Annotated in this window: 32 protein-coding genes (1 of these 32 running past the window's edge); 5 read left to right on the top strand and 27 right to left on the bottom strand. The window is 62.5% G+C overall.

From position 1 onward, the window contains the following. On the top strand, positions 1-635 hold a 635-nt coding region (locus D0Y60_RS16060; RefSeq protein WP_147324531.1), incomplete at its 5' end, for an electron transfer flavoprotein subunit alpha/FixB family protein. 92 nt (positions 636-727) lie between these two features. On the opposite strand, the gene D0Y60_RS16055 is transcribed toward D0Y60_RS16060, so the two are convergent. From D0Y60_RS16055 to urtA, 12 genes are all read right to left on the bottom strand, one after another. Next, complete coding sequence (locus D0Y60_RS16055; protein ID WP_281048154.1) at positions 728-1,591, bottom strand: LysR substrate-binding domain-containing protein; 864 nt, start codon at positions 1,589-1,591, stop codon at positions 728-730. 102 nt (positions 1,592-1,693) lie between these two features. Then, a complete protein-coding gene (locus tag D0Y60_RS16050; RefSeq protein ID WP_117370967.1) occupies positions 1,694-2,899 on the bottom strand; it encodes an FAD-binding oxidoreductase in 1,206 nt (401 codons plus the stop codon). Then, the gene (locus D0Y60_RS16045) at positions 2,896-3,714 is read right to left on the bottom strand and encodes an NAD(P)-dependent oxidoreductase (protein ID WP_117370966.1); all 819 of its coding nucleotides are present in this window, start codon (positions 3,712-3,714) and stop codon (positions 2,896-2,898) included. Before D0Y60_RS16045 ends, D0Y60_RS16050 begins: the two co-directional genes overlap by 4 nt. A 12-nt stretch (positions 3,715-3,726) precedes the next feature. Beyond that, on the bottom strand, positions 3,727-4,932 hold the full coding sequence (locus D0Y60_RS16040; RefSeq protein ID WP_117370965.1) for a pyridoxal phosphate-dependent aminotransferase: 1,206 nt from the start codon (positions 4,930-4,932) through the stop codon (positions 3,727-3,729). Next, positions 4,932-6,548 (bottom strand): hydantoinase B/oxoprolinase family protein, encoded by a 1,617-nt coding sequence (locus D0Y60_RS16035; RefSeq protein ID WP_117370964.1) that lies wholly within the window; start codon positions 6,546-6,548, stop codon positions 4,932-4,934. The genes D0Y60_RS16040 and D0Y60_RS16035 overlap by 1 nt, the downstream gene beginning before the upstream one ends. Positions 6,549-6,550: 2 nt before the next feature. Continuing rightward, positions 6,551-8,629, bottom strand: a complete 2,079-nt coding sequence (locus tag D0Y60_RS16030; protein WP_117370963.1) for a hydantoinase/oxoprolinase family protein — start codon at positions 8,627-8,629, stop codon at positions 6,551-6,553. Beyond that, positions 8,626-10,308 carry a thiamine pyrophosphate-binding protein gene (locus D0Y60_RS16025; protein ID WP_199564208.1) on the bottom strand — a complete coding sequence of 561 codons (1,683 nt, stop codon included), beginning with the start codon at positions 10,306-10,308 and terminating at the stop codon, positions 8,626-8,628. Before D0Y60_RS16025 ends, D0Y60_RS16030 begins: the two co-directional genes overlap by 4 nt. Positions 10,309-11,283: 975 nt before the next feature. Continuing rightward, positions 11,284-11,979, bottom strand: coding sequence for an urea ABC transporter ATP-binding subunit UrtE (gene urtE, locus D0Y60_RS16015; RefSeq protein ID WP_117370960.1), 696 nt, complete (start codon positions 11,977-11,979; stop codon positions 11,284-11,286). A gap of 4 nt (positions 11,980-11,983) precedes the next feature. Then, entirely contained in the window at positions 11,984-12,748 is a 765-nt protein-coding gene (urtD, locus tag D0Y60_RS16010) for an urea ABC transporter ATP-binding protein UrtD (RefSeq protein ID WP_117370959.1), read from the bottom strand. 5 nt (positions 12,749-12,753) lie between these two features. Next, complete coding sequence (urtC, locus tag D0Y60_RS16005; protein WP_117370958.1) at positions 12,754-13,914, bottom strand: urea ABC transporter permease subunit UrtC; 1,161 nt, start codon at positions 13,912-13,914, stop codon at positions 12,754-12,756. Next, the gene (gene urtB, locus D0Y60_RS16000) at positions 13,911-15,542 is read right to left on the bottom strand and encodes an urea ABC transporter permease subunit UrtB (RefSeq protein WP_117370957.1); all 1,632 of its coding nucleotides are present in this window, start codon (positions 15,540-15,542) and stop codon (positions 13,911-13,913) included. The genes urtC and urtB overlap by 4 nt, the downstream gene beginning before the upstream one ends. 105 nt (positions 15,543-15,647) lie before the next feature. Then, a complete protein-coding gene (urtA, locus tag D0Y60_RS15995) occupies positions 15,648-16,940 on the bottom strand; it encodes an urea ABC transporter substrate-binding protein (RefSeq protein ID WP_117370956.1) in 1,293 nt (430 codons plus the stop codon). A gap of 227 nt (positions 16,941-17,167) precedes the next feature. On the opposite strand from urtA, the gene D0Y60_RS15990 reads away from it, so the two are divergent. Together D0Y60_RS15990 and D0Y60_RS15985 are read left to right on the top strand one after the other, a co-directional pair. Then, positions 17,168-20,548 carry an ATP-binding protein gene (locus tag D0Y60_RS15990; protein WP_117370955.1) on the top strand — a complete coding sequence of 1,127 codons (3,381 nt, stop codon included), beginning with the start codon at positions 17,168-17,170 and terminating at the stop codon, positions 20,546-20,548. Next, complete coding sequence (locus D0Y60_RS15985) at positions 20,541-21,455, top strand: DNA-binding response regulator (protein WP_199564207.1); 915 nt, start codon at positions 20,541-20,543, stop codon at positions 21,453-21,455. Before D0Y60_RS15990 ends, D0Y60_RS15985 begins: the two co-directional genes overlap by 8 nt. Positions 21,456-22,104: 649 nt before the next feature. Here D0Y60_RS15985 and D0Y60_RS15980 read toward each other — a convergent pair. The 6 genes from D0Y60_RS15980 to D0Y60_RS15955 form a co-directional block, all read right to left on the bottom strand. Then, positions 22,105-23,067: an ATP-binding cassette domain-containing protein gene (locus D0Y60_RS15980; protein WP_117370953.1), complete on the bottom strand. Its 963-nt coding sequence runs from the start codon at positions 23,065-23,067 to the stop codon at positions 22,105-22,107. Beyond that, entirely contained in the window at positions 23,064-23,975 is a 912-nt protein-coding gene (locus tag D0Y60_RS15975; RefSeq protein WP_117370952.1) for an ABC transporter ATP-binding protein, read from the bottom strand. Before D0Y60_RS15975 ends, D0Y60_RS15980 begins: the two co-directional genes overlap by 4 nt. Then, a complete protein-coding gene (locus D0Y60_RS15970; protein ID WP_117370951.1) occupies positions 23,972-24,793 on the bottom strand; it encodes an ABC transporter permease in 822 nt (273 codons plus the stop codon). The genes D0Y60_RS15975 and D0Y60_RS15970 overlap by 4 nt, the downstream gene beginning before the upstream one ends. 4 nt (positions 24,794-24,797) lie before the next feature. Beyond that, complete coding sequence (locus D0Y60_RS15965) at positions 24,798-25,733, bottom strand: ABC transporter permease (RefSeq protein WP_117370950.1); 936 nt, start codon at positions 25,731-25,733, stop codon at positions 24,798-24,800. Between the two features lie 83 nt (positions 25,734-25,816). Next, positions 25,817-27,409 carry an ABC transporter substrate-binding protein gene (locus D0Y60_RS15960; RefSeq protein WP_117370949.1) on the bottom strand — a complete coding sequence of 531 codons (1,593 nt, stop codon included), beginning with the start codon at positions 27,407-27,409 and terminating at the stop codon, positions 25,817-25,819. Between the two features lie 57 nt (positions 27,410-27,466). Further along, a complete protein-coding gene (locus D0Y60_RS15955; RefSeq protein WP_117370948.1) occupies positions 27,467-29,092 on the bottom strand; it encodes an amidohydrolase in 1,626 nt (541 codons plus the stop codon). A gap of 180 nt (positions 29,093-29,272) precedes the next feature. Between D0Y60_RS15955 and D0Y60_RS15950 the strand changes: the two genes are divergently transcribed. After that, a complete protein-coding gene (locus D0Y60_RS15950) occupies positions 29,273-30,214 on the top strand; it encodes a LysR family transcriptional regulator (RefSeq protein WP_117370947.1) in 942 nt (313 codons plus the stop codon). Here D0Y60_RS15950 and D0Y60_RS15945 read toward each other — a convergent pair whose 3' ends face one another. From D0Y60_RS15945 to katG, 4 genes are all read right to left on the bottom strand, one after another. Further along, positions 30,215-31,015 (bottom strand): M55 family metallopeptidase, encoded by an 801-nt coding sequence (locus tag D0Y60_RS15945; RefSeq protein WP_117370946.1) that lies wholly within the window; start codon positions 31,013-31,015, stop codon positions 30,215-30,217. After that, positions 31,012-32,049, bottom strand: a complete 1,038-nt coding sequence (locus D0Y60_RS15940; RefSeq protein ID WP_117370945.1) for a P1 family peptidase — start codon at positions 32,047-32,049, stop codon at positions 31,012-31,014. The genes D0Y60_RS15945 and D0Y60_RS15940 overlap by 4 nt, the downstream gene beginning before the upstream one ends. A 129-nt stretch (positions 32,050-32,178) precedes the next feature. Then, entirely contained in the window at positions 32,179-33,030 is an 852-nt protein-coding gene (locus D0Y60_RS15935) for a D-amino-acid transaminase (RefSeq protein WP_117370944.1), read from the bottom strand. Positions 33,031-33,208: 178 nt separating this feature from the next. Next, on the bottom strand, positions 33,209-35,392 hold the full coding sequence (katG, locus tag D0Y60_RS15930; protein WP_117370943.1) for a catalase/peroxidase HPI: 2,184 nt from the start codon (positions 35,390-35,392) through the stop codon (positions 33,209-33,211). A 165-nt stretch (positions 35,393-35,557) separates the two neighbouring features. Here katG and D0Y60_RS15925 point away from each other — a divergent pair, with 165 nt between their 5' ends. After that, a complete protein-coding gene (locus D0Y60_RS15925; protein WP_117370942.1) occupies positions 35,558-36,463 on the top strand; it encodes a hydrogen peroxide-inducible genes activator in 906 nt (301 codons plus the stop codon). Between the two features lie 212 nt (positions 36,464-36,675). Here the strand turns inward: D0Y60_RS15925 and D0Y60_RS15920 are convergent, their stop codons facing one another. The 5 genes from D0Y60_RS15920 to D0Y60_RS15900 form a co-directional block, all read right to left on the bottom strand. Beyond that, entirely contained in the window at positions 36,676-37,359 is a 684-nt protein-coding gene (locus D0Y60_RS15920) for a TetR/AcrR family transcriptional regulator (protein WP_117370941.1), read from the bottom strand. 71 nt (positions 37,360-37,430) lie between these two features. Further along, complete coding sequence (locus tag D0Y60_RS15915) at positions 37,431-38,858, bottom strand: amidase (protein ID WP_117370989.1); 1,428 nt, start codon at positions 38,856-38,858, stop codon at positions 37,431-37,433. A 38-nt stretch (positions 38,859-38,896) separates the two neighbouring features. Then, positions 38,897-39,928 carry an extracellular solute-binding protein gene (locus D0Y60_RS15910; RefSeq protein ID WP_117370940.1) on the bottom strand — a complete coding sequence of 344 codons (1,032 nt, stop codon included), beginning with the start codon at positions 39,926-39,928 and terminating at the stop codon, positions 38,897-38,899. Positions 39,929-40,150: 222 nt separating this feature from the next. Next, positions 40,151-40,459: a hypothetical protein gene (locus tag D0Y60_RS15905; protein ID WP_117370939.1), complete on the bottom strand. Its 309-nt coding sequence runs from the start codon at positions 40,457-40,459 to the stop codon at positions 40,151-40,153. After that, positions 40,456-41,552, bottom strand: the 3' portion of a protein-coding gene (locus D0Y60_RS15900) for an FdhF/YdeP family oxidoreductase (protein WP_117370938.1). Its footprint extends 1,198 nt past the window's final position; only the last 1,097 of its 2,295 coding nucleotides appear in the window; the start codon falls outside the window, past its right edge — the gene reads right to left on this strand; it ends in the stop codon at positions 40,456-40,458. The genes D0Y60_RS15905 and D0Y60_RS15900 overlap by 4 nt, the downstream gene beginning before the upstream one ends.

Here is a 41,552-nt window from a genome sequence, read left to right as displayed (position 1 = left end):
TGCCGCGCGTGGCCGCCCTGCTCGATGTCGCGCAGGTCTCCGAGATCGTCGAGGTCGTCAGTGCCGACACGTTCAAGCGTCCGATCTATGCGGGCAATGCCATCCAGACGGTCCAGTCCACCGATGCCAAGAAGGTGATCACCGTGCGCACGGCGTCCTTTGCCGCAGCGGGCGAAGGTGGCAGTGCGCCGGTCGAGACGATCGCGGCCGCAGCGAATCCGGGCCTGTCGACCCACGTCAAGGATGCGCTGTCCTCGTCGGACCGTCCCGAACTGACGTCTGCCAAGATCATCATCTCGGGCGGTCGTGCGCTCGGCTCGTCGGAGAAGTTCCAGGAAGTGATCCTGCCGGTCGCCGACAAGCTGGGTGCGGCCGTCGGCGCCTCGCGCGCTGCCGTCGATGCCGGCTATGCGCCGAACGACTGGCAGGTGGGCCAGACGGGCAAGGTCGTCGCACCGCAGCTCTACATCGCCTGCGGCATCTCGGGGGCGATCCAGCATCTCGCCGGCATGAAGGACTCCAAGGTCATCGTCGCCATCAACAAGGACGAGGAAGCACCGATCTTCCAGGTCGCCGACTACGGTCTCGTCGCAGACCTCTTCGAAGCCCTGCCGGAATTGCAGAAGGCGCTCTGAATCTGACCTTAGGTCAGGGCTTTTGCGACGATGATTTCACTGGAAAAAGTCGCCGCGTCCCCCCGAAATCATCTTCGCCTATGTTCATCTCGTCACCATTGCTCGGCAGCGATCCACTCACAGAAAGCAGAAATGATCTTGACGCGCTTATGGGCTCTGGGAACGACGAGATAGAAGCCAGGAACATCCTTTTTGTCCATCGTGTCCATGAGGTCGACGCCGAGCGGCGCGACAAGCGTGCCGGCCTCGATATCGGCCAGCGCATCGAGCCGTGAGACAAGCCCGACGCCGATCCCGGAAATACTCCCCCTTCGCATGGTCGCCGCATCCTGGAATTCGATCTCGCCGGCCATGTCCAGCGAGGGCAGACCGAGATGCGCCAGCACCTTGCGCCAGAGATCGCGCGCCATGACGGGATGGAGAAGCGTCATACGGCCGAGATCGGCGGGCGACGAGATCTGTTTGGCCAAATCCGGCGAGCAACAGATGATCTTCGGATCATGCATCAACAGCTTGACGTCATATTCCTTCCAGTTGCCGAAGCCCCACTGAATGGAGACGTCCACCTCGTCGGCCGCGAAATCGCGGACGTTGACCATCGTCGTCAGGCGAATATCGGCACCGGGCATACGCTGGCGAAAACGCTCCAGCCGCTCCATCAGGTAGCGCGTGGCGAAATATGGGCTGACATTGATGTTGATGCGGTTGCGATAGGTCGAGTTGGTAACGCGGCGGATGCCTTCGGTGAATTCGTCGAAACCAGCTTGGACAAAATGCGACAGAATGATCGCATGCTCCGTCGGCTCGATCACCCGTGCCTTGCGCTCGAATAGCTGCACATGCAGGGTATCTTCCAGCAGCTTGATCTGCTGGCTGATGGCCTGAGGCGTGACCAGCAGTTCATCGGCCGCGCTGCGGAACGTGCCTTGTCGCATAACCGCCCAGAAAGCGCGCAACGCATTGAGAGGGGGAAGCCGCGTGTGTTGTCCAGCCAAATTACCCCTCCCTCAGGGACCACAAGATATAGCCGCTGCGCCCGCCGGCGCAGCCGGTCGCGGTTATATCACGGCTTTTTCGAGGAAGGGCCGGTTTTCCAAAATTCGCTCGTAGCCGACCTCCGTCAGATCCAGTGTGCGATATTCGCCGTACGTGATCAACTCCGACACCCCGCGTCCCGTCGCCGGCCCCTGCTGCAGGCCATGGCCGGAAAAGCCATTGGCGAAAACGAAGTTGCGCACCACCGGGTGGCGGCCGACGACCAGATTGTGGTCGAGCGTGTTGAAGTCGTAGTGCCCGGCCCACTGATTCACCACCTTGATCGCTTCGAACCGGGGCGATCGTTCGGCCAGCGCCGGCCAGATGATCTCCTCGAATTCCTCGTAGCGCGGTTCGAAATCGTCCCAGTCGGCGGCCGGGTCTTCCACCGGCGGGCAGCCCGTCAGGAAGAAGCGGCCTTCGGGCCGGCAAAATACGCCGGACGGATCGATCATCAGGGGCAGCCGCCCCTGATTAACGGTGGCGGTTCCCTCCGGCGTATGAGCGCAATCGAAGACGAACAGAGTGCGCTTGCGCGGTTCGACCGGAATATCGAGGCCAGCCATCCGGGCGGTCAGCGCCGCGCGGGGGCCGGAAGCGTTGACGATCGTGCCAGCCCTGACCACCGCGCCGGACCTCAGTGTCACCGACGTCACGGCATCGCCGTCACGGCCGATGGCGACTGCTTCATCCGTGACATAATCGACTCCGAGCGAACGGGCCTTGTTCTTGAAGCCGTACATCAGGCCGGTATTGTTGAACCAGCCTTCGCCCGAACGACCGTAGGAAGCGAGCTCGATATCGGCGACATTGAGATGGGGGAAGGCATTCGCCAGTTCGTCGCGATTCCAGAGCACAACATCGGCACCGCAGGAAACCTGTGCTTCATGGTTCTCCTTGAGAACCTGCACCTGCTCCGGCGTGTTCGCGAGGAACAGGTAGCCGCCGGAATGGAAACCGAGATCGGGCCTGTCGTCGCCGACCTGCATCATCTCGCCGAAATTGCGGATTACCTCGGAGCCGTATTGGCTGATTTTCACGTTGATCGGATTGGAGAACTGCGTGCGGATGGAGGACGACGATAGCGATGTGGCCGCCTTGAGATAGGTCGGATCGCGCTCGATGACGAGTACGGAGCCATCGAAATCGGCATTAGCCGCGAGATAGTAGGCAACGGCGGAACCGATCACCGCGCCACCGACGATGACGACGTCATAGTGGTCTTTCATTTGGACACCTCATCGTCGGGATGGCCGATATCGACAAACCATCCGCCGAGATAGAGGGTGGACGGCGCCTTCGGATCGACGGGCGGCTTTTCCGCCTCCACCTTTGCGCGGAAGCGCTCGGTATTGTCCTGCGGCACGTAGCCGAGATGGCCGGCGCGGCCATTGTCCACCGGTTTGACGGCATTGTCGGAGAGGCCGAAGCTGATCGTGTGGCCGACGCGCGGCGCTGTCAGGCTGGCCGTCACCAGGCGGATGCAATCCTCGAAGGACAGCCAGGACCAGAGCATGCGGCGATCCGCCGGTTCCGGGAATGAGGAGAAGATGCGCAAGCACACGCTCTCCAGCCCGAACTTATCCCAGTAGAAGCGGCTCAGCGCCTCGACGAAGCATTTGGAGACGCCGTAGAGGCTGTCGGGACGCACCGGCGCGTCCGTATCGATATGCGCTTCCAGCGGATGATAACCGATCGCATGCACGGAGGAAGCGTAGACAACGCGCTTGACGCCGTGTTTCCGGGCGGCCTCGTAGATGTGGTAGCTGCCGCGGATATTGGCATCTAGGATATCTTGCCAGGGGCGTTCCAAGGGAACGCCGCCGAAATGCACGATGGTATCGACACCCTCGACTGCCTTCGTCACGGCGACCTCGTCCGCGAGATCGAAGACCATCGCCTCCTCGTTCGGCTGCAAGTCCTTGATCTCGCCGATATCGGCCAGCCGCAGTTTGTCGGCGAGCGGCGCAAGACCGCGGCGAAGTTCCGTGCCGAGCCGGCCGGCGGCTCCCGTGATCAGAATGGTTTTGTAGAGCTTGGACATTCTTCGTTCCAATCAGAATTCGAGTTTGGCGACGGCGGCCGCGATACGCTTCACCGCTTCTGCCAGAACCGCCTCGGAGGTCGCCGTTGAAATGCGAAAGAAGGGCGAAAGACCATAGGCCGTGCCCGGAACCGCCGCCACATGCCCCTCGTCGAGAAGGTATTTTGCGACTGCCACGTCGTCTTCCAGCGTCTGGCCGGCGGGCGTTTTCGCACCTATCAGCGCAGCACAGCCGATATAGGCGTAGAAGGCGCCCTCCGGCGGATCAAGACTCAGTGCATTGATCTTCGCAATACCTTCGACCACGAGATCGCGGCGGCGCTCGAACTCCACTCGGAATTCGGTGACGCAATCCTGCGGTCCCTCAAGTGCCGCCTTGGCCGCGATTTGCGCCGGGGCGGAAACCGACGTGCAGGACTGGCTCTGGATCGTCGCCATTGCCTTGATCAGGTTCTTCGGCCCAGCGGCATAACCGACGCGCCAGCCGGTCATCGCGTAGGCCTTGGACATGCCGTTGACGATCAGCGAGCGGTCGCGCAATTCCGGGCAGGCCAAGCCGAAGGAGACGAATTTACGTCCGTCGAAAAGGATATGCTCGTAGATTTCGTCCGAGAGGATCATGACATCAGGATAGCGGGCAAGCACCGCACCGAGCGCCTTCAGCTGCGCCTCGGTATAGACCGCACCCGAGGGATTGCCGGGCATGTTGAGGAACAGCCAGCGGGTCTTTTCCGTCAGCGCCGCTTCCAACACTTCCGGCGTCAAACGAAAGCCGTTTTGTGCCGAGCAAGCCGGGGTGACCGGCACGCCGCCAAAAAGCTTCACCATTTCCGGATAGGAGACGAAGTACGGCGCGGGCAGTACCGCCTCGTCGCCCACCTCGAGCGTCGCCATCAGCGCGTTGAAGATAATCTGCTTGGCACCATTGGCCACCGCGATCTCGTCGATGGCGTAGTCGAGGCCGTTTTCTCGTTTGAACTTGGCGGCAATTGCCTTACGCAGGTCAGTGGTGCCGAGCGAGGCGGTGTAGAGCATGCGCTCCTTGCGCGCCGTCGCGAAGGCGGCCTCGGTGATATGGGCGGGGGCCGGGAAATCCGGCTCGCCAAGACCGAGGTCGATCACGTCGATGCCCGTCGCCGCCAGATCCTTGGCGGCCTGCGAGACGGCCATGGAAGCCGAGGGTTTGACGGCGGAAAGCCGGCTGGCGATATGGCTCATCACTTCGTCTCCGTCACATAACCCTTGGACAGGTCTTCGGCCTTCGCTTCGGACGAACGCTCGTCCGGGTTGCCGAAACCGCCCCCGCCAGGCAGCTCCAGCACCAGCCGGCGGCCCGCCGGCACGTGTTGCCAGCCCTTCGGTCTGAGCTTCGTGCCGTCGTCGAGCTTCGCCGAGCCGGGTGCGCCATCTTCGCCACCATCGCGCCCGCGTGCCGGCGTCGCGATGCGGTCGAACATTGCCGAAAAATCGAATTCATGCCCTTCGGCGGGTGCGATCTCGATGATCTGGCCGAGACCGCCGCGATATTTGCCGGCGCCACCGGAGTCAGGACGCAACTCCTTGCGCCAGACAACGATAGGGCCGGTATGCTCAGTCGCCTCGATCGGCATTGTATGCACGCCCGAAGGGAAGGCCGTGGAAGACAGGCCGTCGACGCCCGGACGCGCGCCCATGCCGCCGGAGTTGAACATCAGCACCTCCGCACGCCGGCCGGATACACCGGCGACCGGGCGGGCCGAAATGTGGATGTTCCACAGGGCGGCAGCACCCTCGGCGAGAATCTGCCCCGGAAGCGCCTTGGCAAGCGCACCCAGCACGAGATCCGGCACCATATGGCCGATGACGTGGCGCACGGAAACCGGAGCCGGGCGCGGCGCATTGAGGATGTTGGTGGGCGAGGAAACGTTGAAGACGGCCAGAGAGGCCGAGTTGTTCGGAATATCTGGCGCTACCACGCATTTCAGCGCGTAGCAGGCATAGGCCTTAGTATAGATCAGCGGCACGTTGATGCCCCAGCGGCTCACGCCATCCGTGCCGGAGAAATCGACATTGACGCCGCTGTCGGTGATCGCGACCTCGGCCGCGAGCCTGATCGGCACGTCATAGCCGTCCGTCAGCATGTCGTTCGTCCAGGCCCCCTTCGGCAGGCCGGCGATACGCTCCATCGTCGCTTCATGTGTGCGCGACAGGATGAAGTCGCCGAGTGTGTCGAGATTGTCGTAGCCGACCTCGTCCAGCATCTCGATCAGCCGCTTGTGGCCGACGTCGTTGCAGGCGGCGAGCGAATAGAAGTCGCCGATCACCTGGTTCGGCTCGCGCACGTTGAGGCGCAGGATCTTCAGCAGATCCTTGTTCACGACGCCGCGCTCAGCAAATTTCATGATCGGGATCTGAATGCCTTCCTCATAGACCGACTTGCCGTCTGCCCCGAAGCCGCGTCCACCGACATCGACCACGTGGGCCGTGCAGGCGAAAAAGCCGATCAGTTCCTCGTCCTTGAAGGAGGGCGAGACCATGGTGATGTCGTGCAGGTGGCCGGTGCCCTTCCACGGATCATTGGTGACATAGGTGTCGCCCGGATACATGTCTTCGCGCGGGATTTCGGCGATGAAGTGCAGCACGGCTTCCGCCATTGTGTTGACGTGGCCCGGCGTGCCGGTGACGGCCTGGGCAAGCATCTCGCCCTTGGCGTTGTAGACCCCCGCCGAGAGATCGCCCGCCTCGCGCACGGAGGTGGAAAACGCCGTGCGCAGCAGCGTCAATGCCTGTTCTTCAACGACCGAGATCAGGCGGTTCCACATAACCTGCATGCGGATTTCATTGATATCGCTCATGATCAGTGCCCCTTGCGCACGAGGAGAATGGTGCCGTCGATCTGGATGACGGCATCGAACGGCGACGTGACGATGGTGGATGTTTCCCGCTCGACGATGACGGCGGGGCCAGCCACCCGTGCACCCGGCGACAGGGTATCGCGCGACACGATGGCCGTTTCCAGCGTCTTGCCGGAGGCAGGATCGAAAACGGCCCGGTGCACGGGCGCGGATACGACGGCGCCATCCGTTTCGAGAGCGAACCGCTCGCCTTCGGGTCGCACATCCTGCGCCTTGACCGACCAGGTGACGAACTCGATTTCCGGCCCTTCCACGGCGCGGCCAAAGAATTGAGCGTAGCGCTCCTTGAAGGCCGCCTCGATCATCACCGTATCCGCCTGCGTGAAAGCGCGTTCGGGCAGCGCCACCGGGATTTCCCAGCCCTGCCCCGAATAGCGCATGAAGGCGGTGATCTCGCGGATGATCTCGCCATCCGTCCCGGCACGTACGAAGCCTTCAGCCGTTGCCTTGAGGTCGTCAAGCATGGCGTTGACTGCGACGGCATCGAACTTCGACAGACGCATGACCATCGAGGCGAGCGCTTCATAACCGAACGGCGCCTTGAGGAAGCCGATGGCTGAACCCACACCCGCCCCTTGCGGAATGAGGCATTGGTCCACGCCCAGTTTTTCGCAAAGGCGGGCGGCATGCAGAGGTGCGGCGCCGCCGAAGGCGATCATGATGTTCTCGGAGATATTCTTGCCGTTCTCAACCGCATGGACGCGCGCCGCATTGGCCATGTTTTCGTCCACCACCTCGACGATGCCGAAGGCGGCGGCCTCGGTGGCGAGCTTCAGCCGGTCGCCGACATCACGCGCAATCGCTGCACTGGCGCCCTCGACCGAAAGCCTGATCTTGCCGCCGGCGAAATTGTCGGGATCGAGCTTGCCGAGCACGAGATCAGCATCGGTGATCGCCGGCCTTTCACCGCCCCGCTGATAGCAGGCTGGACCCGGCTCGGAGGCGGCCGATTCCGGGCCGGCCTGGATGCGACCCATGGCGTCGACCCAGGCGATGGAGCCGCCACCTGCTCCGATCTCGATCATTTCGATGACGGGAATAGAGATCGGCATGCCCGATCCCTTGCAGAAGCGATAGGTGCGCGCGACCTCGAAGGTTCGCGCCGTATGGGGCTGGTAGTCCTCGATCAGGCAGATCTTCGCCGTCGTGCCGCCCATGTCATAGGAAACGACACGGTCGAGGCTGAAACGACGGGCGATGTCTGCGGCGAAGATCGCTCCGCCCGCCGGGCCGGATTCGACGAGGCGAACCGGGAATTCTGAGGCCGTCTCGACCGAAATGAGGCCCCCGCCTGAATGGATCATGAAGACCGGGCACCGTGCGCCCATCTCCTTCAGTCGAACCTGCAAGCGCGACAGGTAATCCGCCATCTGCGGGCGCACATAGGCATTGGCGCAGACCGTGTTGAAGCGCTCGAACTCGCGCATCTGCGGCGAGACTTCCGACGAGATGGAGATCGGAATCGAGAGCTTTTTCGACAGGATTTCGCGGGCACGCTTCTCGTGCGCCGGGTTCATGTAGGAATGGATGAAGCCGATGGCGACGGCCCCAAAGCCGCGCTCCGCGATGATATCCGCCAGCGCTTCCAGCGCCGCCTCGTCAAGCGCCTGAAGTTCTCGGCCCTGCGCGTCTATGCGGCCTTTGACCGGAAAACGATCCTCGCGCGGGATCAGCGGCTTCGGCAGCACGAGGCTGAGATCGTATTGTTCGAAACGGTTTTCCGTGCGCATCTCGATGACATCGCGAAAACCTTCGGTGGTGATAAGCGCGGTGCGGGCACCACGGCGCTCGATGAGCGCGTTGGTGGCGAGTGTCGTGCCGTGGATAACGATGTCGATATCCTCTGGCGCGATGCCCGCATCCCGGACGACGATGTCGATGCCGTCGAGGATCGCCTGTTCCGGTGCCGAGTAATTCGTCAGCACCTTCGTCGAGAAGAGCAAGCCGCGCACATCGAGCGCGATGTCCGTAAAGGTGCCGCCGATATCGGCGCCGAGGCGGATGTCGTGACGTTGTGTCATGCGGTTTCCTTTGCAGAAAGAGCAGCCTTGCGCATTTGGCTTAGCGTCTGGCGCGGGGTCAACGCCTCGGGTGAGATGTCGAGATCGAGAAGAGCGCCGGTTTTCGATGCGCGCGCCCGTTCGAAGGCGGCGGCGAAGTCAGCCGTGGTTTCCACGCGCTCGGCCTGGAAGCCGTAAGACTTCGCCAGGGCCACGAAATCCGGATTGAGCATAGTGGTGCCGGAAACGCGTTCCGGGTAATGCCGCTCCTGATGGGCGCGGATCGTGCCATAAATGCCGTTGTTGAGCAGCAGGATAATAGGCTGTGCCCCATGCTGGAGGGCGGTCGCCAGCTCCTGGCAATTCATCTGAAAATCTCCGTCGCCGGCAAAGCAGACAACGGTGCGCTCGGGATGGGCGATCCGGGCTGCGATGGCTGCCGGAACCCCATAGCCCATCGCGCCGGATTGCGGGGCAAGAAGCCGGGCCTTCGGCCCGAATTTGAAGAACTTGTTGGGCCAGACCGTGAAATTGCCCGCGCCATTGGTCAGGATGACATCGTCAGGCAGAATGTCGTTGAGAAACGCCGTCACCTTGCCCATATCCACCGGCGAAGGCATATCGGGAAGCTCAAAGCCCTTTTCGTAAGCCGCCCGACCTTTGGCCCGCCATTCTGCCCATCCCCCTTTGACGGGCTCAAGGGCACCCAGAGCCTCCGCGAAAGCGTTAGGGCCGGCATGAATGCCAAGCGCCGGGCGATAGACCTTGCCGATCTCCAGATCCGAACCGTGGACATGGATAATCTGCTGGCGAGGCTGCGGCACATCGAACAGAGTGTAGCCGTCCGTCGAATTTTCCCCGAAGCGGTTGTTGATCGCGAGGATGACATCAGCATCGCGCAACAATTCCTTGACCGAGGCAACCATGCCAACACCGGCTTCGCCGCAGAAGGTCGGCGAGGCGTTGTCGTACTGGTCCTGATAGCGGAAGACGGAAACCACCGGTATGTCGGAAGCCTCGGCAAAGCGGCGCACGGCAGCCATCGAGCCTTCGGCCCAGTTGCAGCCGCCATAGAGGACGACGGGACGCTTTGCCCCTTCCAGCATCCGGCGCAGCCGCTGCATGGCGGACGCCGACGGCGCGGGCTCGGCGATCTCGACAGGGCCGGACAGCGGTGCGGCGCTCGTGAGCGAGGTCAGCATATCCTCGGGCAGCGCGATTACGATCGGGCCAGGACGTCCCGAAACCGCGAGTGCCCAAGCACGCGAGAGGATTTCTGGGATCCGTCCAACTTGATCGATCTCGACGGCCCATTTGGCCATGGTGCCGAAAACCGCCTTGTAATCCACTTCCTGAAAGGCTTCCCGCCCCTTCATGTCGGTTCCGACCTGACCGACGAAGAGGATCATCGGCGCAGAATCCTGCATGGCCGTGTGAACGCCGATCGACGCGTTGGTGGCGCCCGGACCGCGGGTCACGAAACAGATGCCCGGCTGGCCGGTCAGCTTGCCGTAAGCGGCAGCCATGAAGGCGGCGCCGCCTTCGTTGCGGCATAAAACATAGTCGAGACGCCCTGCCGTGTCGTGCAACGCATCGAGGACGGCGAGATAGCTTTCCCCCGGCACACCGAAGCTCTTCGTCGCCCCCAGCGCCAAAAGGCACTCGACGAGCAGCTGTCCTCCATTGCGTTCCATAGTCATGTTCCTATCGTTCAATGATATGAGATTGAGAAGTTGGCCCCGATAGCAACGAGAGAGCTGCAAACCCAAATGCCGGAAAGGCGGCTTTCCCGAAGAGAGATGGTGGACAAAAAATCCGCTGTCCCGGACTTCGTCGGTAAGGGCGCGTGCAAAGCCGTCGATCGCGCTTTTCGCGTCCGCATCGCCATGGAAAGCATCCCGAAGGCTCCGCGGCGCCGTTCGATCAACAAAGGCAGGATGGCTCTGGCGATAGGCAGCGTAGCCGATAGGTCCACTTCGAGCGCCGTATCGATGTCGGCCTCCGCCAATCCCGGGAAGTGGATCTCCTCCGACCATCGGAGCGCTGCGTGGACGAAAACATCGGGTTCCAGCCCTTCCGCGACGGCGGGTTTATATTCGTGATCCCTCAAGTCCACAGCCGGCGGCACGGCTGCATATTCACTGCGCATCTCGCCGAGTTCCATGCGATCACGACCAGGCGCGTGCACCTCCCAACCTTCTTTTGCAAGCATCGTGGCGATCGCGCGTCCGGGAGCCCGCGTCGCCCCCGTGACAAGTGCGTTCGTCATTACACGATCCCTTTGAGGCGCGTTGAAACATGCCTGCGGAAACCATCAGCTTAAACGAAGAAATTGGCGCGCTTAGACAAGTTCTTCTTGTTACGGTCTTGTCACCCGTAGTGCCAATCCGGAAGAAAGTTTCCGCCTCTCTGGCAGCTGGGAGCTCGCGTGCTCCAAAGTGTGCTGTCGATTATCGAACGATTTTGAAACGTTTTCCCGTAGCAAGAAATAGGGATTAGACCGCGTGGATACTTCCACCTTGGTTGCTAACGAGCCGTGGAGAACGTTAGAGGTCAAAATTCAACCTTGAGACGGTGGTGTTGGTATTGAATCAGCCGACGGCTTGCTGGGTGTCTTTGGCGGCGCGTCGTCGCTCACTATCGATGTAAACCTATCCAGTCGGCCGCGGCCCATGTCATACGGTCAGATGTCGGCGCACCTCGGGCATGTCCAGCGTTTCGGCAGCACCCTCATGTACGATCTCGCCGCGGTCCATTATGTAAACATAGTCCGCCAGCTCTCGACAAAAATCGAGATATTGCTCGACGAGCAGGATGGCCATGCCGGTGGAATCGCGAAGATATTTGATCGCCCGGCCGATATCCTTGATGATCGATGGCTGAATGCCCTCGGTCGGCTCGTCGAGCACGAGGATTTTCGGTCGCGTGACGAGCGCGCGACCGATGGCGAGCTGCTGCTGCTGACCGCCCGAGAGGTCGCCGCCGCGCCGGCCCAGCATGGATTGCAGCACGGGGAACAGGCTGAATATCTCGTTCGGAATGAAGCGGTCCGAGCGCTTGACGGGCGCATAACCGGATTCGAGGTTTTCCTTCACCGTGAGCAGCGGAAAAATTTCGCGGCCCTGGGGTACATAGCCGATGCCCTGCTTGGCACGGCGATAGGGCGCCATGCCGTTGAGCTTGACGTCATTGAACGTGACGGCACCCGACGACAGCGGGTGCTGACCGGTGATGGCACGCAGCAGACTGGACTTGCCGACGCCGTTTCGGCCAAGAACGCAGGTGATCCTACCCATCTCCGCATTGAGCGAGATACCGCGCAGCGCCTGTGCGGCACCGTAATGCAGGTTGGCCTTTTCGACGGTCAGCATGGTCTCATCTCCCCAGATAGTTTTCGATGACCCTCTGGTCGGCGCTGACGAAGTCGATCGAGCCTTCCGCCAGAACGGAACCCTCGGCCAGGCAGGTTACCTTAACGCCCAGGTCACGGATGAAGCCCATGTCGTGCTCGACGACGACGACAGAGCGAGTCTTGGCGATTTCTTTGAGCAGGATCGCGGTTTCCGCCGTCTCCGCATCGGTCATTCCGGCCACGGGCTCGTCGACCAATAGCAGTTCCGGATCCTGCGCGAGCAGCATGCCTATCTCCAGCCACTGCTTCTGCCCATGGCTGAGATTGGCGGCGAGGACATCCCTTCGGTCGGCGAGCCGGACCGTCGAGAGGATTTCCTCGATGCGCGAGCTGTCCTCGACTGTCAGACGATAGAACAGCGTCGAGAAAACGCCGCGATTGCGGTTGAGCGCCAGCTCCAGATTGTCCCAGACCGTGTGGCTTTCAAAGACCGTCGGCTTCTGAAACTTGCGGCCGATACCGAGCTGGGCGATTTCCGCCTCGTCCTTCTGCGTCAGATCGATCGTGCCCTTGAAGAAAACCTCACCTGCGTCCGGCCGGGTCTTTCCGGTGATGATGTCCATCATCGTGGTCTTGCCGGCACCGTTCGGGCCGATGATGGCGCGAAGCTCGCCGGGTTCGATGACGAACGACAGTGAATTCAACGCCCTGAAACCATCGAAGGAGACGGAGACGCCGTCAAGATAGAGGATGCTGGTGGGCTTTGCGTTGCTTGCGAGCGTATTCATGCCTCTTACTCCGCGGCCTGGGGTTCTGCCGCGAAGGCGCGGGCCGCTTCGTCTGCTTTCGCCTTGCGATAGTCCTTGCGCCGCTCGATGAACTGGCGCGCCGTGCCGACGATGCCCTTGGGCAGGAACAGCGTGACAAGCACGAAGAGGCCGCCCAACGCGAAGAGCCAGAATTCCGGGAAGGCGGCGGTGAAGATGCTCTTGCCGCCATTGACGAGGATGGCGCCGACGATCGGACCGATCAGCGTGCCCCGGCCGCCGACTGCCGTCCAGATAACGACCTCGATGGAGTTCGCAGGATCGAATTCACCGGGATTGATGATGCCGACCTGCGGCACATAGAGTGCACCCGCGACGCCCGCCATCATGGCCGAAACCACGAAGGCGAAGAGCTTCATGTGTTCGACGCGGTAACCGAGGAAGCGCGTGCGGCTTTCAGCATCGCGCACACCGACGAGAATCTTTCCGTATTTCGAACGCACGATGCCCGATGCGATGATGAGCGATACGGCAAGCGCGATGGCGGAAGTGGCAAACAGCGCGGAACGCGTGCCATTCGACTGGATGTTGAAGCCCATGATATCCTTGAAGTCGGTGAGGCCGTTGTTGCCGCCGAAGCCCATGTCGTTGCGGAAGAAGGCGAGCAGCAGGGCAAAGGTCATCGCCTGGGTGATGATCGACAGATAGACGCCGTTGACGCGCGAGCGGAAGGCGAACCAGCCGAAGATGAAGGCGAGCAGGCCAGGCACAAGCACCGCTACAAGCGCGGCGAACCAAAACATGTCGAAGCCGTACCAGAACCACGGCAGTTCCTTCCAGTTGAGGAAAACCATGAAATCCGGCAGCAACGGATCGCCGTAGGAACCGCGCGCACCGATCTGGCGCATGAGGTACATGCCCATGGCATAGCCGCCGAGCGCGAAAAAGGCCGCGTGACCGAGCGAGAGAATGCCGCAGAAGCCCCAGACAAGGTCGAGCGCCAATGCCAGAAGGGCATAGGTGAGGTACTTGCCGAACAGCGAGACGATGTAAGTCGGCACGTGGAGCGGATGATCCGGCGACGTGAGCAGGTTAAGCGCCGGAACGAGGGCCGCGATCGCAAGCAGGAGTGCAACGGCGATGACGATGTTGCGATCGAGCGCCTTGAGGATGAACGAGCTGATCATGCTTCTACCGCCCTGCCCTTGAGTGCGAAGAGCCCGCGCGGCCGCTTCTGGATGAAAAGGATGATCAGCACGAGCACGAGGATTTTTCCGAGTACCGCGCCGGCATAGGGCTCCAGGAACTTGTTGAGAATACCAAGCGTGAAGGCGCCGACCAGTGTGCCCCAGAGATTGCCGACGCCGCCGAAGACCACAACCATGAAGCTGTCGATGATATAGCCCTGGCCAAGGTTCGGCGACACGTTGTCGATCTGGCTCAGTGCGACGCCGGCGACGCCTGCAATGCCCGAACCGAGAGCGAAGGTCAGCGCATCGACCCAGGGCGTCCGGATGCCCATGGAGGAGGCCATGCGGCGGTTCTGCGTGACGGCACGCATCTGCAGGCCCATCGGCGTTTTCTTGAGCAGGAAGAGCAGAAAGGCGAAGACGGCAAGCGAAAAGACGATGATCCACATACGATTCCAGGTGATCGTCAGGCCGCCGAGATCGAAAGCACCGGACATCCACGAGGGATTGCCGACTTCCTGGTTGGTGGGACCGAAGATGGAGCGTACGGCCTGCTGGAGGATGAGCGAGACGCCCCAGGTGGCGAGAAGCGTTTCGAGCGGGCGACCGTAGAGGAATCGGATGATCCCGCGCTCCATGACAAGGCCGACAGCGCCGGTAACGAGAAAGGCGAGCGGAAGGGCGATGGCAAGCGACCAGTCGAACAGGCCGGGATAGGAGTCACGGATGACCTGCTGCACGACGAAGGTCGTGTAGGCGCCGAGCATGACCATCTCGCCGTGTGCCATGTTGATGATGCCCATCACGCCGAAGGTGATGGCAAGGCCGATGGCCGCAAGCAGCAGCACCGAACCCAGTGATAGGCCGTACCAGATATTCTGTCCGGCAGCCCAGAGCGCCAGCTGGTCTTCGATCTGCTGGATGCCGGTCTCGATATCGGGACGCAGGCTTTCATCGGCAGACGACAGCGCTCCGGACAGCAGCGAGAGAGAATCCCGGCCGCCGGTCTGCACGACCGTGGCGATTGCCGCCTTCTTTTCGTCCACGGGCCGGTCCGAAACGAGGACGGACGCAGCGCGGGCCTTTTCGAGCACGGCCTTGACGGCACCGTCCGTTTCCGCGGCCAGTGCGGCATCCAGGCCTTCAAGCGCATCGGCCGAGGGCGTGCGCAGAATGGTGCTTGCGGCCTGCAGACGCACACTTGCATCCGGGCTCATCAGCGTCAGACTGCCGAGGGCCGCGCGAATGACACGCCGCAGGCCGTTGTTGACCTTGATCTTTTCGAGCGCCGCTTTTTCGCCCTCGCCGGCCGCATCGCCCGTCAGGGCATCAATCAGCTTGAGATTGGAACCGGCGGGTTTGACGATTAAGACGATGCCGTCAGCCTTGCGCTGGTAGAGATCGCCCTCGGAGAGCGCTTTGAGCGCCGGCACGACCCTCGGATCGCCGGTCTTGGCAAGCGCCTCAACCTGCTTCTGGTTTTCCTGGAAACTGCCCCCACCAAGCGCATTGATCATGGCGCGTAGGTCGTCGGCCGCCCTGAGATCGGTCGCAAAGAGCGTCACGACAAGGCAGAAGGCGACGAGCAGGCATTGCAGGAAACGATGGATGAGCCGCGCGTGCATGTCACGTCCTCGAACGAGAAAGGGATGCATCCCGGCGGCCCCAGCGCCGGGATGCGAGGTCGTGCCGCCGCGAAGGAGCGACGCGGCAGCCGTGACCGAGCGCTATCAGGAGCCCTTGCCGCCGCACTTGCCAGTGGCGACGTTGAAGTTGCCGCATTCGAGCGGCTTGCGCCAATCGGCGATCAGGTCCTTGGAGTCCGGCAGGTAATCGGACCATTCGTCGCCGACCACAAGGCCGGGCGTTTCCCAGACGGTCTCGAACTGGCCGTCGGCCTGGATTTCACCGATCAGCACCGGCTTGGTGATATGGTGGTTCGGCATCATGGTGGAGTAGCCGCCCGAGAGGTTCGGCACGGAAACGCCGATCATCGCGTCGAGTACGGCGTCGGTATCCGTGGTGCCGGCCTTTTCGACGGCCTTCAGCCACATGTTGAAGCCGATATAGTGGGCTTCCATCGGGTCGTTGGTGACGCGCTTGTCGTTCTTGGTGAAGGCCTTCCACGTTTTGATGAACTCTGCGTTTGCCGGGTTGTCGACGGACTGGAAATAGTTCCAGGCCGCGAGATGGCCGACCAGCGGCGTTGTATCGAGGCCGGCAAGTTCTTCTTCACCCACCGAGAAGGCGACGACCGGGATATCCTCGGCCTTGACGCCCTGGTTGCCGAGTTCCTTGTAGAAGGGCACGTTGGCGTCGCCGTTGATGGTCGAGACGACGGCCGTCTTCTTGCCGGCCGAGCCGAACTTCTTGATGTCGGAGACGATCGTCTGCCAGTCGGAATGGCCGAACGGCGTGTAGTTGATCATGATATCCTCGGGCTTCACGCCTTTGGAGATCAGATAGGCTTCAAGGATCTTGTTGGTCGTGCGCGGATAGACATAGTCCGTGCCGGCGAGAACCCAGCGTTCGACGCCCTCGTTCTCGGCGAGATAATCGACGGCCGGAATCGCCTGCTGGTTCGGGGCTGCCCCCGTGTAGAAGACGTTGCGCTGGCTTTCCTCGCCCTCGTATTGGACGGGGTAGAAGAGGATAGAGTTCAGTTCTTCGAATACCGGCAGGACCGATTTGCGCGACACCGAGGTCCAGCAGCCGAAGACGGCCGAAACCTTGTCGACAGAAACGAGTTCGCGCGCCTTTTCGGCAAAGAGCGGCCAGTCGGAGGCCGGATCGACGACCACGGCTTCGAGCTTCTTGCCGAGAAGGCCGCCCTTCTTGTTCTGCTCCTCGATGAGCATCAGCATCGCGTCCTTGAGCGTGGTCTCGGAAATCGCCATGGTGCCGGAGAGCGAATGCAGGATGCCGACCTTGATCGTGTCGTCGGCGGCGAACGCGCCGTGGAAGGCCGTCGTCGAGAGAATGGCTGCGAGCAATGCGCCGGTGGCGCGTGCCTTGATGGACATGGTCTGAACCCCTCTGTTCTTTTGACCGCAACGCGGCGGATTGGTTTTTTTGCCGTTGCTGAAGGGGACTATCGACCTGTCATGTTGCGCCGCACATACGCCATTCTACGTAGATGCCGGGGTTAAGCAGGAAGCATTTGTGGCATCGCAACAATTTCGGTGCCGGCCCATCTGTGTTACGAACCATGGAGACAGCCGGCAAACGGCGATGGGAACAGCAGGACACGATGGCCGCACGCCAGCGCATCATTCCGATCCGCCGCGAATACAATCGCTGGGTCGCCAACCAGACGCTGGAAGACTATGCGCTGCGCTTCACCGCGAAAAGCGCACGGCGCTTCTCGTCCGATCGCATCTCGCAGACCGCTATCGGCGCAATCTCCTTCCTGGCGCTTGAAGCCATCGGAGGCGCGATTACCATGTCCTATGGCACGACGAACGCCATCGTCGCGATCGCCGTCGCGAGCCTGATGATCCTTCTCGTCGGCCTGCCGATCAGTCGCTACGCCATCCGCCACGGCGTCGACATCGATCTTCTCACCCGCGGCGCGAGCTTCGGCTATATCGGCTCGACGCTCACCTCGCTGATCTATGCCAGTTTCACCTTCATCCTTTTCGCTATCGAAGCATCGATCATGTCCGGTGCGCTGGAGCTGGCACTCGGCGTGCCGTTGTGGATCGGTTACATTATCTCGGCCGTCATGGTCATCCCGCTGGTCACCCACGGTGTCCAGCTCATCTCGCGCTTCCAGCTCGTCACCCAGCCGTTCTGGATCGTACTCAACATCCTGCCCTTCGTCTTCATCGCCTTTGCCGATTGGGAGAAAGTCGGCGCCTGGCTGGCGTATTCCGGTCTGCACCACGCCTCCGGCCCGCCCGGCACCTATGCCCCGTTCAATCTCGTGGAATTCGGCGCGGCATCGGCCGTCATCTTCGCGCTGATGGCGCAGATCGGCGAGCAGGTCGACTTCCTACGCTTCCTGCCGCCGGATGGTCAGCGCAAGTTGCATCACCGCATTGCCGTCTTTCTCGCCGGCTCCGGCTGGGTCATCGTCGGCGCGCCGAAGCTGATCGCCGGCTCCTTCCTCGTCGTGCTGGCGCTGTCGTCGGGCGTGCCCTCGACGCGGGCGGCCGACCCGGCGCAGATGTATTACACCGCCTTCGGCTACATGTTGCCCTGGGACATGGCTGCCCTTCTGCTGATGGTCGCCTTCGTCGTGGTCTCGCAGCTCAAGATCAATGTGATGAATGCCTATGCGGGCTCGCTCGCATGGTCGAACTTCTTCTCGCGCCTCACCCACAGCCATCCCGGCCGCGTCATCTGGCTCGTTTTCAACGTGGCGATCGCGCTGCTCCTGATGGAGCTCGGCATCTACCGGCTGCTGGAGGAAACGCTCGGCGTCTTCTCCATCGTCGCCATGGCCTGGCTCTGCACCATCTCCGCCGATCTCTTCATCAACAAGCCGCTCGGCCTCTCGCCTGAAGGCATCGAGTTCAAGCGCGCCCATCTCTACGACATCAACCCGGTCGGCCTCGGTGCAATGACGCTCTCAACCGTTGTCGCGCTCACAGCGCATTTCGGTGCCCTCGGCGAAATCCCGGCCTCGCTCGCCCCTTATATCGCCGCCGCCGTCGCCTTCCTCGCCTCCCCGGCCATCGCCTGGGCGACCGGCGGCAAATATTATCTCGCCCGCAAGCCCCGAAAAAGCTGGGCGCTTCAGCATTCCATCACCTGCTCGATCTGCGAGCACCCGTTCGAACCCGAGGACATGGCCTGGTGCCCAGCCTATGCCGGGCCGATCTGCTCGCTCTGCTGCTCGCTCGACAGCCGCTGTCACGATCTGTGCAAGCCGAAGGCGCGCTTCAACGCGCAGATGGCGGGCGTCGCAAAAACCCTCCTGCCGGAACCGGTAACCGCAGCCCTTTCCACTCGCCTCGGCCGCTACGGCGTCGCCACCGTTCTCTCCATCGCGGGCATAGGCATCATCCTGGCGATGATCGCCCATCAGGTCGGCACGCATTCACCGGAAACCGCCTCCGTGGTGGAGCGCACCATCGCCGTGGTATTCTTCGTCTTCGCCGTGGTGGCCGGTGTCGTCTGCTGGTTCTACGTGCTGGCGCATGACAGCCGTGTCGTTGCGGAGGAGGAATCCTCGCGCCAGACCACGCTGCTCCTCAAGGAAATCACCGCCCATAAGAAGACCGATGCAGCTCTCCAACAAGCGAAGGAAACCGCCGAGGCGGCCAACCGCGCGAAAAGCCGCTACGTCGTCGGCCTCAGCCACGAGCTGCGCACCCCGCTCAATGCCGTGCTCGGCTATGCCCAGGTGCTGGAGCGGGACGAGAGCATACCGCCGCAGCGGCAGGGCGCCATCCGTGTCATCAAGCGCAGCGCCGACCACCTCTCCGGCCTGATAGACGGCCTGCTCGACATTTCCAAGATCGAGGCCGGCAAGCTGCAGGTCTATTCCAACGAGATCCATATCCACGACTTCCTTGACCAGATCGTGGACATGTTCCGACCGCAGGCCCAAGCCAAGGGTATTGCCTTCGAACACACCCGGCCGGCCGGGCTGCCGCATTATGTACGCACCGACGAAAAGCGCCTGCGGCAAATCCTGGTCAACCTCATCTCCAATGCGTTGAAATTCACCGATCAGGGCAGCATTCGCCTTGATGTCGCCTATCGCAGCCAGGTCGCCACCTTCACCGTTACCGACAGCGGACGCGGCATCTTGGAAAAGGACTTGCCGCGGATTTTCGAGCCATTCCAGCGCGGCGATGCCGAACATGGCCGGATGCCCGGCCTCGGCCTTGGCCTCACCATAACGCGCTTGCTCACTCAGACGCTCGGTGGCGAAATCTCCGTTAAAAGCGAGCGCGGCAAGGGCACGGAGTTCCGCGTGCGCCTCATGCTGTCAGCCGTCGACAGGCCGACGGCTGCACAGGACGCCATGCGGCGCATCAAGGGCTATGCCGGCCGCCGGCGTATCGTGCTTGTCGTCGATGACAATGCCGACCATCGCAATCTCATGGAAGAGGTGCTGCGCCCGCTCGATTTCACCACGCTCACCGCAAAAGGCGGTGCCGATTGCCTGGCGCTTGTCGACGACCTTAAGCCGGATCTGTTTCTCATTGACATTTCCATGCCCGACATGAATGGCTGGGAACTGGTAGCGCAGTTACGCGCACTCGGTCAGCCTGGAGCGATCATCATGCTCTCGGCCAATATTGGCGACGGCACAGTGGCTTCAGCCCAGAACGGTCACAACGACACGCTGGCAAAACCTGTCGACCTGCGTCAATTGACCGACAAGCTCGCCCTGCGGATGGGCCTCGAATGGATCTATCACGACGCGGGAAAGCCCAATGCGCCTGAGAAGAGCAGCATCGTCAAGCCTGCGGAAAACCATGTGCAGGAACTGATCCGCCTCGGCGAGATCGGCTACGTGCGCGGCATCGAGGCCAAGCTCGCCGAGATCGCGCGCACACCCGAACATCAGCCCTTCACCGAAGCTGTACGCACCTATGTGCAAGTCTTCGACCTCGCCGGCTACGATACCTTTTTGAAAACTCTCGACCGACAGGAAGGCGCTGCCGGTGAGTGAGACAGCCAGTCCACGCGACATCGTACTGATCGTCGATGATTCTCCGGAGGCCTTGGGCTTCCTGACTGAGGCGCTGGAAAAAACCGGCTTCTCCGTGCTGATCGCCACGTCGGGCGCTTCAGCACTCAACATCGTCGACCGCATCACGCCCGACATCATTCTGCTCGATGCCGTCATGCCGGGTCTGGATGGCTTCGAGACCTGCTTGAAGCTGAAGACGAACCGGGCAACCAGTTCCGTGCCCGTGGTGTTCATGACCGGCCTCACCGAAACGGAACATGTCGTCCGTGCGCTGGAGGCCGGCGGCGTCGACTATCTCACCAAGCCGATCAATATCGATGAGCTGCGTGCCCGGATTCGCGTGCACCTCGCCAATGCCCGCTCCGCGCTCAGCGCCCGCGTGGCACTGGATGCGGCGGGCCGCCATCTGCTTGCAGTCGGTGGCGAGGGAAACATCCTCTGGTCGACGCCCCAGGCAACCCGCCTCGTGAGTGCCGCTATTGGAAACGACGAAGGGCTGGACGCTGTGTCCGCCCATATCCGTGCTTGGATGAAGACACGCAACACTGCGCGCGAAACTCGCTTCACCATGCGCGAGGGGGGGCTGGCAGATTTGCAGCTTTCTCTCCTCGGCGCCATCGGCGCTGACGAATATCTTTTCCGCCTCACAATGGAGAACCGCAAAACCGACGACGACACTCTGCGTCAGCATTTCTCGCTCACGCATCGGGAATCCGAAGTCCTGCTGTGGATCTCCAAGGGCAAGTCGAACCGCGACATCGGCGAAATCCTCAGCCTCAGTTCCCGCACGGTGACCAAGCACCTAGAGCAAATCTACGTCAAGCTCGGAGTCGAGAACCGCGCCTCTGCCGCGGTGAAGGCAATCCACGTGCTGCACGAAGCTTAAGCTCGTGGACAAAGGTTGACGGAATACTTGACTTTGATTCAAGGCTGGCTTTTGAAATTCAGTTTGGGCGAGCGGATCGATTGGCCGGATGACAAGTGGCACTGACCGAGCCGCTGCTGCAGGCTGAGCGTGGGCGTGGTTGTCGACCCGCGGATGACAATCGCCAATTCTTCGAAAGCACGATGCGCGGTAGCGGCATCTGCCGAGCGAGTACGGCAAGTGGAATAGCGTTTTCCGCCGCTACCGGCGCTGATCGAGTGGGGGGGGGGGGGGGAGACCCAGGCCTTCATCGCCTATGCGCGCCATTGTGGGGTCAGCGTAAAAAGGACTCAGCAAACCGAGGCGCTTGGCCGATCGCGAGGTGGGTTCACCACCAAACTCCACGCTCATTGCGGTGCCGAGGTCGATCACTCACCTTCGTAATAACGTCGGGGCAGGCGCACGACACGCAGGGCCTCGGGCCGTTGATGCGCGGATCGACGCTTGCTTGCCGACAGGGCCAAGATACCGATGCGGCGTGAGATGACTCGCCAACGCCGACATCGATCAAACTGGGTATGATTACCGTCAACAACAGGTGCTGAGGATCATCAGCAGTCCCGCTATCGCCAAGAACCGCAATTCGCGAGGGCGCTGCGGTACGAACTATTCACTTTACGCTAAATCGCACGCGATGCTGTGGCGTAATCTCGACCAGCTCGGAGCCCTCGGGAGCGGTGAATACATCCGGCGAGGTGCTGCCGTCGGAGACGAAGCGGCGGCCGGCAAACTGCGGGAGGTCGGCAAAACGATCCTGCTTTGCCGCCGGGTCGAGTGCGGCGGCCGGATCGGGAATGGCGGCGATCAGCCGGCGCGTATAGGGATGAGCGGGCGCCTCGAAGATCTCGCGCCAGCCGCCTTCTTCCACGACCTCGCCGAAATACATCACCAGCACGCGGTCACTCATATGCTCGACGACGCTGAGATCGTGGCTGATCATCAGATAGGACAGGCCAAGCTTTTCCTGAAGATCGAGCAGCAGGTTGATGATCTGCGCACGGATCGAAACGTCGAGCGCGGAGACCGGCTCATCAAGCAGAACGATTTCCGGTTCGAGGATCAACGCACGGGCAATGCCGATACGCTGGCGCTGGCCGCCGGAGAATTCATGCGGATAGCGAGCCGCCTGTTCCGGCGTCAGGCCGACATTCTTCAGCATCGCCTCGATGCGGCCCTCGATTTCCGACGTGGCGGTAACACCATGCAGGCGCAGCGGCGCGGCAAGCGAGGTGCGCACCGACTGGCGCGGATTGAGCGACGCATAGGGGTCCTGAAACACCATCTGCACCGCTTTCGCCCGCTGCATGCGGCCGGGCGCACCGGGACCGGCGAGCGGCTGGCCGCGATAGCGGATCATGCCCTCGCTCGGCGCCTGAAGGCCGAGGATGGAGAGCGCCGTCGTCGATTTGCCGCAGCCGGATTCGCCGACGATCGACAGGCATTCGCCCTTGGCCAGCTCGAAACTGAGGCCATTGACGGCGTGCAGCGTGCGCTTGCCCGTGCCGAGCAGGCCGCCGCCGGAAATGGGGAAACGGACGTGGAGATCATCCACCTGCAACAGGGGAGCGGTCATGGCTGGCTCCCTTCTGCGCCGCGCGGTGCGATGAAGCGCGTTTCGGTAAGCTTCGAACGGTCGGCAATGATGCTGTCAATATCGACCAGCCTTTGGCGGCCGTGTTCGCTGCGGCTGCCAAGACGCGGCAGCGCGCCGAGCAGGCCGCGTGTATATTCGTGTTTCGGATCGGCAAAGAGCGCGCGGGTCTCGTTCTCCTCCACCAAGCAGCCAGAATACATGACGCCGACGCGCTGGCAGACGCTGGCGATGACGCCGAGATCGTGGCTGATGAACAGCACAGCCGTGCCGCGCGCCGCGCAGAGCTCCTTGATGAGCCGCAGCACTTCCGCCTGCACAGTCACGTCAAGTGCCGTGGTCGGCTCGTCGGCGATCAGCAGGTCTGGGTTGCAGGCGAGCGCCATGGCGATCATCACCCGCTGGCGCAGGCCGCCGGACATCTGGTGCGGGTAGTTTTTCGCGCGTCGGTCGGGATTGGGCACGCGCACATTCCCCAAGGCCTCGACGGCAAGCTTTTCCGCCTCGCTCCAGCTCTTGCCCTGATGCAGTACGAACATTTCGGCGATCTGCCGGCCGACGGTTGACAGCGGGTTCAGCGCCGTCATCGGCTCCTGGAAGATCATCGCTATACGGTTGCCGCGCAGGCGCCGCATCTCGCGTTTCGACAGGGAGAGCAGGTTTTGGCCCTTGAACAGGATTTCCCCGCCGGAAATCGCGAGCGGCTTCTTCAGAAGGCCCATGACGGCGAGCGACGTCACCGATTTGCCCGAACCGGATTCGCCAACGAGACCGTAGGCTTCGCCCGGCATGATCTGGAAGGAGACGCCCTTGAGCAGCGGATGGTGGGTGGAGCGATTGATAGCTACACCGAGACGCAGGCCCCTGATGTCGAGTAGCGGCGCGGTCATGGCTTGCGCGTCCTCATATGCGGGTCGAGGCTGTCACGCAGGCCGTCGCCGAGAAGGTTGAAACCGAGCACCGACAGGAAGATGGCAAGGCCGGGGAAGATCGCCACCCAAGGCGCCAGCTGAATGAGCTGGCGCGCATCTGTCAGCATTGAGCCCCAGCTCGGGAACGGCGGCTGGATGCCGAGGCCGAGGAAGGAAAGCGCTGCTTCCGACAGCACCGCCGAGCCCATACCGAGCGTCGCCATGACGAGGATTGGTCCCATCATATTGGGCAGGATCTGTGTGAACATGATGCGCAGATCGCCGTAACCCAGCGTCTGCGCCGCCTGCACGTAACCCTGCGATTTCAGGGAGAGCGTCGACGACCGCGCGATGCGGCAGGTCCAGCTCCAGTTGGTGAGGCCAAGCGCGATGAGCAGCGACGGAAGGCCGGGGCCGAGCACCGCCATGACAGCGAGCGCGAAGATCAGCGAGGGTATAGCCAGCATGACATTCGTTAAGCCATTGACGAGATCGTCCCACCAGCCGCCCCAATAGCCGGCCGTCATGCCGAGCGTGATGCCGATCATCGAATTGATGACCTGCGAGACGATGCCGACCGTCAGCGAGATCTGTGCGCCGTAGAGGATGCGCGTATAGACGTCACGTCCCTGCGCATCCGTCCCGAACCAGAAGGTGGCGTCGGGCGGTAGCTCGGAGCTCATCAGGTCCGCATCGAGCACCGGATCAAAAGGGGCGATCCACGGCGCGAGGATGCCAGCAAGGATCACGAGCGCCGTCAGCCCGGCGCCGAGCCAGAAATTGAAGCCGAAGCGCATCCCGTCACTCCTGTTTGATGCGCGGATCGATCGCGGCATAGATCAGATCGACGGCGGTGTTGATGAGGAGGAACCACAGCACGATGACGAGGATCGTGCCTTGCACCACGGGAATATCGCGGATCGCCACGCTGTCGACGAGCAGTGAGCCGATGCCCGGCCAGGCGAAGAGCTTTTCGATGACGACGGCCTGACCGATCAGCGAGCCGAACTGCAGGCCGACCGTGGTGACGATCAGCACCAGCGCATTGCGCGACACATGCCAGCGCACGACCTTCATCTCGCTCATGCCCTTGGAGTGAGCCGTGCGGATGAAATCGGCGTTCAGCACATCGAGCACGCCTGCGCGTGTGGTGCGCGCCAGAAGCGCAAGCGGCGTCACGCCGAGTGTGACGGCCGGCAATATGAGATTTTGGAACGAGCCGTCGCCGTAGCCGAAACTGGGCAGCCAGTTCAGTTGCAGGGCGAAGAGATACATCATCAGGAGCCCAAGCCAGAACTGCGGCATGGATAGGCCCGAGACGGCGCCGATCATCGTCACCGTATCCAGGATGGAACCGGGCCGGAGCGCCGCCAGAAAGCCGAGCGGCACGCCGACGACCAGCGCGAAGACCATGGCTGCGACCGCAAGCTGCAATGAGGCCCCCATGCGGTCGTTGATAAGGTCGATGACCGGCTGGCGGGTACGGAAACTGGTGCCAAGATCGAACTGCGCGAGATCCGTGACATAGGTCACGAAGCGCTCCATCAGCGGCTTGTTCAGCCCGAATTCCTCGTTGAGGCGGGCAATCATCTGCGGATCGGCCGCGCGCTTGCCGTCAGCGAAGAGGCTGGCGGCGAAGGTGCCGGGCACGACCGAGAAGATGACGAAGATCAGCAGCGCCACCACGACGACCGTCGGAATGACCTGCAGGATGCGGCGCAGGGTAAAACGAAGCATGAGCGGTTCCGCTTTGGCCACCCGTAAGGGCGTGACAACAGATGCGGGGACGGCAAAAGACCGTCCCCCAAACCTCTCAGGGCTTACTTGCGCGAGCCGGGCGCGGTCTCGTCGATCCAGATTTCATCATAGGGCTGGACCGCCAGTTCCGTCGCGTTCGGCACGAGGCCGTGGACCCACGGCTGATACGCCATGACCGCCTTGTTGTAGTTGAAGAACCAGACCGGGGCGTCGTCCTGCACGATGTTGTTGGCTTGACGCAAAAGATCGTTCTGCTTGGCCGGATCGCGTTCCTGTTGGGCCGCTTCATAGAGCTTGTCGAAGTCCGCGCTCGCATAGCTCGTATAGTTGCAGGCCGACTGCGCGGTCTTGGAATAGTAGCAGCGCATCGCGTTCAGCGGGTCGGGACCGGAGAGGTTCGACCAGATGAAGGCCTGGAAGTTGTTGGTCGTCACGGCATCGCCGAGCGCCGAGCTTTCGACCGGCTTCGGCTTCACGGTGATGCCGACCTTCTTCAGCATCGGCAGGATGGCCTCAACGATCGGCACGCCCCAGCTTTCGTTCGGGCTCGCCGTCACTTCGAATTCGAAGCCGTCGGCATAGCCGGCTTCCGCCAGCAGGGCCTTCGCCTTTTCCGGGTCATAGGCATAAGGCGCCTTATCCTTGTCGAAGGCCGGCGAAGAGAGCGGCAGCCAGCCGGAAGCCGGATAGGCCTTGTTCTTGACGAGGCGCTCGATGATCAGCGGTGCGTTGATGGCGTGGTTGATCGCCTGGCGGACACGCTTGTCCTTGAATGGCTCGAAGGCCGGGTTGAAGCCGATGTTGCGGGTATAGACCTCGGCAACTTCGAGCAGATGATCCTTCAGGCCTTCCTCGCCTTGATAGGCCTGGTACTGCGTTGGGCCGAGGATCGAGACGTCGATTTCCTTGTTGCGGAAGGCGACGTCGCGGGCGGCGTCTTCGGCCATCAGCACGATATTGATGCGGTCGAGGTAAGGCTTTCCCTCCTCGTAGTACTTGTCGAATTTCTCGACGACGACCTGCGAACCCGGTACGTGCTCCTTGAAGACGAAGGCGCCGAGGCCGACCGGGTTCTTCGCGAACGTCGATTCGTCTTCGACATTCGACGGATAGATCACCGTCGTGTTCTGCATCAGCGGGAAGCCGGGATTGATCGGACCGGTATAGGTGATCGCCAGCGTATTGTCGTCTACCTTCTTGAGGCCGGAAATCTCCTCCGATTTGCCGGCGATAAACTCTTCCGCCCCCTTGATGACGGCGATGAAGCTGGCCCCCGGGAAGGCGTTCTTCGGATTGGCGATGCGCTTGTAGCTGTAGATGATGTCGTCTGCCGTTAGCGCCTTGCCGTTGTGGAACACGGCGTTCTTGCGCAGGTGATAGGTGTGGGTCAGGCCGTCCTCGGAGACCTCCTCCGAATCGGCGAGCTCCAGCACCGGCTTGTTCTCGATGGAATTCCAGCTGTAGAGGCCACGATGGATGGCCTGCGTGATGAACTCTTCCTGCGTGTTCGGGCTCGCCTGTACGTCGAGCGTGGCGAAGCTCGATCCATAGGGCGCGGTGAAGACGAGCGTTCCGCCGGAACGTTCGCCGGCGGCCAGCGCTCCGGTTGCGACGGAAAGGCTCAGCAGTGCAGCGAATGTCAGTCTTTTCAGCATGTCGTTCTCCCTCTCGTGCCGTTTTCGGCTTCGTGTCGGTTTCAGTCCGGCAGGCGTTTATCGCGCATCATGCACGATGCGGCCTGCAAGCAGGGTCAGCAGGCAGCGGGTGCCTGACAGGATGGTTTCAGGCGCGGCCTCCAGAAGATCGTTGTCGAAGACAGCGATGTCGGCCCATTGGCCGGGCACCAGCTTGCCCTTCACACCCTCGGCTTTCTGGGAATAGGCGCCGTATTCCGTAAAGGCCTGCAGCGCCTCCTCGCGGCTCAGCCGCTCGCTGTCCTTCATCACCGTGCCCTTGCCCGTCTTGCGGGTGATCATGGCATGGAGGTTCGGGAAGGGATCGGGCGAGCAGACCGGCGAATCCGAGCCGGTCGAGGGCTTGAGGCCCATGCGCATCCAGGTGCCGATCTGGTAGGAGCCCTTGCCGCGCGCCTCGCCGAGCACGGAAATGTAGCTGTCGCCGAAATCGTGGATGAAGGCCATCTGCGGCGCGGGCAGGATGCCGGCCGCCTTCATGCGCGCGTCCTGTTCCGGCGACGAGAAGCCGCAATGTTCGATACGGTGGCGGCGATCCGGGTCGGGCATGGCGGCCAGCGCCTTCTCATAGGCGGTGATCAACTGTTCGATCGCACCATCGCCGATGGCATGGCACGCCATCTGGTAGCCGCGATCGTGGAAGGATTTGACCAGCGCCTCGACCTCCGGGGTCGGCAGCATCTGCACGCCGATATTGTCGGGCTCGCCCTGATAGGGTTTCGTCATCCAGGCGGTACGTCCGCCGGCCGAACCGTCGAGGAAAATTTTGACCGCCCCGACGCGCAGCATGTCATCGCCGGCGCCGGAAATCAGGCCGGCCCGCCAGCAATCCTCGACGATGGAGATACCGGGATCGCCGAGCAGCGTCAGCCAGACACGCATGGGCAGGCGACCGGAAATCTTGGCCATTTCATAGGCCTGGATTTCAGCAAAGCCGGAAAGCTGGCCAACCGCCGCGTCCATGCAGCTCGTAATGCCGAGCGAGAGCAGGTACCGCCCGCCGCGCTCTATGCCGTCGATCAGCTCCTCCGTGGTCACCTCGGGCATGGCGGCCTTGACGAGATTGATGGCATTTTCGGCCAGCAGGCCGTTGAGACGCCCGTCGGTGACACCGATCACGCCGCCATCCGGCACCGGCGTCGCCTCGCTCACGCCGGCCAGTTCCAACGCCCGCGAATTGGCGATGGCGATGTGCCCGCAGGCGCGGGTTAGCAGCACGGGATGATCCGGCACCGCCTGATCGAGGTCTTCGCGTGTCGGATGCCGGCCGGTATCGAGCTTGACCTGGTCATAACCGCGGGCCCGCACCCAGCCACCCTTGGCGGTGGTCGCGGCACGGTCGGCGAGAGCCGCCATCAGCGCCGAAAGGCTCGGTGCGGCTGCGGGTGTCGCATCGACCCAGCCCATGGTGATGCCGGTCGAGATGAGGTGGAGGTGGTTGTCGATGAGGCCGGGGCTGGCGAAACGGCCCTCGAGGTCGATGACCTCGGTGCGCGGCCCCTTAAGGCTTAGCATGTCGGCGCTATCGCCGGTGGCCAGCACCTTGCCCTGCCAGACGGCGACAGCCTCGCTGATACCCTCTTCCCGGCCGCGCCAGATACGGCCATTGTGCAGGATCAGATCGGCTTCAATTGTAACGGACATGCAGCACTCCCTTGTCGGGGCAGCCGAACCGGCCCCCCGTTCCTCCTGACGCAACGTGAAAGGTTGCGGCTGACTTGGCCAATTCGCTTTTGGCACCAGCCCATGCCGAAACGGCATACCCATTTCGATTGAATGACTTATGATCCTTCTCGCAGGAGACAGGAGCGGGAGGCATCGGACGTGGAGATCAAGTGGCTGGAGGATTTCGTGACGCTTGCGGACACGTCGAGTTTTTCGCGCGCCGCGGATCAGCGCAACGTCACGCAGCCAGCCTTCAGCCGCCGCATCAAACAGCTGGAAAGCTGGCTCGGCGCAACGCTGATCAGCCGCGCCACCATGCCGGCCGAACTGACACCGGCCGGCCGCAATTTCCTGCCGGTCGCGCAGGAGGCGATCCGCACCTTCTATGCGGCGCGCGAGGCGTTACGCCCGTCCCATGAGCCGGGCCTCGTGCGCTTCGCCGCCCTCCACACGCTGACGGTGACGTTCTTTCCGCGCTGGCTGCAGACGCTCGAAAAGGCCGGTGGCGCCTTCAGCACCTCGCTGATCGCCGATCGCGGCGGTATCGAAGCCAATCTCGATGCACTCGTCGGTGACGAGGCGGATTTCTTCCTCACCTACGCCCATCCGGAAGTGCCGTTCCATCTTGATCGTGGTCAGTTCTCGTCGCTGACGGTCGCGCATGACCGGCTGATCCCGCTTGCGGCGACCCAGGTCGCGATGCCCGGCGGCGTGCAGCCGGGGTTGCATCTCCTCGACCGCGCCGTCGCGCAGCCACGGCTTGCCGTTCCCTACTTGAGCTACGGCTTCAACTCGTTCTTCGGCGTGGCGCTGTCGCGCCTCATGCTGCGCCGCCCGCCCTTCCGGCGCCGCATAACGCACGAAAACACGATCAGCGCCGGGCTGATGAACATGGCGGTAACAGGAGCGGGCATTTGCTGGTTGCCAGAGAGCCTGGCGCGCGACGAGATCGACAGCGGACGCCTCGTGACCGCCTCTGCCGATGCCGGCTGGAACCTCGATCTTGAGATCCGGCTCTACCGACATGCGGCAAGCCGCAGTCGCAAGGTCGAGGACCTTTGGCGTACGGCAAAGCTGCTCCTTGAGCGCGAACCGGCCTGATCAGACCTTAAGGAAAAGCAGTGCGCGCAGGATTTCGGAAAAATCCTTGTGCTCGAAGGCGATGGCGCGAAGGCCGTGCGTGCGCGCACCGGGATACCAGCTGGCACGATAGGCCTCGCCCGGCGTGTTGAACTCGATGATCACTTCGTAGTGCTCCGCCTTGGCGGGAAGCGCCTGCGCGAAATCGCCGGAAAGGGCCGCAGCCACGCCCTCGCGAATGAGGCGCCGCGACCAGGCGGGCGAGATGGATGTCGTGGCATGGCCCCGCCCATCCAGCGTCTCCACCGCCGCAAGGCCCGGCACCATGGCCCGCGCCTCTGCACAGATGCCTTCGTCACCGGCGAGGAAGACCGACGGCACGCCGTAACCGGCCGCACAGAGCGCGTTGAAAGTGAATTCGGAGGCGACCTCGCCATTCAGCAACAGGCGCGAAATGCGCATGTTGGAGGTGTGCGCGAGCGGGTTGACCTCGGTACCGGCCTTGGAGTGATAGCCGGTATAGATCGCGGCGGCGAAGCCGGCATCGATGCCGTACATCATCTCATCCGGATGGCCCGACCAGCCGCGCACGATACGCGCATAATCAGGCAGCCGGTCGAGGATCAGGTTTCGTCCACTGCTGTGTGCATCCTTGATCACGACCTCCGTCGCGCCGGCAGCCCGCGCGCCCTCACAGGCGGCGACCACTTCGGCCGTCATCAGCGCACGAAACTCGTTCCAGTCCGGATGGTTGCGGTCCGCCTCATCCCATTGGGCAATTCCGGCGGTTCCCTCGATATCGGCGGAAATGAAGACTTTCATGGGTTCTGGTTCTCCTTCAGCCAATCGGCCATGGCGGGATAGACGCGGCCATTGCGGGCCGGGGTGGCGGGCGCCAAGCAGAGCGCATTCAGCACGGCCTCCTGCGTGGCCTCAGTGGCGGCGCGGAAGGCGAGGTCGATATGGTCGTCGGACAGGCGCTGCTGACTGGTGATCGGCGCAGCAGTATCATGCGCGACGGGATCGGCCGTCGTAAAACACAGCACGACATCGCCGCTGCCATGGCCCCAGAAGGCGCCGAGCCGGGCAAGTCCCGCTCCGCCGCGGCGTGCGACGCGTTGCAATTGCCGGTCGCCGAGCGGCAGGTCCGTCGCCATGATGACGATGACCGAGCCGCGCTCGGGCGTGGCCGGCACGCGTGGATCGGGACGCCGGCCATCCGGCAGGACGAGATCGCCGGCCGCGCCGAAATTGGCAAGCACGAGGGTACCGAGCGTGAAATCGCGTTTGGCGATGCGCATGACACGCGAGGCCGTGCCGATGCCCGCCTTGAAGCCGAAGGCCGTCATGCCGGAACCCGCGCCCACCGCCCCCTGCTCGACCGGACCCGGCCGGGCGGCATCGAGCGCGGCCATGGCGTCATCGGGTGTCACGGCCAGCGCCTGAATATCATTGATGCTGCCGTCATTGCATTCGCAGACGAGCGGATTGACTGTGGAGGTCTTGCGCCCGATCGCCGGATTTGCCGCAATGGCCCGGCGGATCAACGCCTCTGTGCAGGCTGCGACGCCAAAGGTGTTGGTCAACAGGATCGGCGTCTCGATCGTGCCAAGCTCCGCCACCTGCATCAGACCCGCCGACTTACCGAAGCCATTGATCACCTCGACGGCCGCACGCGGCTTCGCCAGGAAAAGATCGCCCTGATGGGGAAGCACGGCCGTAACGCCGGTAAAGATGCCATCACCGCGCAGCGAGCGATGCCCAACGGCCACGCCCGAGACATCGGTGATGGCATTGTCAGGCCCCACTGCTAGCCGGCTTTCCGGCATCAAACCCCATTCCCGCGCCGTCTTCATATCCGCTCCCCGATGTCCCAATCTTCCCTAGAGCATTTCCGCTTTTCTACGAAACGCGAAGACGCTCTATCTCTTTGTCCCCACGCAATTCCGGACGCAAAACCGCTTCGCACTTTTGCTGGAATTGCTCTAAGCCGGAACGCCGGCCGCTTCCAGATAGAGCGACTGCAACCGCCGCGTCATCGGACCGGGCCGGCCATCGCCGATCATCCGCCCGCCGATCTTCACGACTGGCATGACGAGGCTCGAGGCGGAGGTCTGGAACGCTTCGGCCGCGTCCTGCGCCTCCTTGGGTGTGAAGGCGCGCTCCTCGATGCGCAGGCCCTCGGCCGCGCACAGCCGTGCCAGTGCCCGCTGCGTACAGCCCGGCAACGTCGCCTTCGAGGCGGCGCGGGTGAGGATGCGTCCGTCGGCGGTGATGACATGCGCCGTCGAGGAGGCTCCCTCCGTCACCAGTCCCGCTTCGACCAGCCAGACATCGTCGAAACCGCGCGCCCGCGCCGTCTGCTTGGCCATGACCTGCCCGAGCAGCATCGCCGTCTTGATATCGCGTCGGTGCCAGCGCGGATCGTCCGCCAGATCGACGGTGATGCCTTCGCGCTGCGCCTTCGTACCGGTCAACGTCTTGGTCTGGGTGAAGCCGACGAGCTTCGGCGCCATGCCTTGCGAATAGAGGAAATCGCGGTCCGCCTCGCCGCGCGAGACGTGCAGATAGACGGTGCCATCCGTGAGGAGATTGCGGTTGATCAGTTCCGCTTGCAGCGCCTCGATGTCCGGCCGCGGCAGCGGAAGGGCGATGCCGAGTTCACCAAGCGAGCGTTCGAGACGGTCAAGATGCAGGTCGTTGTCGATCATCCTGCCGGCGATGACGGCCGTTACCTCATAGACCGCGTCACCGAACAGAAAGCCGCGATCGAAAAGCCCGATGCGGGCCTCTTCTTCCGGCACGAAATCACCGTGGATGTAGACGATCCTGCCCATCCGTTCCTCATTGCGCATTGGTTGTCACTGGCGCGGAACATTGGTGCGACTTGCCGGACCTTGCCAATTCAATTTGGGCAAAACCTCATGCAAAAACGGCCTGGGATCTTTGTTTTCAAGGGCTTGAACGAAAATGGCCGGCAAAAGCCGGCCATTGCCATCATCTTGAATGGATCGATCAAACGAGATCGAAGCGGTCGGCGTTCATGACCTTGTTCCAGGCGGCGACGAAGTCCTTGACGAACTTCTGGCCGGCATCGGACGAGCCATAGACTTCGGCGAGCGCACGCAGCTGGGCATGCGAACCGAAGATCAGATCGACGCGGGTGCCCGTCCACTTGGCTTCGCCCGTCTTGCGGTCGCGGCCTTCATAGACGCCCTTCTTGTCGGAAACCGGCGACCAGACCGTGCCCATGTCGAGCAGGTTGACGAAGAAGTCGTTCGTCAGGGCCTCGGGGCGGCTGGTGAGAACGCCATGTTCAGGCGCACCGGCATTCAACACACGCAGGCCGCCGACGAGAACCGTCAGTTCCGGTGCGGTAAGCTTCAGGAGCTGGGCGCGGTCGATGAGCGCTTCCTCGGCCTTCAGGAACTGTTGGCGGTTGGCGTTCACATAGTTGCGGAAGCCATCGGCGCGCGGCTCAAGCGCTGCGAAGGAGGCGGCATCCGTCTGGGCGTCGGAGGCGTCGGCCCGGCCCGGCGTGACGGCAACGGTAACGTCGTAGCCGCCGGCCTTCGCCGCCTTTTCGACGCCGGCCGCACCGGCAAGCACGATGAGGTCGGCAAGCGAAATCTTCTTGCCGCCTGCCTGAGCCGCGTTGAAGTCGGCCTGGATGCCTTCCAGTACACCGAGAACCTTGGCGAGCTGGGCCGGCTGGTTGACGTCCCAGTCCTTCTGCGGAGCAAGGCGGATGCGCGCACCATTGGCACCGCCGCGCTTGTCAGAACCGCGGAAGGTCGAGGCCGAAGCCCAGGCGGTAGAAACCAGTTCCTGAACCGTGAGGCCGGAGGCGAGAACCTTGACCTTCAGATCGGCGATATCCTTGTCATCGACCAGCGGGTGGTCGACAGCGGGGATGACGTCCTGCCAGATCAGGTCTTCGGCTGGAACTTCCGGGCCGAGGTAGCGGGCCTTCGGGCCCATGTCGCGGTGCGTCAGCTTGAACCAGGCGCGGGCGAAGGCGTCGGCGAACTGATCCGGGTTTTCGAGGAAGCGACGCGAGATCTTTTCGTAGATCGGGTCGAAGCGCAGCGCGAGGTCGGAAGTGAGCATGCGCGGCAGGTGCTTCTTTTCGGGATCAAAGGCATCCGGGATGGTTGCGCCGGCACCCTTCGCGACCCATTGATGGGCGCCGGCGGGGCTCTTTTCCAGCTCCCATTCGTAGCCGAACAGGTTCCAGAAGAAGTTGTTGCTCCACTTCGTCGGCGTCGAGGTCCAGGTGACTTCGAGGCCGCTGCCGATCGCATCCTTGCCGACGCCTGTGTTGAACTTGCTCGCCCAGCCGAGGCCCTGCGCTTCAAGTTCACCGCCTTCCGGATCGATGCCGACGAAGGACGGGTCACCCGCGCCGTGGGTCTTGCCGAAGGTGTGGCCGCCGGCGATCAGCGCTACGGTCTCTTCGTCGTTCATCGCCATGCGGGCAAAGGTTTCGCGGATGTCGCGGGCCGACGCCAGCGGGTCCGGATTACCGTTCGGGCCTTCCGGGTTGACATAGATGAGACCCATCTGCACGGCGCCGAGTGGTTCGGCCAGCTGGCGCTCGCCGCTGTAGCGCTCGTCGCCCAGCCAGGTGCCTTCGGGACCCCAGTAGAGCTCTTCCGGCTCCCAGACGTCGGCGCGGCCGCCGGCGAAACCAAAGGTCTTGAAGCCCATGGATTCCAGCGCGACATTGCCCGTCAGGATCATCAGGTCGGCCCAGGAGATCTTGTTGCCGTATTTCTGCTTGATCGGCCACAGCAGGCGGCGGGCCTTGTCGAGATTGACGTTGTCGGGCCACGAGTTCAGCGGCGCGAAACGCTGCTGGCCCATGCCCGCGCCGCCGCGGCCGTCCGTGATGCGATAGGTGCCGGCCGAATGCCAGGCCATGCGGATGAAGAGACCGCCGTAGTGACCGAAGTCGGCGGGCCACCATTCCTGCGAATCCGTCATCAGCGCGTGAAGATCCTGCTTCACCGCATCGAGATCGAGCGACTTGAAGGCTTCGGCATAGTCGAAGTCCCGGCCCATGGGGTCGGAGAGGTTGGAGTGGGTGTGCAGGACCTGGACGTCCAGCTGGTCCGGCCACCAGTCGCGGTTCGAGCGACCCTTCGTGACCGAATGGGCGACGGGACATTTGCCCGCGGTGTCAGTTTTCTGGTCCATGATTGTCTCCTGTTGGCCCTTTGTCTCTTCCAAGAAAGCACATTGCGACGGCAACCGCCTTGCAGAGCGGCAAATATGCGCGTGTTCCCTTCCGTATCTCCTCCTTACCGGAAGCATGTAATAAATTTAAGTTGGATTTTCTGATCGCTTCGATAAGTTTAAGTTATGACGAACCTCACCCTGAAGCAGCTACGCTATTTTGAGGCTCTGGCGCGGCATGGCCGCTTCCGCCTCGCCGCCGATGCCTGCGCCATCTCCCAGCCGGCCCTTTCGATGCAGATCAAGGAACTGGAGGAGGAGCTCGGCAACCCTCTTTTCGAACGCAACGCCCGCGACGTGACGCTCACCGCTTTCGGCATAACCTTCGCGCACCGGGCGCGGGATATCCTGCAAGCCGTCGACGAACTGGGCGAGCTCGCCCGCGCGGCGCGCACTCCCTTTCTCGCGCGCTTGCGCATCGGCATCATCCCGACCGTCGCGCCCTATCTGTTGCCAGTCATCATAAACGATCTGAACCGCGCCTACGACGGAATTCAGATCGACGTGCGCGAAACGCAGACGGCCAAGCTCATCCAGGAACTGACGCAGGGCGACCTGGACATTGCCATCGTCGCCCTGCCGGTCTCCGAGCCGTCGCTGACCGAAATGAAGCTATTCGACGAGGATTTCGTACTGGTGCGCCCGCGCGAGGACGAGGGCAAGCCGGTGCCCGAGCGCGATGCGCTGCGCGAAATGCGGCTGCTTCTCTTGGAGGAAGGCCATTGTTTCCGCGACCAGGCGCTGTCCTTCTGCCGGATCGGATCGGCCAAGCCTCGCGAGATCATGGAGGGCAGCTCGCTGTCGACGCTGGTGCAAATGGTCGGCGCCGGCATCGGGGTCACCCTCATCCCGGAGATGGCAGTGCCGGTGGAGACCCGCTCGGCCCAAGTCTCCATCGCCCGCTTTGCCTCCCCCCGCCCCTCGCGCACGATCGGCATGATCTGGCGCAACTCCACACCGCTCGCCAAACAGCTCCGTGAAATCGCTGCGGTGGTGCGTCGCTCGGCCGATGGCATGCGGGATGCGCTTTAGGTGGACGCTTCCTAGGCACGCCCGCGGTCAAAACGGCTGCATTTGCAGTTTATTTGCACAAGCGTACCGGAATCGCCGAATCAGACCTTCCCTGATGAGGAGCAAGGGCATAGTTGAAGGGCACTCGCGCAACCCGCGAGCTTCCCCGCGTCATTGGGAGCCAAACCGTGGCGCTTGCTGCCCCGCTTCGTGCGGGGCTCTTTTTTGCCCGCTCAAAAGCTTTTCGGAAAGGCCTGGCGCAGCAAAGCCAGCGCCGTCGCATGCAGGGCATCGGACCGGACCGTGTCGGGATTGAAAGTGTCCCAGTACCAGGCGCCGTGCACGAGATAGTTCAGCCCTTCGGCCAGCGTATCGATATCCACGTTCTCATAGCCGCCCTCGCGCGCGATTTCGGTCAGAAAGGCGCGAGACTGGGCGAGATAGGCCCGGTCGCTCGGCAGGCTGATCATGCGGTCGAGTTGCGTCGTCTGACGGTCGCCGCCGAACAGCACCCAGACGGTGACCCAGTCAGGATGCTGAATGCGAAAATGCCGGGCGCAATCGATCGAGGCCACCACACGCTCCGCCGCCGAAAGACCGGGCTTCCAAACGGTCTTCTGCCAGAGGGCGTCGAACTGGTCGTTGAGATACTCCAGCACGGCGCGGAAAAGCTTTTCCTTCGAGCCGAAATGGAAGACGACCAGCGCATTGGAGGAGCCGATCTCGCGCGCGATGCGCTGCATGGTGACGCCGGAAATCCCCTCCTCGGCGATCAGGCGGATGGTGGTATCGATGATGCGCTGTACGCTCGCCTGCCCGCGCAGGTGCCGGCCATCCTTGCGGCCGGTCTTGGTCAGCGGCGTCGATGTCTCGCCATCTTCATCGGGCACGACGGGGGCGGCCTTGGGTGTCTTCAACGCATCATTCCAGACTCTTAAGCGGTCCACCGCTCTTATCGGACGGTGGACCGTGCCGGTCAACGACTCTCTCAGAGACGCGGACGGCTCGCCGCGCTGCCGTACCAGCCACCCACCGCTTCTTCGAAGGCAAGGCCGGCCCGGAAGACGTCGGCATCGCGATACGTGCGCCCGACGATCTGCAGGCCCGTCGGCACACCGTTTTGGGCATGGCCCGTGGGCACGGACAGTACAGGGCAGCGGCTCATCATGTTGAACGGCGTCGTCATGACCCAGCCGAGCGAGGGATTGACCACCTTACCGTTGATTTCCAGCGTTTCGGTGGAATGGTCGAAATCGGCCCGCACGGCGGGCAACGCATTGGTCGGGCAGACGAGCACGTCGTAGCGCGCGAGAATCGGCCCCAGCGTCTTGTACATCTCGCCGATAACCTCCAGGCTTGCGACGAAATCCGTGGATTTCGAGGCGAGGCCGAACTCGGCGAACTGCCGTGCATAGGTCGTCATCTTGTCTCCGTGCTCATCGAGCAGCGTCGAGAGAAAGGCTCCGAAAATGTGTTCGAGATAGCCCATGCCGGCCTTGAGGATATGCGACGGCCAGCCGAGATCGACCTCCTCGACCGTCGCGCCGAGCGAGCGGAAGACATCGAGGGCGGCCAGCGTGTTCTTCTGCACCTCCGGATCGACCTCGAAGACGCCAAGATCCATGGAGAAAGCGATCTTCCAGCCCTTGATCGGCTTGTATTCCGTCGGTAGGCGCAGCTTCGGGCGGAGCGAGACGATATCGTCGGGGCTCGGACCGCACATCACGTTCTGCAGCAGGATCGCATCCTTGACCGTGCGAGCCATCGGGCCGGTATGGCAGAAGAAATCGAGATTGAAGGGCGTGTCGTCAGGGTTGCGGCCATAGGGCGGCTTATAACCGACGACGCCGCAGGCCGAGGCCGGAATGCGGATGGAGCCGCCGATATCCGAGCCCGTCGCCAGCGTCGAGGTGCCGGAGGCGAGCGATGCGCCGGCCCCGCCGGACGACCCGCCGCAGGTAAACTCCGGGTTCCACGGATTGCGGGTGACGCCCCAGAGCCGCGACCAGGTGGTGCCGGCGCAGCAATATTCCGGCGTGGCGGTGCGCGCATGCACGATGCCGCCGGCCGCCATGACGCGGGCATTCATCGTCGAGGTGCGCTCGGCGATATGATCCTTATGGATCAGCGACCCCATCGAGGTCGGCTTGCCCTTGATCTCGCTTTCGTCCTTGATGCCGACCGGCAGGCCTTCGAGAGCGCCGGTTCGTGCGCCCTTGGCATATTTCGCTTCCGCCTTGCGGGCCAGGTCCATCGCCTCGTCGAAATGCGTGTAGGTGAGCGCATTGACCGAGCCTTTCAGTGCCTCGGCCCGGCGGATCGCCGCCTCCATCAATTCAACAGGAGAAAGCTTGCGGCTCTTGAAGAGGTGGATGGCCTCGTGGGCGCTGAGGTAACACAGGTCGAGATCGTCCATAGAGGACTCCGGTGTGTCGGTTTTGTGGGCCGGGCGCATCACTTCAACACCTGGGTCCAGATCTTCATGTAGAGGTCGTTGACCTCCTGCGGGCAGGCAAGAGAGAAAACACCCTTGGCGAGGAATTCCTCGGGAACGACAATTTCCGGCGCGTTGCGCATCTCCTCAGGCATGAATTTCTCAGAGCCTTTGATGCCATTGGCATAGCGCGCATAGGCGGAGATCAGCGCGGCATTTTCCGGGTCCATGATGAAGTTCTGGAACAGCTTGGCATTCTCAACGTTCGGCGCCGTCTTCAGCACCGCAACATTGTCCATCCAGATCGGATAGCCTTCTTTCGGATAACCATAGACGAAGCGGTCGCTCTTCAGCCGAACGCGCATCGCCGCACCACCCCAACTGACGCCCGCCGCATAGTCGCCGGCAGTGTATTTTTCGATGCTGGGATAATCGAGCGCGATCCACTTGTCGCGCGCTGCCGCCAGCCGGTCGCGCACCTTGCGCAGGATCGCTTTGTCCGCCGTGCAGGCAGCACCGCCTTCATGGTAGATGGCAAGCGAGAGGATATCCCCCATTTCCGGGATTACATTGATCTTGCCGACAAGCTCCGCAGGCGGATCGAGAAAGATAGAGGACGTGTTGGGATCACCGGAATAGACCGATTTATCGACGATCACGCCGGTCGTTCCCCATTGCCATGGCACCGTGTAGCGCCGGCCCGGATCGAAACCGACATTCACCCAGCGAGGATCGATATTCTTGAAATTCTCCATCTGGTCGGGGCGCGATTCCAGAAGCAGGCCCTCGTCGATCCAGATCTTCACAAAGGTCGAGGACGGCACGACGATATCGAATTCGTTGCCGCCCTGCCGGGCCTTGGCGATTGCCGTATCGTTGGAATCGAAGTCGGTGAGCGTCACCTTGACGTCATAGGCCTTCTCGAACTTCTTGATGAGCTCGGGATTTGTATATTCGCCCCAGTTGTAGATGTTCAAAATCCCGGATGCTTCGGCCGGCGCAAGCGGCAGAAGCGTGAGGATCGATACGGTGGCAGTCAAGAGCAGGCGCATGAAATACTCCTTCTGTTGGACGGTTCGAGGGCCTGCCGTCAGGACAGCCGTCCTCATCGGAGCGGCAGGACCGCACCGGCTGGAAACAACCGTCGACGTCATGGCTTGCCGCGCTCCGCTTTCCCTCCCTAGAAAAGCGCTGGCATCAGAAGAAAACAAACTGAATGGTTAGTCAAATAGTTTTTGCAATACGCGAGCGCCTTGCCGCAATCGCCGATCAGATCATGTGTCAGACTGGAAAAGCGCGGCGTATCGGGCAGCCGCACCACCCGGCACGAAATGGCTGCGCATCGTGCGCCCGTCGCGCTTCGTCACGCGCAGGAGATTTCGGGCAACAAGGGCCGTGAGTTCCCGCAGCACCAGCGCATGGGCAAGGCCGAGCAGGCGGGCAAAGGTGCGGCTGTCGCCGGCAGTGCCGAGATAGGCGGCCACGACCAGTCCCGCCTGGATCGGCGTCAGAAGCGGATCGTCCGCCTGAAGCCGTGCGACGAGCGCCATGAAGCGCTCGGTTTCGGATGTTTCCCCGTTCACGCAGCCTCGCGCTTGCGGAAGGTCACCATGATCGATTTGGAGGTCGGCGTATCGCTCTCCTCCCCGGCGCTGCCGAGCGGCACCAGCACATTGAGCTCGGGATAATACCCAGCGATGCTGCCGCGCGGGATATCGTAGGGCACGAAGCGGAAATCGGGAGCGATGCGCTCGATGCCATCGTTATGGTCGCCGACGATATCCATCCGCTCGCCCGCCGCAGCGCCAAGCGCCTTCAGATCCTCGGGATGGATGAAGACCACCTGCCGCTCGCCATAGACGCCGCGATAGCGGTCGTCGAGGCCGTAGACGGTGGTGTTGTACTGGTCGTGCGAGCGGAAGGTCTGGAGCACGAAACGCCCGCCGCCGCGCTTGGCCCTCTGATGGACCGTTTCCTGCGGAAGCGGGCCGGAAAAGAAGGCCGCCTTGCCCTCCGGCGTATCCCATTCCCGGTTCGCCGCGCTGTTGCGCAGATGGAAACCGCGCGGCTTGCGCAGGCGCTTGTTGAAATCCTCGAAGCCCGGAATGGTCGCCTCGATATGGTCGCGGATGCGGTCGTAATCGTCGGCAAGCGCCGCCCAGTCGACCGTGCCGTTGCCGACGGTCGCTGCCGCAATGCCGGCTATGATGGCGACCTCCGACAGCAGATGCGGCGAGGCCGGGCGGTTGATGCCGGCGGAACCGTGCACCATGCTCATGGAATCCTCGACGCTGATGAGCTGCGACGTGCCGGCCGAATTGAGGTCCATCTCCGTGCGCCCGAGGCAGGGCAGGATGAAGGAGACCTCGCCCGGCATCAGATGCGAATGGTTCGGCTTGGTGGCGATGTTTACCGTCAGCTTCAACCGGCGCAGCGCCTGTTCGACCAGCGCGCTATCCGGCGTCGCGCGGGCAAAATTGCCGCCGAGCCCGATGAAGGCCTTAGCCGAGCCATCCAGCATCGCGCCGATCGCGGCGAGTACATTGTGCCCGTCCTTGCGCGGCATGGCGGTACCGAAATGGTTTTCCAGCGCGTCGAGAAAATCGACCGGCGGCTTCTCGTTGATGCCGACAGTGCGATCACCCTGCACATTGGAATGGCCGCGCACCGGGCAGA

The sequence above is a fragment of the Shinella sp. WSJ-2 genome (assembly GCF_003432075.1).
In the GTDB taxonomy this organism is placed as follows: Bacteria; Pseudomonadota; Alphaproteobacteria; order Rhizobiales; family Rhizobiaceae; genus Shinella.
The sequence above is the reverse complement of the archived record's forward strand: the minus strand, read 5'-3'. Positions and strand labels throughout refer to the sequence as shown.

Excerpts from the sequence above, each read along its gene's own strand:
- D0Y60_RS16050 (WP_117370967.1), bottom strand. The coding sequence starts at position 2,899 with ATGAAAGACCACTATGACGTCGTCATCGTCGGTGGCGCGGTGATCGGT.
- D0Y60_RS16045 (WP_117370966.1), bottom strand. The coding sequence starts at position 3,714 with ATGTCCAAGCTCTACAAAACCATTCTGATCACGGGAGCCGCCGGCCGG.
- D0Y60_RS16040 (WP_117370965.1), bottom strand. The coding sequence starts at position 4,932 with ATGAGCCATATCGCCAGCCGGCTTTCCGCCGTCAAACCCTCGGCTTCC.
- D0Y60_RS16035 (WP_117370964.1), bottom strand. The coding sequence starts at position 6,548 with ATGAGCGATATCAATGAAATCCGCATGCAGGTTATGTGGAACCGCCTG.
- D0Y60_RS16030 (WP_117370963.1), bottom strand. The coding sequence starts at position 8,629 with ATGACACAACGTCACGACATCCGCCTCGGCGCCGATATCGGCGGCACC.
- D0Y60_RS16025 (WP_199564208.1), bottom strand. The coding sequence starts at position 10,308 with ATGACTATGGAACGCAATGGAGGACAGCTGCTCGTCGAGTGCCTTTTG.
- urtE (WP_117370960.1), bottom strand. The coding sequence starts at position 11,979 with ATGCTGACCGTCGAAAAGGCCAACCTGCATTACGGTGCCGCACAGGCG.
- urtD (WP_117370959.1), bottom strand. The coding sequence starts at position 12,748 with ATGAATACGCTCGCAAGCAACGCAAAGCCCACCAGCATCCTCTATCTT.
- urtC (WP_117370958.1), bottom strand. The coding sequence starts at position 13,914 with ATGATCAGCTCGTTCATCCTCAAGGCGCTCGATCGCAACATCGTCATC.
- urtB (WP_117370957.1), bottom strand. The coding sequence starts at position 15,542 with ATGCACGCGCGGCTCATCCATCGTTTCCTGCAATGCCTGCTCGTCGCC.
- urtA (WP_117370956.1), bottom strand. The coding sequence starts at position 16,940 with ATGTCCATCAAGGCACGCGCCACCGGCGCATTGCTCGCAGCCATTCTC.
- D0Y60_RS15990 (WP_117370955.1), top strand. The coding sequence starts at position 17,168 with ATGGCCGCACGCCAGCGCATCATTCCGATCCGCCGCGAATACAATCGC.
- D0Y60_RS15980 (WP_117370953.1), bottom strand. The coding sequence starts at position 23,067 with ATGACCGCTCCCCTGTTGCAGGTGGATGATCTCCACGTCCGTTTCCCC.
- D0Y60_RS15975 (WP_117370952.1), bottom strand. The coding sequence starts at position 23,975 with ATGACCGCGCCGCTACTCGACATCAGGGGCCTGCGTCTCGGTGTAGCT.
- D0Y60_RS15970 (WP_117370951.1), bottom strand. The coding sequence starts at position 24,793 with ATGCGCTTCGGCTTCAATTTCTGGCTCGGCGCCGGGCTGACGGCGCTC.
- D0Y60_RS15965 (WP_117370950.1), bottom strand. The coding sequence starts at position 25,733 with ATGCTTCGTTTTACCCTGCGCCGCATCCTGCAGGTCATTCCGACGGTC.
- D0Y60_RS15960 (WP_117370949.1), bottom strand. The coding sequence starts at position 27,409 with ATGCTGAAAAGACTGACATTCGCTGCACTGCTGAGCCTTTCCGTCGCA.
- D0Y60_RS15955 (WP_117370948.1), bottom strand. The coding sequence starts at position 29,092 with ATGTCCGTTACAATTGAAGCCGATCTGATCCTGCACAATGGCCGTATC.
- D0Y60_RS15945 (WP_117370946.1), bottom strand. The coding sequence starts at position 31,015 with ATGAAAGTCTTCATTTCCGCCGATATCGAGGGAACCGCCGGAATTGCC.
- D0Y60_RS15940 (WP_117370945.1), bottom strand. The coding sequence starts at position 32,049 with ATGAAGACGGCGCGGGAATGGGGTTTGATGCCGGAAAGCCGGCTAGCA.
- D0Y60_RS15935 (WP_117370944.1), bottom strand. The coding sequence starts at position 33,030 with ATGGGCAGGATCGTCTACATCCACGGTGATTTCGTGCCGGAAGAAGAG.
- katG (WP_117370943.1), bottom strand. The coding sequence starts at position 35,392 with ATGGACCAGAAAACTGACACCGCGGGCAAATGTCCCGTCGCCCATTCG.
- D0Y60_RS15925 (WP_117370942.1), top strand. The coding sequence starts at position 35,558 with ATGACGAACCTCACCCTGAAGCAGCTACGCTATTTTGAGGCTCTGGCG.
- D0Y60_RS15915 (WP_117370989.1), bottom strand. The coding sequence starts at position 38,858 with ATGGACGATCTCGACCTGTGTTACCTCAGCGCCCACGAGGCCATCCAC.
- D0Y60_RS15910 (WP_117370940.1), bottom strand. The coding sequence starts at position 39,928 with ATGCGCCTGCTCTTGACTGCCACCGTATCGATCCTCACGCTTCTGCCG.